The 51,718-nt window shown below is 72.9% G+C and carries 44 protein-coding genes and 1 pseudogene (1 of these 45 running past the window's edge); 20 read left to right on the top strand and 25 right to left on the bottom strand.

Annotated elements, in window-relative coordinates:
* Nucleotides 1–146: 146 nt before the first annotated feature.
* The 7 genes from ACGFZS_RS33495 to ACGFZS_RS33465 all read right to left on the bottom strand — a co-directional run bounded on the left by ACGFZS_RS33495 (nt 147) and on the right by ACGFZS_RS33465 (nt 10,296).
* Entirely contained in the window at nt 147–3,704 is a 3,558-nt protein-coding gene (locus ACGFZS_RS33495) for a DUF4082 domain-containing protein (protein ID WP_393798231.1), read from the bottom strand.
* Between the two features lie 128 nt (nt 3,705–3,832).
* Complete coding sequence (locus tag ACGFZS_RS33490) at nt 3,833–4,951, bottom strand: DegT/DnrJ/EryC1/StrS family aminotransferase (RefSeq protein WP_393798230.1); 1,119 nt, start codon at nt 4,949–4,951, stop codon at nt 3,833–3,835.
* Nucleotides 4,948–5,637 carry an acetyltransferase gene (locus ACGFZS_RS33485; protein WP_393798229.1) on the bottom strand — a complete coding sequence of 230 codons (690 nt, stop codon included), beginning with the start codon at nt 5,635–5,637 and terminating at the stop codon, nt 4,948–4,950. Before ACGFZS_RS33485 ends, ACGFZS_RS33490 begins: the two co-directional genes overlap by 4 nt.
* Complete coding sequence (locus ACGFZS_RS33480) at nt 5,634–6,773, bottom strand: DegT/DnrJ/EryC1/StrS family aminotransferase (protein ID WP_393798228.1); 1,140 nt, start codon at nt 6,771–6,773, stop codon at nt 5,634–5,636. The genes ACGFZS_RS33485 and ACGFZS_RS33480 overlap by 4 nt, the downstream gene beginning before the upstream one ends.
* The gene (locus ACGFZS_RS33475; protein ID WP_365689159.1) at nt 6,770–7,744 is read right to left on the bottom strand and encodes an SDR family NAD(P)-dependent oxidoreductase; all 975 of its coding nucleotides are present in this window, start codon (nt 7,742–7,744) and stop codon (nt 6,770–6,772) included. Before ACGFZS_RS33475 ends, ACGFZS_RS33480 begins: the two co-directional genes overlap by 4 nt.
* Before the next feature lie 30 nt (nt 7,745–7,774).
* Entirely contained in the window at nt 7,775–8,824 is a 1,050-nt protein-coding gene (locus tag ACGFZS_RS33470; RefSeq protein ID WP_393798227.1) for a Gfo/Idh/MocA family protein, read from the bottom strand.
* Nucleotides 8,825–8,856: 32 nt separating this feature from the next.
* Nucleotides 8,857–10,296, bottom strand: a complete 1,440-nt coding sequence (locus ACGFZS_RS33465) for a sugar transferase (RefSeq protein ID WP_393798226.1) — start codon at nt 10,294–10,296, stop codon at nt 8,857–8,859.
* Between the two features lie 295 nt (nt 10,297–10,591).
* Here ACGFZS_RS33465 and ACGFZS_RS33460 point away from each other — a divergent pair, with 295 nt between their 5' ends.
* The 4 genes from ACGFZS_RS33460 to ACGFZS_RS33445 all read left to right on the top strand — a co-directional run bounded on the left by ACGFZS_RS33460 (nt 10,592) and on the right by ACGFZS_RS33445 (nt 15,556).
* Complete coding sequence (locus tag ACGFZS_RS33460) at nt 10,592–11,479, top strand: glycosyltransferase (RefSeq protein ID WP_393798225.1); 888 nt, start codon at nt 10,592–10,594, stop codon at nt 11,477–11,479.
* Between the two features lie 26 nt (nt 11,480–11,505).
* The gene (locus ACGFZS_RS33455; protein ID WP_393798224.1) at nt 11,506–12,768 is read left to right on the top strand and encodes an MFS transporter; all 1,263 of its coding nucleotides are present in this window, start codon (nt 11,506–11,508) and stop codon (nt 12,766–12,768) included.
* Nucleotides 12,769–12,812: 44 nt separating this feature from the next.
* The gene (locus ACGFZS_RS33450) at nt 12,813–13,835 is read left to right on the top strand and encodes a TolB-like translocation protein (RefSeq protein WP_393798223.1); all 1,023 of its coding nucleotides are present in this window, start codon (nt 12,813–12,815) and stop codon (nt 13,833–13,835) included.
* 452 nt (nt 13,836–14,287) lie between these two features.
* Nucleotides 14,288–15,556, top strand: a complete 1,269-nt coding sequence (locus ACGFZS_RS33445) for an MFS transporter (RefSeq protein WP_365689172.1) — start codon at nt 14,288–14,290, stop codon at nt 15,554–15,556.
* A 40-nt stretch (nt 15,557–15,596) separates the two neighbouring features.
* On the opposite strand, the gene ACGFZS_RS33440 is transcribed toward ACGFZS_RS33445, so the two are convergent.
* From ACGFZS_RS33440 to lnt, 4 genes are all read right to left on the bottom strand, one after another.
* Complete coding sequence (locus ACGFZS_RS33440; protein WP_393798222.1) at nt 15,597–17,603, bottom strand: helix-turn-helix domain-containing protein; 2,007 nt, start codon at nt 17,601–17,603, stop codon at nt 15,597–15,599.
* A gap of 77 nt (nt 17,604–17,680) precedes the next feature.
* Nucleotides 17,681–18,493 (bottom strand): 3-hydroxybutyrate dehydrogenase, encoded by an 813-nt coding sequence (locus tag ACGFZS_RS33435; protein ID WP_393798221.1) that lies wholly within the window; start codon nt 18,491–18,493, stop codon nt 17,681–17,683.
* A 54-nt stretch (nt 18,494–18,547) separates the two neighbouring features.
* Nucleotides 18,548–19,027 carry an NUDIX domain-containing protein gene (locus ACGFZS_RS33430; protein ID WP_393798220.1) on the bottom strand — a complete coding sequence of 160 codons (480 nt, stop codon included), beginning with the start codon at nt 19,025–19,027 and terminating at the stop codon, nt 18,548–18,550.
* A 67-nt stretch (nt 19,028–19,094) separates the two neighbouring features.
* Complete coding sequence (gene lnt, locus ACGFZS_RS33425; protein WP_393798219.1) at nt 19,095–20,708, bottom strand: apolipoprotein N-acyltransferase; 1,614 nt, start codon at nt 20,706–20,708, stop codon at nt 19,095–19,097.
* Nucleotides 20,709–20,877: 169 nt separating this feature from the next.
* Between lnt and ACGFZS_RS33420 the strand changes: the two genes are divergently transcribed.
* Complete coding sequence (locus ACGFZS_RS33420; protein ID WP_393798218.1) at nt 20,878–21,921, top strand: O-antigen ligase family protein; 1,044 nt, start codon at nt 20,878–20,880, stop codon at nt 21,919–21,921.
* A gap of 100 nt (nt 21,922–22,021) precedes the next feature.
* Here ACGFZS_RS33420 and ACGFZS_RS33415 read toward each other — a convergent pair whose 3' ends face one another.
* Both ACGFZS_RS33415 and ACGFZS_RS33410 read right to left on the bottom strand, forming a co-directional pair.
* Nucleotides 22,022–22,579: a hypothetical protein gene (locus tag ACGFZS_RS33415; protein ID WP_390983555.1), complete on the bottom strand. Its 558-nt coding sequence runs from the start codon at nt 22,577–22,579 to the stop codon at nt 22,022–22,024.
* An 89-nt stretch (nt 22,580–22,668) separates the two neighbouring features.
* Complete coding sequence (locus ACGFZS_RS33410; RefSeq protein WP_393798217.1) at nt 22,669–23,460, bottom strand: glutamate racemase; 792 nt, start codon at nt 23,458–23,460, stop codon at nt 22,669–22,671.
* 57 nt (nt 23,461–23,517) lie between these two features.
* Between ACGFZS_RS33410 and ACGFZS_RS33405 the strand changes: the two genes are divergently transcribed.
* Nucleotides 23,518–24,693: a glycosyltransferase gene (locus ACGFZS_RS33405; protein ID WP_393798216.1), complete on the top strand. Its 1,176-nt coding sequence runs from the start codon at nt 23,518–23,520 to the stop codon at nt 24,691–24,693.
* Nucleotides 24,694–24,706: 13 nt separating this feature from the next.
* Here ACGFZS_RS33405 and ACGFZS_RS33400 read toward each other — a convergent pair whose 3' ends face one another.
* Nucleotides 24,707–26,065: a TerD family protein gene (locus tag ACGFZS_RS33400; protein WP_393798215.1), complete on the bottom strand. Its 1,359-nt coding sequence runs from the start codon at nt 26,063–26,065 to the stop codon at nt 24,707–24,709.
* A 279-nt stretch (nt 26,066–26,344) separates the two neighbouring features.
* On the opposite strand from ACGFZS_RS33400, the gene ACGFZS_RS33395 reads away from it, so the two are divergent.
* From ACGFZS_RS33395 to ACGFZS_RS33380, 4 genes are all read left to right on the top strand, one after another.
* Complete coding sequence (locus ACGFZS_RS33395; protein ID WP_365689199.1) at nt 26,345–26,800, top strand: DUF6643 family protein; 456 nt, start codon at nt 26,345–26,347, stop codon at nt 26,798–26,800.
* 45 nt (nt 26,801–26,845) lie between these two features.
* Nucleotides 26,846–27,670: an MOSC domain-containing protein gene (locus ACGFZS_RS33390; protein WP_393798214.1), complete on the top strand. Its 825-nt coding sequence runs from the start codon at nt 26,846–26,848 to the stop codon at nt 27,668–27,670.
* 351 nt (nt 27,671–28,021) lie between these two features.
* Nucleotides 28,022–28,627 carry a hypothetical protein gene (locus ACGFZS_RS33385; RefSeq protein WP_393657923.1) on the top strand — a complete coding sequence of 202 codons (606 nt, stop codon included), beginning with the start codon at nt 28,022–28,024 and terminating at the stop codon, nt 28,625–28,627.
* A 120-nt stretch (nt 28,628–28,747) separates the two neighbouring features.
* On the top strand, nt 28,748–31,174 hold the full coding sequence (locus ACGFZS_RS33380) for a right-handed parallel beta-helix repeat-containing protein (protein WP_393798213.1): 2,427 nt from the start codon (nt 28,748–28,750) through the stop codon (nt 31,172–31,174).
* Here ACGFZS_RS33380 and ACGFZS_RS33375 read toward each other — a convergent pair whose 3' ends face one another.
* Entirely contained in the window at nt 31,175–33,436 is a 2,262-nt protein-coding gene (locus tag ACGFZS_RS33375) for a hypothetical protein (RefSeq protein WP_393798361.1), read from the bottom strand.
* Between the two features lie 469 nt (nt 33,437–33,905).
* On the opposite strand from ACGFZS_RS33375, the gene ACGFZS_RS33370 reads away from it, so the two are divergent.
* Together ACGFZS_RS33370 and ACGFZS_RS33365 are read left to right on the top strand one after the other, a co-directional pair.
* Nucleotides 33,906–34,724 carry a DeoR/GlpR family DNA-binding transcription regulator gene (locus ACGFZS_RS33370; protein ID WP_355721689.1) on the top strand — a complete coding sequence of 273 codons (819 nt, stop codon included), beginning with the start codon at nt 33,906–33,908 and terminating at the stop codon, nt 34,722–34,724.
* 88 nt (nt 34,725–34,812) lie between these two features.
* Nucleotides 34,813–35,283, top strand: a complete 471-nt coding sequence (locus tag ACGFZS_RS33365; RefSeq protein WP_393798212.1) for an SRPBCC family protein — start codon at nt 34,813–34,815, stop codon at nt 35,281–35,283.
* A 21-nt stretch (nt 35,284–35,304) separates the two neighbouring features.
* Here ACGFZS_RS33365 and ACGFZS_RS33360 read toward each other — a convergent pair whose 3' ends face one another.
* Nucleotides 35,305–36,429, bottom strand: coding sequence for a PLP-dependent cysteine synthase family protein (locus tag ACGFZS_RS33360; RefSeq protein WP_393798211.1), 1,125 nt, complete (start codon nt 36,427–36,429; stop codon nt 35,305–35,307).
* Nucleotides 36,430–36,787: 358 nt separating this feature from the next.
* On the opposite strand from ACGFZS_RS33360, the gene ACGFZS_RS33355 reads away from it, so the two are divergent.
* Both ACGFZS_RS33355 and ACGFZS_RS33350 read left to right on the top strand, forming a co-directional pair.
* Nucleotides 36,788–37,111: a hypothetical protein gene (locus ACGFZS_RS33355; RefSeq protein ID WP_355721680.1), complete on the top strand. Its 324-nt coding sequence runs from the start codon at nt 36,788–36,790 to the stop codon at nt 37,109–37,111.
* A 183-nt stretch (nt 37,112–37,294) separates the two neighbouring features.
* A pseudogene (locus ACGFZS_RS33350) lies at nt 37,295–37,705 on the top strand (ATP-binding protein); the annotation flags it as partial.
* A 420-nt stretch (nt 37,706–38,125) separates the two neighbouring features.
* Here the strand turns inward: ACGFZS_RS33350 and ACGFZS_RS33345 are convergent.
* The 3 genes from ACGFZS_RS33345 to ACGFZS_RS33335 are packed head-to-tail and all read right to left on the bottom strand — an operon-like array spanning nt 38,126 to nt 41,720.
* The gene (locus tag ACGFZS_RS33345; RefSeq protein ID WP_393798210.1) at nt 38,126–40,687 is read right to left on the bottom strand and encodes an ABC transporter permease; all 2,562 of its coding nucleotides are present in this window, start codon (nt 40,685–40,687) and stop codon (nt 38,126–38,128) included.
* Nucleotides 40,684–41,433: an ABC transporter ATP-binding protein gene (locus ACGFZS_RS33340; protein WP_393798209.1), complete on the bottom strand. Its 750-nt coding sequence runs from the start codon at nt 41,431–41,433 to the stop codon at nt 40,684–40,686. The genes ACGFZS_RS33345 and ACGFZS_RS33340 overlap by 4 nt, the downstream gene beginning before the upstream one ends.
* Nucleotides 41,430–41,720 carry an SHOCT domain-containing protein gene (locus ACGFZS_RS33335; protein ID WP_365689216.1) on the bottom strand — a complete coding sequence of 97 codons (291 nt, stop codon included), beginning with the start codon at nt 41,718–41,720 and terminating at the stop codon, nt 41,430–41,432. Before ACGFZS_RS33335 ends, ACGFZS_RS33340 begins: the two co-directional genes overlap by 4 nt.
* Nucleotides 41,721–41,917: 197 nt before the next feature.
* Here ACGFZS_RS33335 and ACGFZS_RS33330 point away from each other — a divergent pair, with 197 nt between their 5' ends.
* Genes ACGFZS_RS33330 through ACGFZS_RS33315 form a run of 4 tightly spaced genes read left to right on the top strand, consistent with a single transcriptional unit; the run spans nt 41,918 to nt 44,397 of the window.
* The gene (locus ACGFZS_RS33330; protein WP_393798208.1) at nt 41,918–42,487 is read left to right on the top strand and encodes a TetR/AcrR family transcriptional regulator; all 570 of its coding nucleotides are present in this window, start codon (nt 41,918–41,920) and stop codon (nt 42,485–42,487) included.
* A gap of 5 nt (nt 42,488–42,492) precedes the next feature.
* On the top strand, nt 42,493–42,882 hold the full coding sequence (locus tag ACGFZS_RS33325) for a cupin domain-containing protein (RefSeq protein WP_393546754.1): 390 nt from the start codon (nt 42,493–42,495) through the stop codon (nt 42,880–42,882).
* 25 nt (nt 42,883–42,907) lie between these two features.
* Nucleotides 42,908–43,492, top strand: a complete 585-nt coding sequence (locus tag ACGFZS_RS33320; protein WP_393798207.1) for a DUF4865 family protein — start codon at nt 42,908–42,910, stop codon at nt 43,490–43,492.
* A complete protein-coding gene (locus ACGFZS_RS33315) occupies nt 43,489–44,397 on the top strand; it encodes a phosphotriesterase (RefSeq protein WP_393798206.1) in 909 nt (302 codons plus the stop codon). The genes ACGFZS_RS33320 and ACGFZS_RS33315 overlap by 4 nt, the downstream gene beginning before the upstream one ends.
* A gap of 67 nt (nt 44,398–44,464) precedes the next feature.
* Here the strand turns inward: ACGFZS_RS33315 and ACGFZS_RS33310 are convergent, their stop codons facing one another.
* Nucleotides 44,465–45,700: an ROK family protein gene (locus ACGFZS_RS33310; RefSeq protein WP_393798205.1), complete on the bottom strand. Its 1,236-nt coding sequence runs from the start codon at nt 45,698–45,700 to the stop codon at nt 44,465–44,467.
* Nucleotides 45,701–45,812: 112 nt separating this feature from the next.
* Nucleotides 45,813–46,463, bottom strand: a complete 651-nt coding sequence (locus ACGFZS_RS33305) for an alpha-ketoglutarate-dependent dioxygenase AlkB family protein (RefSeq protein ID WP_393798204.1) — start codon at nt 46,461–46,463, stop codon at nt 45,813–45,815.
* A 67-nt stretch (nt 46,464–46,530) separates the two neighbouring features.
* On the opposite strand from ACGFZS_RS33305, the gene ACGFZS_RS33300 reads away from it, so the two are divergent.
* A complete protein-coding gene (locus tag ACGFZS_RS33300) occupies nt 46,531–47,679 on the top strand; it encodes a methyltransferase (protein WP_393798203.1) in 1,149 nt (382 codons plus the stop codon).
* Here ACGFZS_RS33300 and ACGFZS_RS33295 read toward each other — a convergent pair.
* Nucleotides 47,648–48,508 carry a ketose-bisphosphate aldolase gene (locus ACGFZS_RS33295; protein ID WP_393798202.1) on the bottom strand — a complete coding sequence of 287 codons (861 nt, stop codon included), beginning with the start codon at nt 48,506–48,508 and terminating at the stop codon, nt 47,648–47,650. The genes ACGFZS_RS33300 and ACGFZS_RS33295 overlap by 32 nt on opposite strands.
* A gap of 2 nt (nt 48,509–48,510) precedes the next feature.
* Entirely contained in the window at nt 48,511–49,425 is a 915-nt protein-coding gene (locus ACGFZS_RS33290) for an SIS domain-containing protein (protein WP_393798201.1), read from the bottom strand.
* A 124-nt stretch (nt 49,426–49,549) separates the two neighbouring features.
* On the opposite strand from ACGFZS_RS33290, the gene ACGFZS_RS33285 reads away from it, so the two are divergent.
* Nucleotides 49,550–50,329 (top strand): DeoR/GlpR family DNA-binding transcription regulator, encoded by a 780-nt coding sequence (locus ACGFZS_RS33285; protein ID WP_393798200.1) that lies wholly within the window; start codon nt 49,550–49,552, stop codon nt 50,327–50,329.
* A 48-nt stretch (nt 50,330–50,377) separates the two neighbouring features.
* Here the strand turns inward: ACGFZS_RS33285 and ACGFZS_RS33280 are convergent, their stop codons facing one another.
* Together ACGFZS_RS33280 and ACGFZS_RS33275 are read right to left on the bottom strand one after the other, a co-directional pair.
* Entirely contained in the window at nt 50,378–50,773 is a 396-nt protein-coding gene (locus ACGFZS_RS33280) for a luciferase family protein (protein ID WP_393657883.1), read from the bottom strand.
* A gap of 182 nt (nt 50,774–50,955) precedes the next feature.
* Nucleotides 50,956–51,718: the 3' portion of a carbohydrate kinase family protein gene (locus ACGFZS_RS33275; RefSeq protein ID WP_393798199.1), read on the bottom strand. The gene runs 167 nt beyond the window's last position; 763 of the gene's 930 nt are visible here — the last part of the coding sequence; the start codon falls outside the window, past its right edge; its stop codon occupies nt 50,956–50,958.

Genomic DNA, 51,718 nt, shown 5'->3' with positions numbered 1-51,718 from the left:
CGCGCCCCCCCGCCGGGGGGTTTCGAAGGGCGTGCGTGCGTGCCGGCCACACCCCCCCGCCGGGGGCCCGGGGGGGGGGCCCCCCCCCCCGGGGGGGGCCCCCCCCCGGGGGGGGGCCCCCCCCCCCGACGGTGTGTGGGGACGGGTCAGTTCTTTTTCTTCTTCTTGAACGTGGTCTTGCTGGTCAGGGTCCAGCTGTCGGACGTGACCGTCTTGCGGTGCTTGTCCTTCGCCGTGACCGTGACCTTGAACCGGGTGCCGTCCGGCAGCGGGGCGGACAGGTGCACGGTGGCCCTGTGGGTCGCCCGGTTGTAGGAGACGACGGCCGTGACGTGGAGCTTCCTGGCCGCCTGGGTACCCTTCAGGACGGTCACGGTCGCCGTCACGGACGACACCGCCGACTTGGCGGGCACGGTCAGGGCGAGGGCGCTGGCCGCGTCGGCGGTGTGCGCCACCGAGGACGCGGTCACCTCCGAGGCGGCGACGGACGCCGACAGGGACGCGCTCGGGTCGTCGGCGGTGAAGACGGGGCCCACCCAGTAGTTCGAGGATCCGTAGGAACCGTTGGGGAAGGCCGGGTCGGTGCCGTACTTGTAGAGCCCGTTGTGGTGGGTGGTGGTGTCGGCCGTGGCGGTGAGCGGATAGGACTTGTGGGCTGCCGCGAAGTAGCCGCCGTCCACCGCGTAGTTGCCGTTCGGCGCGTGGTAGGAGACGACGTAGGCGGTGTCGGCGGTGATCGCCACCGGGGTGGCGAAGGTCAGCGTCTGCCAGCCGGAGGCCGTCTCGTTGGTGAAGGTGCCGCTGGCGAGCAGGGTGCCGTCGTCGGTCCACAGGCTGCCGGTGTGGGTGCCCGTGTTGCCGGTGCCCTTGTAGAAGGTGACACCGGTGACCCAGCCGGCCGCGGAGGACGTGAACCGGGTGCCCAGCTCCACGGAGTTGGGGTCGGCGGTCATGTCGGCGGTGGCCGGTGTGGCGGAGGAACTCCACAGCGTGCAGGGGCAGGTGACCGCCGGTGGTGTGGAGCTGGTGGTGAACGACCAGGTCACCGGGTCCGTCATGGCGTTGCCCCACACGTCGGAGGCCTGGACGGACGCGGTGTACGTGGTGTGCAGGTCCAGCTCCGTCGACGGCGTGAAGGTCGCCTTGTTCGACGCGGGGAAGGTGACGGCGCCGGGCACGGTGTTGCCGTCGGCGTCCTTCAGGGTGAAGGTCACGCTGTCGGTGTCGACGGCCGAGCTGAAGGTGGCCGACACCGGCGCCGTGATCGACGCGTCGGTCGCTCCGGACGTCGGGGAGACGGAGGAGACGGTGGGCGGGGTCGTACTGGCGGTCGAGGTGTCGAGCACCACGTCCACCCAGTAGTTGCTGCCCGAGGCCGCCGAGGACGGGAAGGCGCTGGTCGAGCCGTAGTGGTAGACGCCGTTGCCGCCGTCGACGCCGGTCTGGAGCGCGGTCAGCGGGGCCAGGCCGGCGCCGCTGCTGGCGAACGAGGGGTCGTAGGAGTATCCGCCGTTGGGGGCGAAGTACGAGGCGACATAGGTGGTGTTGGCCTTGACGGTGACCGGGGTGGAGAAGTTCAGCTGCTGCCAGCCGGAGGCGGTCTCGTCGGTGAAGGTGCCGGTGGCCAGGCGGGTGCCGGAGGCCGTCCACAGGCTGCCGATGTGGGTGCCGGTGTTGACGGGCGACTTGTAGAAGCGCACTCCGGTGATCGAACCGGCCACGGTGGTGCGGAACTTGACGCCGAGCTCCACCGAGCCGCCGTCACCGGCGTTGACGGTGCCGGGCACGGCCGAGGCGGGCCAGATGGTGCAGGGGCAGGCCTGGGGGCCGACGGTCACCGGGATGGTGGTGACGGTGCCGATGTTGACGCTGTCGTCGACGGCGCGGACCTTGATGGACGCGGAGCCCGGGGTGGTCGGGGTCCAGCTGTAGCTCCAGGACGTCAGACCGGTGGCGGCGTTCCAGGTCGTGCCGCCGTCCGTGGACACCTCGACCCGCGCGACGACGCCTCCGGTGTCGGCGGCGGTGCCCTTGATGGTGACCGCCTTCAGCGCCGGGACGGTGACCCCGGAGTCCGGGCTGGTCACGGTGATCGTCGGTCCGGTGGTGTCGGTGGAGGCGGAGGCGGCGACCAGGTTGCTCTGCAGGGTCAGCGGCTGGACGCCCATGTCGGCGAGGATGTTCACCGTCGCCTGCTGCATCCGGGAGTCCTCGGTGACCACCGTGTCGTCGGCGTTGTAGGTGGGGACGTCGGTCAGGCCCCACGACCACTGCACGGTTCCCGACCCGAACACCAGGGCTCCGGAGTCCTGGTCGCGGAACTCGACGAGGTTGTGGGTCGCGGTGCCGTTGCCGTAGATGTTGCCCCAGTCCTGGCGGAGCTTGCCGTCCTCGATGTCGACCGTCGTGGACGACACGTCGATGGCTCCGGCGGGTCTGGTGCTGTTGTCGATGTCGCTGTCCCACTCGTAGCCGAGTGTGCCCGTCGGGAACGTGGCGGTCTGGCTGGAGGTGAGGCTCGCGATGGAGGTGTTGCGCCAGATGCGGTTCTTGCCGTAGGAGCCGGGGACCGTGATGGCGTCGCTGCGGTAGCCGTTCACCGTGAACATGGAGCCGGTGAGGATGTTCGGCGGCTGGTAGGACTGGCCGTAGCTGGTGCTGGTCGGGTCCATCCAGGTGCCGGTCCACTGGCCGCTGGGGTCGGCGACGCCGTTGCCCTGCGCCATCTTGGTCATCTTGTAGCAGACCAGGGTGCGGTCGGCCGTGCTGGTGCCGTCGATGCTGGGGGCGAGCCGGGTCTTCCAGAAGACCTCGTTGCCGCTGAAGAAGCCCTCCCGCACACCGGCCTTCCGCGCCGCGAGCACGTTGGAGTACTGGCTCTGCGTCCAGTACTCGTCATGGCCGGACGACAGGTACACCTTGTGCTTCTCCAGCTGGGTGGCGCCGCTCGACGAGGACACCTGCACACCGGAGGTGTAGGTGACGTCGTAGCCGTTGCGCTCCAGCCAGGACAGCATCATGTACTCGGAGCCGTAGATGCCGTTGTCGCCGCCGATGTCCAGCGGCCGGTTGTAACTGACCTCGTAGGCGCGGCCGTCGGGCGCGGGCCCGGTGCCGCCGTACAGGTCCTGACCGCCGTAGTCGTTGTACGCCTGCCAGGTCTGGTCACTGGTCTGTACGACGATGTCGGCGGTGCTGGAGTCGTTGCGGACGACGAACGGGTACGGCATCAGGCCGTCGCCGTCGGTCTGCGTGAGGTTCGCGATGTACAGGCCGGACACGGCGTCGCTGGGCACGGTCCAGGTCGCGGTCACCGGCCAGTTGCCGCAGTCGACCAGCCCTGTGCTGCTCTTGGTGGTGCAACTGGCGGGCGAGGAGGTGTAGTTCGCCGGGTACGTCACGGCCGCCTGGGCCGCGGTCGACATCTGGCGGGCGCCGTCGCCGCCGTACCAGCCCAGCCGGTAGATCTGGACGTTGTACGGGGTCTTCGACTGGACCTTGAACTGGACGGTGTCCCCCGCCTGGACGCTCTCCTTGGTGGTGAAGCCCTGGATGTCACCGTAGGCGTTGGGCGAGAACCAGTCGGTCTTGGGGCTGCCCGTCTTGGAGTTCTCGCAGACGATCGGGTTGGAGCCCGACCCGCACGGATCGGACGCCGCATGGGCGGACCCGGCCAGCGGGAGCACCGCCAGTATCAATGCCACTACGACGGCGAGGCGCCCGCCCCGGATCCGTCTGCTCCATTTTTCCATGTGTACCTCTCAGCGGTGCTGTGCTGGTCCGGCCCGTGGGGCCGAGATGAAGCGGGGGGTGGCGCTTGAAGCCGTGGGGATCAGCCGCCGAGCGCGTCGGTGAACGTGTCCACGACGCGCCGCTGCTGGTCGGGGGTGATCTGCGGGTACAGCGGCAGCGACAGGATCCGGTCCGCGGCCTGCTCCGCGTGGGGGAAGTCGCCCCGGTCGTACCCGAGATGGCGGTACGCCGGTGTCAGGTGGACGGGTGCGGGATAGTGCACCCCGGCGCCGATGCCCTCGGCGTTGAGCTTGCCGACGACGTCGTCCCGGTCGGTGCCGGCGACCTGGACGACGTACAGGTGCCAGACGTGGACGTTGCCGGGTGCGGTGACCGGCAGGACGATCCGGCCGTCGGCGGCCAGGTCGGCGAGGAGTTCGTCGTAGCGGGCGGCGGCCGCCCGGCGGGCCGCGTTGCCCTCCGCCAGCCGTGCCAGCTTCGCCCGCAGGACGACGGCCTGCAGTCCGTCCAGGCGGCTGTTGAAGCCGGGCACGTCGTGGCGGTACTTGGCGACCCCGCCGTGGTTGGCGATCGCCCGCACCAGGTCGGCGCGTGCCTCGTCGTCGGTGAGCACCGCGCCCGCGTCGCCGTAGGCGCCGAGGTTCTTGCCCGGGTAGAAGCTGGTGGCGGCGATGGATCCGCTGCCCGGGGTGCGGCCGTCGCGGGTCGCGCCCTGGCACTGGGCGGCGTCCTCGACGACCGGTACTTCCGGGGGAAGCCGGTCGCTCAGCGTCGTGACGTCGGCCATCTGCCCGTAGAGGTGGACGGGGACGACGGCGCGGGTGGCCGGGCCGACCGCGTCGAGCGCGGCCTGCGGGTCGAGCAGGTGGCTGTCGGGCAGGCAGTCCGCGAGGACCGGGCGGGCGCCGATCCGGGCGACCGCGCCGGCCGTGGCGATGAAGGTGTTGGCGGGCACCACGACCTCGTCGCCGGGACCGACCCCGCTGGCTCGCAGGGCGAGTTCGACGGCGTCGGTGCCGTTGGCGACGCCCACGCAGTGCGCGACGCCGCCGAAGTCCGCGTAGGCGCGCTCGAACCGGCGCACCTCCTCGCCGCCGACGAACGCGGTGTTGGCCAGGACCCTTTCGAATCCGGCCCGTACCTCGTGGGCGACCTCCTCGTGGGCCGCTTTGAGGTCCACGAGCGGAATCTGGTTCATGTCAGCGGTCCCCCCACTGTCTCTGTCGCCAGCTGTTCCAGCGCGGGCGGTTCCGCCGCGCGCAGCCGTCGGGCCGGGCTCCCCACCCAGACCTCGCCCGGCGGTACGTCGCCGAGTACGGCACTGCCCATCCCGACCAGCGACCAGGCGCCGACCGTCGTACCCTCTCTGACCAGCGCGCCGGAGCCGACGTAGGCGCCCCGCTCCAGTCGCGCTCCGCCGCCGAGGCGGACGCCCGAGGTGAGCGTGGCGAAGTCCTCGACCACGTCGTCGTGGGTGAGGACGACCTGGGGCATCACGGCGACATGCGCGCCGACCCGCACCGCGGCCGTCAGCGCGCAGTGCGCGAGCAGGACCGTGCCGGGGCCGATCTCGGAGGTCGCGGAGACCGAGGCCGTCGGGTGGATCACGGTGGCGTAGCGGTCCGCGGGCAGGGCGAGCCGGCGGACCAGGCGGGCCCGGGCCGCGTAGTCCCGGGGGTTGCCGACGCAGATCACCACCCGGGCGCCGGCCAGCTCGTGGACCAGGTCGCAGCCGCCGAGGACGGGCACGCCGTCCACGTCGGTGCCGTGCAGGGCGGGGTTGTCGTCCAGGTGCCCGAGCAGCTTGAACTCGCCCGCGTCCGCCACGGCCTGCGCGGTCTCCCGGGCGAAGCCGCCCGCGCCGACGATCACGAGTCCGGTCATCTTCGGGCCTGTTCGCGCAGGGCGGTGACGACGCGGTCCTGCTGGGCCTCGGTCATCGTGTGGAACAGCGGCAGGATCAGCGAGTCGCGGGTGAGGCGTTCGGTGACCGGCAGCGGTGCGCGGGGGTGGTCGGCGTAGGCGGGTTCGAGGTGCGCGGCCATGATCCCGCGCCGGGCGGAGACGCCCGCCTCGGAGAGCGCGGCGAGGACGTCGTCCCGGCCGGCCGGGAAGTCCTCGTCCAGCAGCACCCAGTAGGACTGGAAGTTGCTCGTGCCGTGCGCGGGGTCGCGTACGGGGGTGAGGCCGGGGACGTCGTGCAGCAACGCGTCGTAGCGGGCCGCCAGTTCGCGGCGGCGGGCGATCATCGCGTCGAGCTTGCCGAGCTGGACCAGGCCGATGGCGGCCTGGACATCGGTCATCCGGTAGTTGAAGCCGACTTCCAGATAGCTCTCCAGGACCGGCTTGTTGCTCGCGTGGCGGTCGGCCGCCGAGGCGTTCATGCCGTGCTCGCGCAGCCGGCGCAGCCGGGCCGCCCACTCGGCGTCGTCGGTGGTGATCATGCCGCCCTCGCCCGTGGTGACGAGCTTGCGCGGGTGGAAGGACCAGGCGGCGAGCAGCGCGCCGTGCCCGACGGGCTTCCCGCCGACGGTGGAGCCGATGGCGCAGGCCGCGTCCTCGACCAGCGGCAGGTCCCAGTCGGCGCAGGCGGCCCGCAGGGCGTGCACATCGGCCGGGACGCCGCCCTGGTGGACGGCGAGGACGGCCCTGGTGCGCGCGGTGCGGACCGCGTCCACGGTGGCCGGGGTCAGGTTGCCGGTGGCCGGGTCGACGTCGGCGAACACCGGCTCGGCACCGACGTACCGTACGGCGTTGGCGCTGGCGATGAACGACAGCGAGGGCACCACGACCTCGTCGCCGGGGCCGATGCCCAGGGCGACCAGGGAGAGGTGCAGGGCGGTGGTGCAGGAGCTGACGGCGATGCCGTGCTCGGCGCCCACCCGCTCGGCGAAGGCCTTCTCGAAGGCGGCGACCCGGGGGCCCTGGGCGACCCACCCGGACAGCACCGCGTCGGAGGCGGCCCGGGCCTCCTCCTCGCCGAGCCAGGGGATCATCACCGGGATGCGGTCGGTGCTCACTGGGCGGCCTCCCGCTCCGCGCGCCACCACTGGACCAGGTCGCGCAGCCCGGTCCGCAGGTCGATCTCGGCCGTGAAGCCGAGCCGCCCGGCGGCCTGCGAGGTGTCGGCGAGCCGGCGGACCACCGAGTTCACCGAGCGGGCGGGCCCGTGCACCGGCTCCATTCCCTCCGCCCCCATCGCCTCCAGCAGCCCCTCGGCGAGTTCCTTCAGCGAGGTCTCCGTACCGCTCGCCACGTTGAACACCTCGTCGGTGAGGTCCGACTCGGCGGCCAGGACGTTGGCCCTGGCGATGTCGCGGACATCGACGAAGTCCATGGTCTGGGTGCCGTCGCCGAGGATCAGCGGCGGCTCGCCCGCCTCGATGCGCTCCATCCAGCGGATGAGCACCTCGGTGTAGAGGCCGTGGATGTCCATCCGGGGGCCGTAGACGTTGAAGTAGCGCAGGGCCACGTAGTCCAGGCCGTACATGGCGTGGAAGCTGCGCAGCATGCCCTCGTTGAAGGCCTTCGCGGCGCCGTAGAAGGTGTCGTTGTTGTACGGGTGGTGGCGCTCGGTCGTCGGGAACTCCTCGGCCATGCCGTAGACGGACGCCGAGGACGAGGCGACCACCTTGGCGACGCCGGCCGCGGCCGCCGCCTCCAGGACGTTGAAGGTGCCGTCGACCAGGACCTCGTTGGCGAGCCGGGGCTCCTCCGCGCACTGGGTGATGCGGATCGCGGCGAGGTGGAACACCAGGTCGGCGCCCTCGGTGACCTTCCGTACGGTGTCGGCGTCCCGCACGTCGCCCTCGACGATCTCCACGACGCCGCTGGGCAGGGCCTGGGCGAGGTTGGCCCGCCGCCCGCGCACGAAGTTGTCGAGTACGACGACCTCGCGGGCGCCGCCCTCGGCCAGCAGGTCGACGAGGTTGGAGCCGATGGTGCCCGCTCCCCCGGTGACCAGGATCTTCTTGCCGCGTACGCTGCTCAACTGTTCTTGCCTTTCAGCGAAGTGGTTCTGTCAACGCCCGGCGCGCAGGCCGACGACCGCGCCCTTGAACTCGAGGCTGCGGGAAGCCGCCTCAAGGATGTCCAGTACGCGCAGGCCCGCCCGGCCGTCGGTCAGCGGCGCCCGGCTCCCGCGGATCGCGTCGCCGAACTCGTCGACCATGCTGCGCAGCGCTTCCTTCTCACCGATGGCGGGCGCGACCATGTCCCCGGAGCGGTACGAGATGAGCATCTCCCGGCGCTCGTCCGCGCCGATCTCCTGCGGTGCGGCCATGTCCACGCCCCGGTCGTAGACCGAGACCCGCTGCAGCGGGTTGAGGTCGTCCCAGAGCAGGGTGCGCTTGGAGCCGCCCACCATGGTGGTCCGCACCTTGGTCGGGGAGAGCCAGTTGACGTGCACGTGGGCGATGGCGCCGGTGTTGAGCTGGAGGGTCAGGTAGGCGATGCAGGCCTGTCCGGCGCCGATCGGGTCGGCCCCGTGGGCGGCGACGGCGACCGGTTCGACGCCCGCCGGGAGGATGAAGTCGAGGATGGACAGGTCGTGCGGGGCGAGGTCCCACAGCACGTCGATGTCCTTCTGGACGAGCCCGAGGTTGATGCGGACCGAGTCGACGAAGTGGATCTCGCCGAGTTCGCCGGAGCGGACCAGTTCGCGGATCCGGCCCACCGCCGGGGTGTAGCAGTAGGTGTGGTCGCACATCAGGGTGAGGCCGCGTTCCTCGGCCTCGGTCACCAGCCGCATCCCGTCGGCGTAGGTCGCCGCGAGGGGCTTCTCGACGAGGACGTGCTTCCCGGCGCGCAGGGCGGCCAGGGCGATGTCGAGGTGGGTGCCGGCGGGCGTGGCCACGGCGACGGCGGCGACGGCGGGGTCGGCGAGGACGGCCGCGTAGTCCGCGGTGGCCTCGACCGTCGAGTAGCCGCCGAGGACCCGCCGGGCCCGGTCCACGTCGAGGTCACAGAGCCAGCGCAGCCGGAAACCCTCACTGGCCTGGAAGTTGCGTACGAGGTTGGGGCCCCAGTAGCCGGCCCCGACGACCGCGACCCCCAACGGCTCCTGCGTCACTGTCTGCCTCTTCCGCTGATTCCTGTGGTCCATCAGTAGGCCCCCGTTCCGCGCACCACCACGGCCCCGGTGCGCGCCAGGATCGACAGGTCAAGGCCCATCGACCAGTTGTCCACATATCCGAGATCGAGCCGGACCGCCTCGTCCCAGGGCAGGTCGGAGCGTCCGCTGACCTGCCACAGTCCGGTGAGGCCGGGCTTCACCAGCAGCCGGCGCTTGATGTCCGCCGAGTACTCCTCGACCTCCTCGGGCAGCGGCGGCCGGGGCCCGACGAGCGACATCTGGCCCTTGACGACGTTGAGGAGCTGCGGGAGTTCGTCGAGCGAGCTGCGGCGCAGGAAGGAGCCGACCCGGGTGATGCGCGGGTCCTCCTTCACCTTGAACAGCAGCCCGTCGCTGTTCTGGTTGAGGTGTTCGAGTTCCGCGCGCAGGGCCTCCGAGTCGGGCCGCATGGTGCGGAACTTCAGCATGGTGAAGTGGTCGCCGTAGCGGCCCACCCGCTGCTGCCGGAAGAGGGCGGGTCCGGCACTGTCGAGGCGGACGACGAGCGCGATCGCCAGCATCGGCAGCGCGAGCAGGAGCAGCAGTACCGCCGCGAGGGAACGATCCAGCAGTTCCTTCGGCAGCCGGGAGAGCCGGGAGAGGTTCGGCGGCTTGATCCGTACCAGCGGCACCCCGTTGGTGGGCCGTACCGCCAGCCGGGCGGTGGCCACGTCGGTCAGGACGGGGGCCAGCAGGAAGTCGACGCCCTGCACGGCCGCCGTCCAGGACATCCGGCGCAGGACGGAGGCGTCGAACTCGGGGGCGGGCAGCACCACCACGGTGTTGATGCCCAGGGCCCGGACGACGTCGTTCATGCCGCCGACGCCGCCGAGGGCGGGCAGCCCCAGCTTGCGGATCTCGCGGGCGTTCTCGGGGTCGGTCAGGCAGACTCCGGCGGCCTGGAGCTTCGGGGTGCCGCCGCGTCTGAGCACCGCGACCAGTTCCACGATGCCCCGTGACGGCCCGACCAGGAGTGTCGCGCTGCCGTCCCGGCTCTGGGCCCAGCGCCGGTGCAGCCGGCGGCGGAGCGTGTAGCGGACCGCGAGGGCGATCGCGGCGGCAGGTGCCGCCGCCATGATCATGTCATGAAGGAGCCCCGAATCGTGGATGAACAGCCAGTACGCGACGGCGGCAAGTGCCGGCAGCGCGACGGCCCCCCGGAGTACCCGCCGGTACTCCTCGGTCCCCAGACCGAGTGTGCCCCGGTCGTAGGAACGGTGGGCCAACATGGCCACGATCCAGGTCGGGGGCAGCACCAGGGCCACCGCCCAGCGGCCGTAGGCCGCGTGGACCAGGAAGGCCGCGGCGACGGCAGCGAGGCCGTCCGCGACCAGCAGGACGATGCGGTACTTGCGTTCCCACCGTCTTCGGCGGCCTTGTGGAAGTCTGCGTTCCACGACCGATTGCTCATGCGTGACCTCAATGGTCATGCGCCCCCCACCACATGCGCGGCTACCCCTGACCGAAGTGCCCTGGACGAGCGGCACTGGAAAGCGAGGGAGCTTCAGCGGTTCCCCAACCGCTTCATGCCCCCGGCATGCTGGTACGTACTGGTTGTTCTGATTGTTCAGATCCGTTCAACGGCCGGTCCATGACGTGCAGTCAAGAACGAGTTCCCCACCCAAACCGGTCCGGCGGCCATCAATCTAGACCACGCCGCGCAGTCTCGGGAACAGTTGGACGAAACACATGTCGCAATAGTGACGCCGACGGCATACTGCCCCCGTGACCAGCATCGTGATCCCGGCCCACAACGAGGCCCGCGTCATCGGCCGGCTCCTCGATTCATTGTTGGCCGATTCCGGACCCACGGGCTCCGGTGGCTCCGGCGGCCTCGGGGACTTCGCGGACGACACCGACATCGTGGTCGTGTGCAACGGCTGCACGGACGACACCGCCGAGATCGCGGCGGCCCGTGGCCCGCGCGTCCGGGTGGTGGAGATACCCGTGCCGTCCAAGCACGCGGCGCTGCGCGCCGGTGACGATCACGCGCGCGGCTTCCCGCGCCTGTACGTGGACGCCGACGTGGTGATCGCGGGCGCCGACGTACGGGCGCTGACCGAGCCGCTGGCCGACGCGGCCTCGGGCATCCTGGCCACCGCCCCCGTCCGCCGGATCCCGCTGGCCTCCTGCGCCTGGCGGGTGCGCGCCTACTACCAGGTGTGGCAGCGGCTGCCCGCCGTACGCGAAGGCCTGTTCGGCCGGGGGGTCATCGCCGTCTCCAAGGCCGGGCACTCCCGGCTCGCCGCGCTGCCGCCGCTGATGGCGGACGACCTCGCCGCGTCCCTCGCCTTCGCGGCGGAGGAGCGGCGCGTGGTCGACACGGCCGGTGTGGTGATCCAACCCCCGCGCACCTGGCGCGATCTGATCAGACGGCGGGTCCGGGCGGCGGTCTCCACCGCCCAGGTCGAACAGCACCAGGGGCCGCAGGGGGCCTCGGCGCGCACCAGCAAGGCCGACCTGAAAGCGCTGCTGCGCCGGGAACCGAGGCTCTTCGTCGCGATGGTGGTCTTCCTCTCGGCGGCGGTCGCCGCCCGGCGCAAGGCGGCGAAGGCCGTCCGGGCCCAGGACTTCGGCACCTGGCTACGGGACGAGAGCAGCCGGCAGAACTGATCGCACCGCACCCGGGGGTTCCCTCCTTGTATCTCACCGACCGTTCGCAGCCCGTCCAGGCGGACACCGACCAGGGCCGAAGACGCGGGCCGGGGCGCGGCGTCGCCCCGGTCGTGCTGGTCCTCGGCACGGTCAGCCTGATCACCGACATCTCCTCGGAGATGGTCACCGCCGTGCTGCCGCTCTACCTCGTCACCACGCTCGGCTTCAGCCCGCTGGGGTTCGGCACCCTGGACGGGGTCTACAACGGGGTCAGCGCGCTGGTCCAGCTCACCGGCGGCCACCTCGCCGACCGCGTGCGCAACCACAAGCTGCTCGCCGGGCTCGGCTACGGCCTGTCCGCGCTGTGCAAGCCGCTGCTCCTGTTCGCCGGCAGCATCGGCACCCTGGGCACGGTCCTCGCCCTGGAGCGGACAGGCAAGGGCCTGCGCACCGCCCCGCGCGACGCGATGATCTCCCTGTCCACCCCGGCCGCCCGCCAGGGCCGCGCCTTCGGCGTGCACCGCGCGATGGACACCACCGGCGCGATGCTCGGCCCCCTGGCGGCCTTCCTCATCCTGCACGCGGCGGCGGACGGTTACGACGCGGTGTTCGGGGTGAGCGCCTGCGTCGCCGTCCTGGGTGTGCTGGTGCTGGTGCTGTTCGTACCGGGCAGACGGCGGACCGGGGCAGCGGAGGAGAGCGAGGCCAAGCCTCCCGTCCGGGTCCGTGAAGCCCTCGCGCTGCTGCGCATCCCCCGGCTCCGGGCGCTGGCCGGCTGTGCCGCGCTGCTCGGCCTGACCACCGTCAGCGACGCCTTCGTCTACCTGCTGCTGCAGCGGCGGGCCGGCATCGGCGAGGAGTGGTTCCCGCTGCTCCCGCTGGGCACCGCCGTCGTGTTCCTGCTGCTGGCCGTCCCGCTCGGCTCGCTCGCCGACCGGATCGGACGGCGCACGGTGTTCCTCGCCGGGCACGCGGCCCTGCTCACCGCCTACGCCCTCCTGCTGTGGGCCCCGGCCGTATCGGCCCTGGTCCCGCTCGTCCTCGCCCTGCACGGCACGTTCTACGCGGCGACCGACGGGGTGCTCCCGGCGGCCCTCGCCGGCATCGTGCCCGAACAGCTGCGCGCCAGCGGACTCGCCATCGTCGGCACCAGCCAGGCACTGGCCCGGTTCTGCTGCTCGCTGGCCTTCGGCGCCGCCTGGACGGTGTGGGGCGACGGCCCCGCGCTGGCCGGCGCGGCCGTCGGCCTGCTCTGCTGCGCCGCCGTCGCGGGCCTGGTGCTGCGCCCGGCCGACGGCACCCGATGACCACCACCGCCCCACCGAAGACCACAGGGAACCAAGGGAACCAGATGACTTCCATGCGCCGCCGTCTGCTCGTCCTCCTCGCGGCGGTCCTGGTGCTCGCGGGCGTGGGCACCGGCGTGGTCCTGCACGCCGCGGCCCGCGCGGACCGGGCGAACCAGCCGCACGCGGGCGACCCCACGGTCAGCGCGGGCAGGCCGACGCTCGACCAGAAGAGCCGGCTGATGTTCGTCAACGCGGCCGCCGGACCGCACCGCACCGCCCTCGCCTCGGTCCCCTCGGCCGACCCCGGGGGCGGCCGGACCGCCTCCGGCCTGAAGTGCGTCCGCTTCTACGCGGCGGCCGGGACCGGGGTCTGCCTGCAGTCCAACCCCGGTGTCCTCAAGCAGAGCAACCAGGCCCTGCTCCTCGACGCCGACCTGCGCACCAGGCGCACCTTCCCGCTCGCCGGCACCCCCAGCCGGGCCCGGGTCTCGCCCAGCGGCCGCTTCGTCGCCTGGACCGTCTTCGTCTCCGGCGAGTCCTACTCGTCCGCCTTCTTCTCCACCCGGACCTCGGTCCTGGACACCCGCACCATGAAGCTGACGCCCAGCCTGGAGACCTTCGCCATCACCAAGGACGGCAAGTCCTACCACGCCTCGGACGTCAACTTCTGGGGCGTCACCTTCGCCGCCGACGACGACACCTTCTACGCCACCCTCAACACCGCCAACAAGACCTACCTGGTGCGGGGTTCGCTGTCCCGGCAGACGGTCACCACCCTCGTCGAGAACGTGGAGTGCCCCTCGCTCTCCCCCGACGGGACCCGGGTCGCCTTCAAGAAGCGGGTGCTCTCCCGCACCGACCTCTGGCACGAGTACGTCCTCGATCTGAAGACCCTCCGCGAGACACCGCTCGCCGAACGCCACAGCGTCGACGACCAGGCCACCTGGATCGACGACCGCACCGTCGCCTACGCGCTCCCCTCCGAAGGCGACGTCAAGAGCACCGACCTCTGGTCCGTCCCCGCCGACGGCACCGGAAAGCCCCGCCTGCTGATCGCGGGAGCGTCCTCCCCGGCGCCGCTTTAGAGCCCATCTTTGCGGCATTTACGACAGCTGACGATCTCCGCACATATTCCGTCCCACTGGGCCGCTCCAGGGAACAGTGCCCGAATTGAAGGGTTGGGCACCAATAACGGCGTTCAGGCCGGAGAACGCCATGACTCCGTTCCCCGGAAGACCCCCAGGCCGGATACGTCACAGCCGCCGGGAGAGCGCTATAGTGCAGCCGTCAACTGCCCGTGCTCGCACGCCAGTCCCCCACCCTTCCTCAGAGCGGAGGCCAGGTGTCCCACGTGCGCGTCGTGACGGGCGGGGACACGACTCGGCACGCCACGGACTGTCCTGAACAACCATCACGACAACCCGCCGCGGCGTAGTTCAATTTCCGCACCCGCATTTCCGGTGCGGGTAAACGGGCAACCGCTATCCCCCCACCCTTCTCGCACTATCTCCCCCCTCACCGAAAGTCTCCCTCTTTCGTGGCCATCACCGTGCACGAGAACCGGCCCGCGGGCCGGCATGCCGCTGTTCCGTCCGGCAGTCTCTTTCGGCGAATCTATGCTCCGCGCGTGAGCGACGCGCTGGCCTTTTCGATGGCTACGTACGCGATGCCGCTTCTGGTGCTCACCATCACCAGTTCCGCGTCCTTGACGGGGCTGGCGTTCGCGTTGGAGTGGACTCCGCGGATCGCGGCGTTCGTCCTCGCCGGCAAGGTGGTCGACCGCCGGGGCGCGGCGGTCGTCTGCTTCATCGCCTCGCTCGCCCGGGCCACGGTGGTGGCGGTCTCGGCGGTCGCCCTGGTCATGCTGCCGAGGGGCACCGCCGAGACGGCGGTGATGCTGGTGCTGGCGGCCGTCACCGGCACCCTCTCCCAGTTCGGATTCGTCGCCAACGAGGCGGTCGGCGCGATCGTCACCCGGCGCGACCAGGCGCGGCCGCACGGGATCCAGGCGGTCCTCGTCGGCATCGACCAGACGGCCGCGGTGGGCGGTCCGCTGCTCGCGGGCTTCCTGCTGCTGGCGGGACCGGAGTGGATGCTCGGATGCCTCAGCGCGATCTCCTTGTTCGCCGCCGTGCTCGGCCTGCAGACCCCGCCGACCCCGTTGCGGGTCGTCCGGGCCGACGCCGCCGGAAAGGACCGCGCGCTCCGCCTCGGCCTGCGGACACTGCTGACGCTGCCCGCCCTGAGCTGGCTGGTGGCCGGGCTGGCCTGTTCCAACCTCGCCCTCGGCCTGCTCCAGTCCGCCAGCCCGGTGATCGTGGTGGAGACCTTCGGCCGCTCCGCCGCCGACGTCGGCACCATGTGGTCCGCCGCCGCCGTGGCGACCCTGCTGGCCATCACCTGCTGCCGGCTCGTGCTGAGCCGCCTCGACCTCTGGGCGGTGGGCGTGGTGTCCGCGACGCTCGCCTCCGCCGCGTGCCTGGCCGTCGCGGAGGCCCCGTCCTACCCCTCGTACACCGTCCTGGTGGCCATCTTCATGGCCGGGGACGGCGGCCTCACGGTCGTGCTGCGCACGGTGCGCTCGCTGATCATCCCGCCCCACGCCCTCGGTGCCACGCTCTCGCTGACCATGCTCCTCCTGCTGCTGCCCTTCCCGGCGGCAGGCGTCCTCGTGGCACTCACGCCGCCCTCGCACCTCGGCAAGGTCATCCTGGTCTGCGCTCTCGTCCAGGCTCTCGCCCTGGTCGCCACGTTCGTCAGGCTCCGCAACGACGCCACCCTGCGCATGGTCGCCGCGCGGCAGTGACGGACGGCGCTGCCACCGGCCGCCGGGCCCCGGTCCCGGATCAGCCGCGCCCCGGTGCCGCCCCCAACCGGTGCAGACGCAGCGCCAGTTGGACCTCCAGGACCCGTGCCGGCGACTGCCAGTCGTCGCCGAGGAGGCGGGCGACGCGCTCCAGCCGCTGGGCGACCGTGTTCACATGGACATGGAGTTCGTCCTTCGTGCGGACCGGGCTCATCCCCGAGGCGAAGTACGCGTCGAGGGTGTCCAGGAGTTCCGTGCCGCGCCGCTCGTCGTAGGCGACGACCGGGCCGATGGTGCGGGTGACGAACCCGGCGACGTCCCGTTCCCCGGCCAGGAGCAGGCCGAGGAAGCCGAAGTCCTCGGCGGCGGCGCCGTCCCCGCCGCGGCCGAGGAGGTCCAGCGCGTCGAGGCAGCGGCGGGCCTCGGCGTACGCGGCAGCCACGCTCTCGGGGTGGGCGGTGTGGTCGGTGACGGGGGCGGAGGCACCGACGGTCACCGGCTGGTGGACGGCGGTGCCGAGCCGGCGGGCGGTGCGCCGGGCGACCTCGGTGGCACTGTCGCCGGGGTCGAGGGGCAGCAGCAGGACGGTGCCGCCGTCGCGGGCGGCGGCCAGGCCGTGCCGGGCGGTGGCGAGGCGGGAGGCGGCCGACCACAGCCGACGGCGGGCGGCCGCCTCGTCCCCGGCACCGGCCGCCGGGCCGTCCAGCCGGGCGGCGAGCACGACATGGGTGGCGTCGAGATCCGCGTGCAACCGGGCCGCGCGGTCGCGCAGTTGACGGGGATCGCGGTCCCGGGCGTCGAGGAGGTCGTCCAGCAGTTCGCCGCGCACCCGTTGTTCGGCGTCGGCGGCGGACCGGCGGGCCAGCAGGAGCAGCGAGGTGACCATGGCGGCGCGTTCCAGGGTGCGCTGGTCGACCGGGTCGAGGTCCGCCCGGCCGCGCAGCACCAGCGCGCCGAGGAGTTCGCCGCCCGCGGCGACCGCGGCGATCCAGTCGTCGCCGTGCCGCACGGCATGTCCTTCCACGCGTGACGTCTCCAGCGACCGGGGGTCGGCGGTGTCGGCCGACCGGGTGTCGGAGGTGTCGGCGAACCGGGTGTCGGCGAACTCGACCTTTCCGTCCAGGACCTGGGCGACGGCGGCGGCCACGTCCTGGACCCCGCCGCCGCGCAGCACCAGCTCGGCGAGCCGGTCGTGGACGTCCGAGGCGCGTTCGACGGCCGCGCTGCGGTCCTTGATGATCTCGTTGGCCCGCTCCAGACCGGCCACGGCCGAACGGGTCTCGGTGAGCAGGTTCGCCGTGTCGATGGCGGCCGCGGCGAGCGCGGCGAAGGAGCCGAGCAGCGCGATCTGTTCCCGCTCGAAGACCCGCTCCCGCCGGTCCGCGGCGAACAGCACGCCGATGACGTGCGGCCCCAGCATGAGCGGCACCCCGAGGATGGCGACCAGGCCCTCGTCACGCACCCCGGCGTCGATGGTGAGCGTGTGCTGGAAGCGGTCGTCCTTGAAGTAGTCCTCGGTGACATAGGGCCGGGCGGTCTGGGCGACGAGCCCGCCGAGCCCCTCCCCCATGCCGAGCCGCAGTTGCTGGAACCGGGCCGCGACCGACCCTTCGGTGACCCTCATATAGGTGTCGCCGCGTGCCGGGTCGTTGAGGCTCAGATAGGCCACGTCCGTGCCGAGCAGCGACCGGGCGCGCTGCACGATCGCCTGAAGCACGGCGTCCACGTCCCGCAGTCCCGCCAGGTCGTGCGCGGTCTCGAACAGTGCGGACAGCTCCGCCTCACGCCGCCGTCTGCCCTCCAGCTCACCGCGGACCCGCAGCGCGAGGAGCTTGGCCCGCTCCAGCGCGGCGATCCGCTCCGGCGCCCGGCCCTCGGCGCGGGCGACCAGCACCGGCTGCTCGTACGCCTCCACCGAGGCGCCTCCGGCCAGCAGTTCGAGGTACGCCGACTCGGCGCCCCCGGGTGGCGGGGCGCCCTCGTGGCGGGCGCCGACCGCGTCGGCCGGGGCCGGCCTCCTGGCGGACTGCACGTGATCGCGAGACATGGTCACAGGATTCCGCATCGCCGCTCGGGCCCGTCGGGCCTGTGGAAAACTCGCGGACCGTCCGGGTGCGCGGCCCCTCAGTGAGCCGTCCAGCCGCCGTCGAGCACCAGCGAGGTGCCCGTGACGAAGGAGGCGTGGGGACCGCAGAGGTAGGCCACCGCCTCGGCGACCTCCTCCGGCTCGACGAGCCGCCGCACGGCGCTGTCCGTCAGGAGTACTTCGGACAGCACCCGCTCCTCGGGGATGCCGTGCGCCCGGGCCTGGTCGGCGAGTTGCTTCTCGACGAGTGGGGTGCGCACATAGCCGGGGTTCACACAGTTCGAGGTCACCCCATGGGGTGCGCCCTCCAGGGCGGCCGTCTTGGACAGTCCCTCCAGTCCGTGTTTCGCGGCCACATAGGCGGACTTGTAGGCCGAGGCGCGCAGCCCGTGGACGGAGGACATGTTCACGATCCGCCCCCAGCCCTGCTCGTACATGTGCGGCAGGGCGCCCCGGATGAGCCGGAACGGGGCCTCCAGCATCACCGTCAGCACGGTGTGGAAGACGTCCGGCGGGAACTCCTCGATGGGGCGGACGAGTTGGATGCCCGCGTTGTTGACGAGGACGTCGGTGCCGGCGGCGGCCCGCTCGGCCGCGTCCAGGTCGGTGAGGTCCAGGACGTACGGCTCGACGGCTCCGTCCGCCGCTCCCGGAGCCCGTCCGGCCGCGTCCACGAGTTCGGCCAGCCCCGCCGCGTCCCGGTCCACGGCTCTGACCCGCGCCCCGGCGGCCGCGAGACGCAGGGCGCAGGCCCGGCCGATGCCGCCGGCGGCGCCGGTGACCAGGGCGGTGCGGCCGCGGAGGTCGAGGGCGGTGGGATGCGGGCCCGGGAGGGCGCTGGGCGAGCTCATGATCCGACCCTAGGCGGGCCTCCCCCGGGCCCACATAGGGTCAGCCCACATACTTCAGCTGAAGGTCGTAGCGTCGAACCATGTGGGTGCGTCCGACAGGGCCTGCTTGATCCGGAAGACCCCGAACTCGTTGAGTTCCGGCAGGGCGTCCACGTCGAACCAGGCCACTTCCAGCGACTCGTCGTCGTTGACCCGGGCCTCGCCGCCGACGGCCCGGCAGCGGAAGGTGATGTCCATGTACTGGCAGACATCGCCGTTCGGGTAGGTGACGGGGTTCAGTGCCTGGACGAGGACCACGCGTTCGGCGACGCACCGCACCGCGGTCTCCTCGTAGACCTCCCGCACGGCGCAGGCCGCGGGCTGCTCCCCCGGCTCCGGGATGCCGCCGACGACCGACCATCTGCGGGTGTCCGTACGGCGGCCCAGGAGCACCCTGCCCTCGTCGTCGAAGACGATGGCGGTGATCCCGGGCAGCCACAGCAGCTGGTGGCCGGCGGAGGCCCGGATCTCGCGGATGAAGTCAGGAGTAGCCATGAGGCGACCCTAACGGCCCGGTTCCCCGGGCCCCGCCGAAGCCACGGGGCGTACGGCGGGCGTACGGCTACGCGTCACCGGCGCGCCGGGCGCGCACCCCGGCCCCGATCGCCCAGCCGACGCCGCCCGCGGCGACCAGCAGCAGCGCCATCTCGGGCAGGATGCCCAGCTTGGTCGCGGGCGTCTCGGAGGTGCGCAGCGGCACCTTCTGGACCAGGTAGGCGGGCACGAACATGCCGGTCTTCTGGGTGATCCGCCCGTCCGGCATGATGATCGCGCTGACGCCGCTGGTCACCGGCACGGTCACGGTCCGGCTGTGTTCGACCGCGCGGATGCGGGACATGGCGAGCTGCTGGTAGGTCATCTCGCTGCGGTCGAAGGTGGCGTTGTTGCTCGGCACGGAGATCATCTCGGCGCCGTGGGTGACGGTGTCCCGCACGTCCCAGTCGAAGGCGGCCTCGTAGCAGGTGGCCAGGCCGACCTTGGTGCCGTCGATGTCGAAGACACCGGGCTTCGTGCCCCGGCTGAAGTCCTGGCGGACCATGCTGGTCCAGTCCTTGTTGATGGCGCCGACCAGTCCGCGCAGCGGGAGGTACTCGCCGAAGGGCTGGATCTGCCGCTTGTCGTAGGTCGCCGTGGGGCCCTTGACCGGGTCCCACAGGATCTGTTCGTTGAGCAGCTTGCCGTCCCGTTCCACGACACCGCCGACCGAGATGGGCACGCCCATCGCCTGGGAGGCCTCGTCGATCACGGCGGCCGCGCTCGCGTCGGCGAACGGGTCGACGTCGGAGGAGTTCTCCGGCCACAGCACGAAGTCGGGCTTGGCGACCTTGCCCGCCTTGACGTCGGCCGCGAGCTTCAGCGTCTCCTTGACGTGGTAGTCGAGCACGGCCTGCCGCTGGGAAGCGAAGTCGAGACCCGCGCGCGGCACGTTGCCCTGGATGACCGCGACGGTCACCGACCCGTTCTCCGCCTTGTCGCTCACCAGCGCCCGCGCGGCGACCGCGCCGGCCACGGGGACGGCCACGCTCAGCAGGGCCACGGCCGCCGCCCCGCGCCGCAGCTCCCGCGTCCGGCGCCCCTCGACGACGAGGCGCCCGGCCTCGTACAGACCGAAGCCGCACAGCACGACCGCGAAGCCGAGCACCGGGGTGCCGCCCAGCGCGGCGAGCGGCAGGAAGACACCGTCCGCCTGGCCGAAGGCGATCTTGCCCCAGGGGAAGCCGCGGAAGGGCACGCGCGCGCGTGCCGCCTCGCCGGCGATCCATATCGCGGCCGCCCACACCGGCCAGGCCGGCAGCTTGGAGACGGCGGCGATACCCACACCGACCAGAGCGATGAAGATCGCCTCGATGGCCACCAGCGCGAGCCACGGCCCGGGGCCGACCTCGACACCGGTCCACACCAGCAGGGGCAGCAGGAAGCCGAGTCCGAAGACATAGCCGAGGCCGAGGGCCGCCTTCCAGCTCCGGCCGCGCAGCACCCAGCCGAAGCCGGCGAAGGCGGGCAGGGCCAGCCACCACAGGGGGCGGGGCGGGAAGCTGACGTACAGCAGCACTCCGCTGAGCGCGGAGGCGGCGGCCGGGACCAGGCGGCGGAGCAGCGCGAGGCCGCGCGCGCGGGGCGTGGGACGCGGTGTGAGCTGGTCCGACTGGTCGACGGAAGTTGCGGTGACGGTCACTCGGGGAGTGTACGGCGGTGGACCTTGCGGCCGACAGCACGGTCTCGGCATGCAGGAACCCCATCGTTCCCGCTCAAGTCGTCCACAAAGCGGTCATCAGCGGTTACGGTGTGCCGAGGCGGGCGGCGGGGCCTGCCACAGGTCGGGGGACCGGGTACGGGGGGCGACGATGGGGTCGACCGGGACGACGTCCGCTGCCGGCACGGAGGCGGACAGCGACAGACGAAACGTTTCTGATGTGGTGGGCGTCGTGGTGCTCGGCGCCTGCGCAGGGTGGCCGCTGATCTCGGCGGCCGGGCGCGACGGGCGGCCCGAGGGCGTGCTGCTCGCGGTGCTCGCGGTGGCCGCGGGCTATGCGGCGGGCCGGATGGCCGGGTCGCTGCTGCCGGTGGCCGCACTGTGCGTCGGCGCGCTGGCCGGGTTCGGACTCGCGGTGGCGATGCCCCAGGTGGCCCCGGGTCCCCAGTTCGCGGATCCGCTCGGCCACGCCGGTGCGGTCGCCGCGCTGCTGGCCCTCGCGACGGGTGGCGTGTGCTGCGCCGCATGGGCGACGCCCGTCCCGGCGCTGCGGTTCGCGCTGCGGACGCTGGCCGCCGGGATCGCGGTGGCCGGGGCGGCCATGGGTTCGGCGGCCGGGTGCGCCGCGAGTGCCGCCGTACTGCTGTGCTCGCTGGCCGCGGGCCGGATGCGCCGCCGGGGCCCGGGCATCGCGGGACTGGCCCTGACGACCGCGCTGGTCACCGGCACGGTCTGGGCGGTGGCCGCGGACGCGCTGCCCGCCGGCCTCGCCTCCGCTCTCGAGGGCCCCCTCGGCTCGCACCGCGTCCAGCTGTGGCGGGACGCCCTGCACCTCGCCCGCCGGAACACCGCCGCCGGCATCGGCCCCGGGCGCTTCGGCGAGCTGAGCGGCGCCGCGTCCGACGCGCTGCTGCCCGACGGCAAACCGCACTCCGCGCCGCTCCAGCAGGCCGCCGAACAGGGTCTGGTCGGCGTTCTCCTGCTGGTCACCGCGTTCTGCTGGCTGCTGTACGCCCTGTGGCGCTCGCCCCGCTCCACACCGGTCGCCCTCACGGCGGGCGCGGCCCTGACGGCACTCGCCGTGATCGCGGCGGCCGGCAACGCGCTGAGCTTCACCACGGTGTCGGTGGGCGCGGGCCTGCTGGCTGGCCTGGCGACGGCCCGACCGTGGGTCGCGGGGGTCCCACGCAATTGATGAGTCGCGGGTGTCCGACGCAGCCGAGTCGCGGATGTCCCGCGCAACAGAGAGGTGTCTTCGCCGCACATGTGGCCGGGCCACACGCCTGCGGTCCGCGTCAGTGGGCCGTGCCCGGGGTGATGGTCCGCAGGCGTTCCCTGATGGCCCGGACCGCCGACTCGGCGTTGTCCACGGTGATCGTGAAGGTGTGGCCGTCCCACAGGCGCAGGACGATGCCCTCGCCACGGCGGACGACGACGGCCGTGCCCTTCTCGGGCCGCCAGCGGTAGCCCCAGCCGCCCCAGTGGCGCGGGGTGATCTGCGGGGTGAAGTCGGCGCCGACCACATGGGAGAGCGGAATACGGCGGCGCGGTACTCCTATGTGTCCGCAGCGGACTTCGAGGCACTCCTTGTCGAGCCTCAGGTCGACGTGCACGAAGGCGAGGGTGCCGAAGAGGACCAGCAGTCCGGCGGCGATGCAGCCCACCACGGACATCACCAGCGGGGCGACGCCGGCGGACCAGGCGGAGTCCACGGCCAGCTCGATGCCGAGCGCCATGCAGGCCGCACCGACCAGCGCCAGCAGCCACTGGACCCGGTTCGTCGCGCGCCCGGTCCAGACGTCCGGGTGCGGGGCGTCCTCGTCCGGGGAGCGGTCGTGGGGATGGTCCCTCATGTCTACGAGATTACTCAGGTTTCGCTGCGCGGGTACCGCGTCGCGGAGGGTGACTGCTCACATCGGTGGAATCCCCGGCCCCGGAGGGTTCACTGGGACGCGGCGGGAGTGACCGCGCGCAGCAGCCGGCCCTCGGCGTAGGTCAGCGCGGCCTCGGGCAGCTCGCCCTCCCGGCCGTTGAGCAGCACGGTCACCGTGCCGGTGGCCGGTGCCTCGGGAGCGGGCCGGGCGCCGATCCGGCGCAGCGCCTGGGCGGCCACCGCTCCGGCGGAGCCGTGCAGCGCGAGGGGGGCGGCGCCGGGGCGCTGCACGGCGGCGCGGATGCGTTCCGCCAGGAACTCGTAGTGGGTGCAGCCCAGCACGACGGTCGTGACCTCGTCCGGCGTGAGCGCGGCCGCCGCGCTGACCGCGGTGTCGATGGCCGCCCGGTCGGCGTGCTCCACGGCCTCGGCGAGACCCCAACAGGGCACCTCGGTGACCGGCACACCGCCCGCGAAGTCCTTGATGAGGCCGCGCTGGTACGCGCTGCCCGTGGTGGCGGGGGTCGCCCAGATCGCGACATGGCCGCCGCCGGCCGCGGCCGGCTTGATGGCCGGGACCGTGCCGATGACCGGGATCCCGGGCTCCAGACTGGCGCGCAGCGCGGGCAGCGAGTGCACGGTCGCCGTGTTGCAGCCGACGATCAGCGCGTCGGGACGGCGGGCGGCCGCGGCCTCGGCGACGGCCAGGGCGCGCTCGGTGACCCCCTCCGGGGTGCGCGGCCCCCAGGGCATGCCCTCGGGGTCGAAGGAGAGGACGAGATCCGCGTCGGGGCGCAGCCGCCGTACCGCTGCGGCGGCCGCCAGCAGGCCGATTCCGGAGTCGATGAGCGCGATCTTCACCCGGCCACGATAGACGATGGGCCCTTGGGGACCGGCCCCGTGGGGCAGACTGCGCGGGTGAGCGCCATCGCGTGGACCGCCGCCGTATCCCTCGCCGCCTGGCTGTGGCTGCTGCTCTGCCAGGGCTTCTTCTGGCGCACCGACGTCCGGCTGCCGCCCCGGCGGGATCCCGGGGAGTGGCCGGACGTGTGCGTGGTGGTCCCGGCCCGGGACGAGGCCGCCGTACTGCCCCTGAGTCTGCCGTCGCTGCTGGCGCAGGACTATCCGGGGCGCGCCGAGGTGTTCCTGGTCGACGACGGCAGTACGGACGGCACCGGGGAACTGGCCCGGGAACTGGCCGCGCGCCACGGCGGGCTGCCGCTGACCGTGGACTCTCCCGGTGAGCCGCCGGCGGGCTGGACGGGCAAGCTGTGGGCGGTCCGGCACGGCATCGCCCTGGCACGCGCGCGTGAGCCCGAGTTCCTGCTGCTGACGGACGCGGACATCGCGCACGAGCCGGACAGTCTGCGGCTGCTGGTGGCGGCGGCGCGCACCGGGGACTTCGACGTGGTCTCGCAGATGGCCCGGCTGCGGGTGGAGAGTCTCTGGGAACGGCTCGTGGTGCCCGCCTTCGTCTACTTCTTCGCCCAGCTGTATCCGTTCCGCCGGATCGGCCGGAAGGGCTCGCGGACGGCGGCAGCGGCGGGCGGCTGCGTCCTGCTGCGCGCGGCCGCGGCGGACCGGGCGCGGATCCCGGACGCGATCCGGCACGCGGTGATCGACGACGTGGCGCTGGCCCGCGCGGTGAAGGGTTCCGGCGGCCACATCTGGCTGGGGCTGGCCGACCGGGTGGACAGCGTGCGTCCGTATCCACGGCTGCACGACCTGTGGCGGATGGTCTCCCGCAGCGCGTACGCGCAGCTGCGGCACAACCCGCTGCTGCTCCTCGGTACGGTGGCCGGTCTCGCGCTGGTGTACCTGGTGCCCCCGGCCGCGGTGCTGGCGGGCGCGGTCGACGGCAGCGCGGCGACGGCGCTCGCCGGGGCGGCGGCCTGGCTGGTGATGGCCGCGACCTACGTGCCGATGCTCCGTTACTACCGGCAGCCGCTGTGGCTCGCGCCGCTGCTGCCGTTCACGGCGTTCCTCTATCTCCTGATGACGGTGGACTCGGCGGTGCAGCACTACCGGGGGCGCGGCGCGGCTTGGAAGGGCCGTACGTACGCGCGCCCCGGCACGGTCGCCGACGAGGGGTGACCGCCGGCCGCGGTCACTTGCGGCCGGGCGTCCAGTTCATGCCCCATCCGTAGACGCGGTCGACGGTCCGCTGCGGGCTCACCCCGCGCTCCGGCACCAGATAGCGCGCCTCGCGCTGGACCACGAGGTCGCCGCCGGTGTTGGTGAGCAGGGCGAGCGCGCACACGGTCGAGGGGACCGTGCACTCGTCCAGGGAGAAGTCGATCGGGGCGCCGTGCTGCGGCTGGAGGGTGACCGTGGCGTGCAGGTCGGCGAAGGACGAGGCGCCCTGGTAGATCGTCACGAAGACCAGGATGCGCCGGAAGTCCTGTTTGTGATCGAGATTGACGGTGAGGTTCTCCCCGCTGGACACGGCACCCGTGCGGTCGTCGCCGTCGAGATGGATGTACGGGGGCCGGTTCACGGAGCCGAAGGCGTTGCCCAGCGCCTGGACGACGCCCTTGCGGCCGTCGGCGAGTTCGTACAGGGCGCACAGGTCGAGGTCGAGGTCGGACCCGCCGCGCCGGCCGCCCCAGCCCGGGAGCTGTTTGCGGACCTGCCAGTTGAGGTTGACCCGCAGGGTCCCCGAGGTGCCGCCCTGTTTGGCCAGCGAGACGGAGGGCGCCGCCTTGGTGAGCGTCACCTTGGACAGCCGCACCGGTGCGCCCTGCGGGGGCGGCGGCGGGACGGGCAGGCCCGCCGAGGTGGGCGCCGTGTGCTGCGGGAAGGGGAGAGCACCGGCCGGCGGCGGAGGCGGAGGGACCGGGGCCGGTGCGGGCGCCCGGGGGACGGCGGGGGGCGGGGCGGCCGCGGCCGGCGGGACGGTGCGCGGCACGGGCGGCGGTGCCTGGTGCTGCGGCTCGTCCACCGTGATCCCGAAGTCGGTGGCGAGCCCTTCGAGCCCGCTGCTGTAGCCCTGTCCCACGGCACGGAATTTCCAGCCGCCCTGGCGCCGGTACAACTCACCGAGCACGAAAGCGGTTTCCACCGTGGCGCCGGTGCTGTCGAACCGGGCGACGACCTTTCCGTCCGCCCCGTCCCGGACCTCGATATAGAGGTCGGGAACCTGCCCGAACGTTCCGCCGTCGGCGGAGGCCGCGAGGACGATCTTCTCGATCGGGGTCTCCACGCGCGCGAGGTCGACGAAAAGGGTGTCGGTGACCCGGTCGCCGGACCGCCGCTTGCCCTCGTGCCGGACCGCGCCCGAGGCGTGTGCGGGCTGGTTGTAGAAGACGAAGTCGCCGTCGGAGCGCACCCTGCCGGCGACCAGGAGCAGCGCCGAGGCGTCCGCGTCGGGGATCCCCGGCCCTGAGCGCCAGCCCAATTCCACGCGCAGCGCCGTGGTCGGCACCGGCGTATTCGATCCTTTCGGCATTGACATGTCCGCCCCCATCATGTGTCGGCATGCCGGGCGCGCCCCGGCGGTCCCAGATCATCCCTACCCGCACAACCTATTCCCGGGGACAGCGAACACCCACGAGCGGCACAGGAAGACCCCTGGCCAACTGCCGGTAACCCGGGTGGAACTCGGCCTTTACACGATCAGAACGCTGATTGCCGTCCTTTTTTGCCGAGTTCGCTCGGATTGGGGATCCGGCGTCACTGCCGACACGGAAAACAACCCTCTTATCGGTCTCCCCAACCAGCACATCGTGGGCTTAACTTATGTGCCATGACCTCCCCCCGCTCCACCTATGGCGGCGGCTACTACTCCGCCTCCTTCCCGGACACCCCGATCTACGACTCGCTCGTGGCCGAGCGGGGCACCCCGCAGATCGCCCCGATCCGGGTCCCTCCCGCCTACGACACGCCGAGCAGCCTGAACCTGCCCGCGCTGCCGTCGGCGCTGCCCGCGCTCCCCGCGGGTCCATCCCAGCCGGCCCCCGGCTACGGCTACCCCCAGCAGATGCAGCAGCCCGCACCGCTGCAGCAGGCGCCCTCGGCGTACATCCCCCAGCAGGCGACGGGCCCGCGCGGCTACCCCGCGCAGCAGCCGCAGCCGCCCCGTCCCATGATGGGCGGCACGGGTTACGAGGCGATGCGTCCGGCGGCTCCGCGTCCCGCGCAGGCGGCTCCGTACCAGGACCCGTACAACAACCAGCAACAGCAGCAGTACCGCGGCTACTGATCGGCGGCGCCCCTGGATGTCCGTGCGGCCTGGCACGATGGCGTCATGGGGCTTGCCGAACTGCAGTCGATCCACGTTCACCCGGTCAAGGCGCTCCGGGGGTTCTCGCCCCGGGAGGCCGTCGTGGAGCCCTGGGGGCTGGCCGGTGACCGACGCTGGGTTCTGATCGACGACGGGGGAAAGGTCGTCACCCAGCGTGAACAGCCGCGCCTCGCGCGGGCCGCCGCCGAGCCGCTGCCCGGGGGCGGCGTAAGCCTGTCCGCGCCCGGTCGCGCGCCGCTGGCGGTGCCGGTCCCGCACCCGGCGGCCACCGTGCCGGTGGACATCTTCGGCACGAAGGTGGAAGCGGTCCTGGCGGCGGAGTCCGCGCACTCGTGGTGCACCGACTATCTGCGGACCGACGTCCGCCTCGCGTACATGGACGATCCCGCCGTCCGCCGCCCGATCGACCCGGACCACGCGCTGCCGGGCGAGACCGTGAGCTTCGCCGACGGCTATCCGTTGCTGCTCACCACACAGGGCTCGCTCGACGCCCTCAACTCTCTCGTCGCGCTCGGTGATCACGCCGACGAGGGGCCCCTGCCCATGAACCGTTTCCGGCCGAACGTGGTCGTGCGGGGCACCGACGCCTGGGCCGAGGACGACTGGACGCGCATCGCCGTCGGCGAAGTCGAGTTCCGGGTGGCGAAGATGTGCGGGCGGTGCGTCGTGACCACGACCGACCAGACCACCGCCGAGCGCGGCCGGGAGCCGCTGCGGACCCTGGCCCGGCACCGCAGATTCGGCAACCGCCTGGTCTTCGGCCAGAACCTGGTCCCCTGCTCCCGGGGCACCATCCGGGTCGGCGACCCGGTACACGTCCTCGCCTGAGCCGCCCCGGACCGACCGCCACCGCCGCCCGAACCAATTCCGCCCGGACCACCTCCGCCCGAACCGCGACCGCCACCCGAACCACCTCCCCCGGATCCGCCTCCGTCCGCTCCGCCTCGGCCCTGGCCGTCCGTCCCCGCCCGAGCGGTCTCCCTCCCCGGCCCGCCGCCTCCGCCCGGCCGGGCGATCTCCGTCTCCCGGTGGGAACCCAAGCCCGCGGCCCGGTCGTTGGGGGTGGTGAGAAGTTCATGAAAGTCCCGGCCGGGGGTGATTTCGCTCTCTCTTCGGTCGGGGTCGCGGGTGAACGGCCCGGGCGGGGGTTATCACGGAGCGGGAAGGGGGTGGTGGACGGTGCGAGAGATCCGCGGCCTGTGGCGCTGGCGGCGCAATCCGCTGCGCCGTGCGACGGACCTGGCCGAGGCCTGGGTCGCCCTGGCGGCACTGCTGCTGATCGTGGTGGCCGCGCCCGTGCTCGGCTCGCTCGTGGGCGCCGCCGCCGAGGACGCCCTGCAGCGGTCGGTCCGGCAGCAGCACCACGACCGGCATCTGGTCACGGCGACGGTCGTCCGAAAGCTGGGCAGCTCCCTGGTGGAGCCCGACCCGGACGCCACCAGCGCCCACGACACCCGCAGCCGCGTCCTCGCCGACTGGACCGCGCCGGACGGCACGCGGCAGCACGGCCCGGTGCTCACCGTCCTCAAGTCCCCGCACAAGGGCGACCACTTCGGCGTCTGGACGGACCTGCACGGCACCGTGACGGCCCGTCCGCTGGACTCCGCGACGGCGACGACACACGCCGTGCTGGCCGGGTTCGGCGCGGCCCTGCTCACGGCGGGGCTGGTCGAGGGCGGCAGACGGATGATCGTCTGGCGTATGGTCCGTCGCAGATACGCGCGGTGGGACCAGGCCTGGGACCGAGCGGGTCCGGACTGGGGCAAGGCCGGCACCGGCAGCTGACACCTTTCCGCCTCTGGTCGTTCCACCACCTCGGCGCACGCTACGGTGGACCGGCCGAAGTGCATTCGGTATCGACCCGCGCGAGCGATCCGTACGACGAGGTGGGGGCACGGCAACGCCATGGCACAGGGCACGGTCCAGGTGACGCACACCGGCACATCGCGGTGGCGGCGCCGCACGGGTGAGTACGCGTCGCTCGCCGCCGCCCTGGAGGCCGCCGCGGACGGTGACGTCCTCACGGTCGCCCCCGGCACCTACCGGGAGAACCTCGTCGTCCAGCGCGCGGTGACGCTGCGCGGGCCCGAGGGTTCGCCCGGCTCGGTGCGGATCGCGCCCGCGGACGGGGTGCCGCTGACCGTGCGGGCCTCCGCCGTCGTACAGGACCTGCATGTCGAGGGCCAGGACGCGGCCGCGCCCGCGCTGCTCGTCGAGGAGGGCACGCCGGAGCTGCTGGACGTGCGGATCGTCACCCGGTCCGCGGCCGGCATCGAGGTGCGCGGCGGCGCACGGCCGACCGTGCGCCGGTGCACCGTGGACAACCCGGCCGGTATCGGGATCGCCGTACTCGACGGCGGTGGCGGGGTGTTCGAGGAGTGCGAGGTCGTGGCGGCCGGTCAGGCGGGCGTGGCGGTGCGCGGCGGCGGCCGTCCGCGCCTGGAGCGCTGCCGGGTGCACCACGCCTCGGGCACGGGCCTGACCGCGACCGGGGAGAACTCCTCGCTGGAAGCGGTGGGTTGCGAGATCTACGAGGTGCGGGGCTCCGGTGTGCAGGTCACCGCGCGGGCCACGGCGCACCTCACCGACTGCGATGTGCACCGCACCACCGCCGACGGGGTCACCCTCGACACCGACGCGGTGCTCACCCTGGCCGACTGCCGGATCCACGACATCCCGGAGAACGCGGTCGACCTGCGCTCGCGTTCGGTGCTGACGCTGACCCGCACGACGGTGCGTCAGTTCGGGCGCAACGGCCTGTCGGTGTGGGACCCGGGCACCCGGGTGGACGCCAACCAGTGCGAGATCTTCGACAGCACCGGCGACTACCCTGCGGTCTGGGTGAGCGACGGCGCCACCGCCGTCCTGGAGTCCTGCCGGGTGCACGACGTGCCGGACGCGCTGTTCGTGCTGGACCGTGGCTCGCGCGCGGACGTCGTCGACAGCGACCTCTCCCAGGTGCGCAACACGGCGGTGTCGGTGAGCGACGGGGCGACCGCACAGCTCGACGACTGCCGGATCCGGGACGCGGCCACCGGCGCCTGGTTCCGCGACCACGGCAGTGGCGGCACCCTCAACAACTGCACGGTGGACGGCACCCAGACCGGAGTGATCGTCACCAAGGGCGCCGACCCCACCATCGAGCGCTGCACGGTGGACTCCCCAGCGGAGGCGGGTTTCTACGTCTCGGCGGGCGGCCGGGGCTCCTTCCTGAACTGCCGGGTCACCGGCAGCGCGGGCTACGGCTTCCATGTGATCGACGGCAGCCGTTCGACGCTGCGCAAGTGCCGCACGGAGCGCTGCGCGCGCGGGGGCTACGAGTTCGCGGACGGCGGCCCGGGCACCGGCCCGGTGGTGGAGGACTGCACCAGCGACGAGAGCGGCAGCCTGCGCCAGCCCGCGGCGCCCGAGCCGGCCGTGCAGACCGCGCACCAGTCCCCCGGCCTGCTGGGCGCGATCCCCGGCCAGCGCACCACCGAGCAGGAACCCCTCCTCAACCCGGACGCGCCCGAGGAGCCGGCCCGCACCTCCACGGCCGTCCTCGGTGAACTCGACGCGCTGGTCGGTCTGGACAGCGTCAAGCGCGAGGTCCGTGCGCTGACCGACATGATCGAGGTCGGGCGGCGCCGCCAGCAGGCCGGTCTGAAGGCCGCCTCGGTCAAGCGGCACCTGGTGTTCACGGGCTCCCCGGGCACCGGCAAGACGACCGTCGCCCGGCTCTACGGCGAGATCCTCGCCTCCCTCGGAGTGCTGGAGAAGGGGCACCTGGTCGAGGTGTCGCGGGTCGACCTGGTCGGCGAGCACATCGGCTCCACGGCGATCCGCACCCAGGAGGCCTTCCAACGGGCGCTCGGCGGTGTGCTGTTCATCGACGAGGCGTACGCGCTGTCCCCGGAGGACGCCGGCCGTGACTTCGGCAAGGAGGCCATCGACACGCTGGTGAAGCTGATGGAGGACCACCGGGACTCGGTGGTGGTGATCGTCGCGGGCTACACCGAGGAGATGGAGCGCTTCCTTTCGGTCAACCCCGGTGTGGCGTCCCGTTTCTCCCGGACCATCACCTTCACCGACTACGGCCCGGACGAACTGCTGAGGATCGTGGAGCAGCAGGCCGACGAGCACGAGTACCGGCTGGCGCCGGGCGCGTCCGAGGGCCTGGTGAAGTACTTCACGGCGATCCCGAAGGGCCCCGCGTTCGGCAACGGCCGTACCGCCCGGCAGACCTTCGAGGCGATGGTCGAGCGGCATGCGAGCCGGGTCGCCCAGCTCGCCGACCCGACCACCGACGACCTCACCCTGCTCTACGCCGAGGACCTCCCGGAACTGGCCTGATCAGTCCGCTCGGTGCAGTGGCCGGGCGGCCGGCCGCTGTCCGGGCAGGTCCGGCCGCAGCCGGGCCAGCAGCCGTTCCCGTTCCTCGGCGAAGGCCGGGTCCGCCTGGTAGTCGGAGTGGCCCAGGATCGGGGCGGGCAGCGGGTGCCCCGGCGTACGGCCGTAGGCGAGCGGGTCCTTCAGCGGCATGTGGTCCACCTCGGGGCCGTCGCCGTCCGGGATGCGCACCGGTCCGCCGATGGGGTCGGTGAGCCGGTAGAGGTTGCGCCAGCAGGCGACCTCGCGGTGCAGGGAGCCGAGTTCGGCCGGGCCGAAGTGCGCGGGGAACCAGCGGCCGTACAGCCGCTCCAGCGGGGAGCCGTACGTCAGCAGGGCGACCCGGCTGCGCACGGACGGGGTCAGCTGCCAGGCCGCGGCGGCCGCGAGGACGCTGCCCTGGGAGTGGCCGGAGATGACCAGCCGGCCGCCGGTACGGCGGGTCCAGGTGTCCATCCGCCAGGTCAGGTCGGGCACCGCGCGCTCGGCGTAGCAGGGCGGGGCGAAGGGGTGGGCGGCGCGCGGCCAGAAGGTGCCGACGTCCCAGAGGATGCCGATGGTGCGCCGCGCGGAGGCGTCCTTGTAGGCGCGCCGGCCCCAGGTGACGAACAGGATGAAGCCGAGCCCGACCAGCCAGGAGCCGAGCGCCTGCGAGGCCTCGGCCGTGCCGTGCACGAGGGCGTACGTCCCGTCGGCGGCCGCGTCCGGCGTCTTCCCGGTGGCCAGCGCGCCCACCAGCGCCCCGGCCCCCAGTACCAGCGTGGCGGCGCACAGCACGGTCACGACGAGCGGCGTCCGGTCGGTGAGGACGGCCATGGCCCGGACCCGGGCGATACGACGGGTGCGTGCCGTGTCCTCCGGCTCCCCGCGGTGGTCGAGGTCGACGGCCACCCGCTCGATACGGCCGAGCCGCGAGGTGCGCCAGGAGAGCCAGGCGACCGCGCCGAGCAGCACCACGAGGACGGGCGGGATCACCGACGCCTGCCAGGTCAGCAGCACCGGTGGCCCGGCGAGGGAGGTTCCGGTGCCGTCCAGCCAGTCGGAGACCCGCTGGGCGACCCCGCCCGAGATCACCCCGCCCAGCGCGCAGGCCAGCAGCGCGACCGCGGGGCCGCCGAGCCCGCGCATCGCGGCGCGCGGATCGGGGAGCCGGCGGTGCAGGTCGTGGGCGACGACGCAGAGGACGATCACCAGCACGCCCTGGGCCAGGGCCAGGCCGCCGAAGGTCGTGTCCCCGGCGAGCCGCCCCACGGAGTGCCAGCCCGGCCGGGACCAGCCGGCGTACAGCGCGACGAGCAGCAGCAGGGCGAGGGCGCCGAGCGGCAGGCGTCGTACCAGACGGCGGTCGAGTTCCTGGTCGAGGAGGTTCTCGCTGCGGCCCCGGCGGCAGACCACCCACACCGCGGCGGCGGCCCCGGCGACGAGCGCACCGGTCAGCACCCGGCCGCACGTGTCGAGGACGGCGGGTCCGCCGGTCCGGCGGTCGAAGGAGGCCGCCGGGGCGAGGATCGCGGCGGCGACGGTGAGCAGGCCAGCGGCGGTGTGGGCGGCCCGCAGCCGGGCGACCAGCCGCCGCCCGTACCAGAAGCCGGGGCTGCCGAGGGAGGTGTGGCCGGGCTCGGGGTCGACGGCCATCGGCCGGGTGGACTCGTACGCGCTCCAGGTGCGGTGCGACAGGTACCAGAGCAGGCCGGTCAGGGCGGTGGGCACCAGCGCGGCCAGGGCGAGCCGGCGGCCGGGGGCGCTCCACCAGCCGCCGGAGCCGGTGGGCGAGAGGAAACCGAGCCAGGAGTGGCGGGCGGCGCAGGCGGCCGTCCCCGCGCACTGCCACGCCGCGAGGTCGAGGGCGACCTCGCAGGCCGCCGCGACCAGCAGCACGGTCAGGGTGAGCCCGGCGAGCCGGACCAGCAGGCCGTAGAAGCGTACGGTCCGCGGCCGGTCCTGGGCGGCGGGGCGCATCCAGTGGGCGAGGTTGACCACCATGAACGGCAGAAGCAGCAGCCACAGGGCGCGCGAGGCGTTGCCGGAGGTCAGGTTGCACCAGACGTACGCCTCGGGCACCGGCCGGTCGCGGTAGTCGCCGGGCCGCGCCTCGGCATCGACGTCCTCGGCGCGCCGGAAGACCGCGGCCGTGTCGTCACCGGTGATCCGGACCGTCCGCGCGTCGTCGAGCATCTTCTCGGGCGTGGTGCCACCGACTCCGTGGACCAGCAGTTCCAGGTCGATCTCCGACCCGGCGGTCCGCCCGGCCGGACCGGCCTTCTCGACGGCGGGCCGCTCGACCGGGTCGGGAGGCGTCTCGGTGGGCCGCTCCGCCGGGCCCGGCCCCGTGGCCGGCTCCGTGGTGGTGGTTGTGGGTCGGTCGGCGGGGTCGCCGAAGGTACGTTCCTGCGCGCGTTCCACTCTTTTCGCACTTCCCCCGTGACGCACCGATGGTCTCTGTCCGTGCGGGTTTCAGGATCGCCGATTTCGATGTGACGCACACCACTAGTCACGGAATCTCCCCGTTGTGTGTGACACCCGGTGGAACACGTGGTGACCGAATGACATGTGCGCACCGACACAGGGAGTGGCGCGACCGGTGTGGTCCCGTGAAAGGATGGGGCGCCCGTGCACCGGAGCCGAGCGGAATGTCCTGGTCGGAGCTGGTGCGCAGGGCGTGTCTGGCAGCTGAGGCGAGAGGACCGGAGCGTACGTGAGCGAGAACCAGAACCTCCTCGCGGAGCAGCGCCGCGCCCTGATCCTGGACGAGGTCCGACGCCGGGGCGGCGTGCGGGTCAACGAGCTGACCCGCAAGCTCGGCGTGTCGGACATGACCGTGCGCCGGGACCTGGACGCGCTGGCCCGGCAGGGCGTTCTGGAGAAGGTGCACGGCGGCGCGGTGCCGGTGGTCGAGGCGAGCACCCACGAGCCGGGGTTCGAGGCCAAGTCGGGGCTGGAGCTGACCGCCAAGGAGGACATCGCCCGGGCCGCCGCCGAGCTGGTCGTGCCGGGGACGGCGATCGCCCTGTCCGGCGGTACGACGACGTACGCGCTGGCCCATCAGCTCCTGGAGGTCCCCGACCTCACCGTGGTGACGAACTCGGTGCGGGTCGCGGACGTCTTCCACGCGGCCCAGCGGGTCTCGGGGCAGCGTCAGGGCGCGGCGACCGTCGTCCTGACCGGCGGGGTGCGCACGCCGTCCGACTCACTGGTGGGCCCGGTGGCCGACCAGGCGATCGCGGCGCTCCACTTCGACCTGCTGTTCCTCGGCGTGCACGGCATATCGGTCGAGGCCGGCCTCTCCACCCCGAACCTCGCGGAGGCGGAGACCAACCGCCGCCTGGTGCAGTCGGCCCGGCGGGTCGTGGTGGTCGCCGACCACACCAAGTGGGGCACGGTGGGCCTGAGTTCGTTCGCCAAGCTGGAGCAGGTCGACACGCTGGTCACCGACGCGGGCCTGCCGGCCGCGGCGCGTGCGGAGATCTCCGAGCATCTGCGCCGGCTGGTCGTGGCGGGTGAGACGGAGGACTGATCGCGGCGGCGGTACAGACATCTGACGGGCCGCCAGTTATCTTGGCGGAGCCGGTCAACCGCCTTCTCGGTCCTGGGGGTTCTCGCCCATGCCGCGCCAACTGCGCCCCGTGGAGCTCGAATTCGTCGAAACCGCGCCCGTACGCCTGGTCTTCGCACAGCAGATGTCCGCACCGCCCGGGCGGGTCTTCCACGCGCTCAACGACGACGTGCCCGGCTGGGCGGAGTGGTTCGCCGCGGTGACCCGCGCCGAGTCCGTCGACGACGGCGCCGGGCGTGACATCCGGCTCAAGGGCGGCGGCTGGTTCCGGGAGACGGTCATCGCGGCCAAGGAGGCGGAGGTGTACGCCTACCGGGTGGACCGCACCAACGCGCCCGGTGCGCACGCCATCGCCGAGGAGTGGCGGCTGGTGCCGTCCGACGGCGGGACTCGAGTGCAGTGGACCTTCGCCGTGGACGGCACGGCCCCCTTCCGCTTCGCGGTCAGGGTGGCGCGTGCGGGCCTCGGCCGGGCCTTCCGGGGCGCGGTCACCGAACTGGACCGGCGCCTTTCGCAGTAGCCGGTAGCCGCCGACTGCCGCTCAGCCCGGCCAGACGCCCGTCTCCAGCAGTGAGTCGATCGCCGCCGCGTACGGCGCGATGTCCAGGCCCTGCCCGGCGAGCCAGGCGTCCGAGTAGTACTTGTCGAGGTAGCGGTCGCCCGGGTCGCACAGCAGGGTCACCACGCTCCCGTGCCGGCCCTCGGCCACCATCTCGGCGACGATCTTCAGGGCGCTCCACAGCCCGGTCCCGGTGGAACCGCCGGCCTTCCGCCCGATCGCCCGCTCCAGCGCCCGTACCGCCGCCACGCTCGCCGCGTCCGGGACCTTCATCATCCGGTCGACGGCTCCCGGCACGAAGCTCGGTTCCATGCGCGGCCGTCCGATGCCCTCGATCCGGGATCCGCAGTCGCAGGTGACGTCCGGATCGCCGGTGGTCCAGCCCTCGAAGAAACAGGAGTTCTCGGGGTCGGCGACACAGATCCGGGTGTCGCGCTGGGTGTAGTGCACATAGCGCGCGAGCGTCGCGGAGGTGCCGCCGGTGCCCGCCGTGGCCACGATCCAGGCCGGTTCCGGGAACCGCTCCAACTCCAGCTGGCGGAAGATGGATTCGGCGATGTTGTTGTTGCCGCGCCAGTCGGTGGCCCGTTCGGCGTAGGTGAACTGGTCCATGTAGTGGCCGCCGGTCTCCACCGCGAGACGGCCGGACTCCTCGTACATCTTCCGGGAGTCGTCCACGAAGTGGCACTGCCCGCCGTGGAATTCGATGAGCCGGCACTTCTCGGCACTGGTCGTGCGCGGCATGACGGCGATGAAGGGCACGCCGATCAGCTTCGCGAAGTACGCCTCGGAGACCGCCGTCGAGCCGCTGGACGCCTCGATCACGGGGCGGCCCGGCCGGATCCAGCCATTGCAGAGCCCGTAGAGGAAGAGCGAGCGGGCCAGCCGGTGCTTGAGGCTGCCCGTCGGGTGGGTCGACTCGTCCTTGAGGTAGAGGTCGATGCCCCAGGCCTCGGGCAGCGGGAAGCGCAGCAGGTGGGTGTCCGCCGAGCGCTGCGTGTCGGCCTGGACCTTGCGGACGGCCTCTTTGAGCCAGTCGCGGTACGCGGTGTCACTGCGGTCGACGTCGAGGGTGGCGCCGGTCCGGATCTGCGGGGTGGTGCTCACGGCGGGACTCCTTAGGCTGCGCGCCGACGGCGTTCGAACACGGCCGACAGACCGATCATAGACACCTTGCTCACGCTTCTCACCTGCATAAACGCATCTTTGAGCGCCTCAAAGGCACCCCTGGGGCACCGTGGCGGGATCTCTTCGGGGGCGCATTGCGGCGAGTGCTCCGAGCGCCCCCGGCCCGGCGGGCCGTGCGTACTGGTGCTCCTCGCCGGGGGCGGGCAGACTGCCACCGGACGGGACGAACGTCCCGAACGGGGGCGCACACTGGATCACGACACGAGCCGGTGCACGCCGGCCGGGGCCACAAGCTTCCGGACCGGTGACCGAGGTACTCGAAAAGGGGCGGGGCGGAATGGCGGAGCCGGAGTTCACGGCGATGGGCGTGCGGATCGACAAGCGCCTGCGTTCGCTCACCAGGGCCGGGCAGGTCCGGATAGAGGACGGCAGGCTGCAGCTGCTGACGAGTTACGGCAGCGAGATCGACAGCGCGCCCGTGCAGGCGGTACGGGCCTCCAAGCCGTGGTTCGCGTCGGAGGACCGGGCCCTGGCCGACCTCAACGGCCAGCGCTACTCACTCACTCTGGGTGACCACGATCCGGCGCCGGGCGAGCCCGGGCCGCCCGCGGCGCGCCGCTTCATCGAGGCGGTACGGCGGGCCGCGGGGCGTGACCGCTGAACCACGGCGAGTTGCGGGACCGTACGCACTGGGTCACGCTTGTCTCACGTCACTCTGGGTTTACCGGCGATAACGCTGCGAACCAGCCCGCCGGCCACGACAGCAGGCGGCCCCATGGACGGCGGCACCCTGCTGGATTCGTTCTTCGTGTTCTTCCGGACCTCACGTCGGGGAGTCGCAGTCGTGATCGAACACCCAAGCAGACACTGCTCGGTGGAGCTTCAGGCTTTGCCCTCGCGGATCGGCCAGGTCCGCAGAATCGTATCTGCGCAGTTGCGTTACTGGCGTCTGGACCCGCTCATCGACCGGGCCGCGCTCGGTGTGACGGAGTTGCTCACCAACGTCCACCGGCACGCCCAGCCCGACAAGAACTGCACCGTGGAGATCGAGCTCCAGCTCGACCGGCTCACGGTGTCGGTCCGCGACCACGATCCGCGTCTTCCCGTGGTCGAGGACGGCACGGAGACCGCGCCGGACGCGACCTGCGGGCGGGGCCTGGCGATGGTGGCCGCGGTCAGCGAGAGCTGGGGCGTACGGCCGCACGACGACGGCAAGGTCGTATGGTTCACCCTGCCCGCGCCCAAGCCGGCCCGCTCACCGCGCCGTACGGCCGAGCCGGCCGCCCACCGCGTCGTCGGACCGGAACCCGCGGCCCCGGGTGCGCCCGCTCCCGTACGTACGACGGCGCCGGCGCCGACTCCCGCACACGCGACGGCCGGACCCCCGGCCCCCGCGCGCGCTCACGCGACGGCGGGGCCCCCCGCGCACGCCGCGGCCGGACCCTCCGTCCCCGCGCACGCGACCGTCGGCACCCCCGTCGCCGCACCCGCGACGGCCGGGCCTTCCGCCCCCGCGCACGCGACGGCCGGATCCTCCGCCCCCGCCCCCGCGACCGTCGGCGCCCCCGTCGCCACACCCGCTCCCGCGACGGCCGTCGCCCCGGCCCCCGCACACGCTCCCGCCCGCTCGGCTGTCGCCAGTTGAGCGGGCGGTGAGCCTTGTTGTCCCCCGGACCTACTCCATGGCGATCGCCCGCAGCACGTCCAGGCGGGCCGCCCGCCGGGCCGGGCGCAGGCCCGCGAGGGCGCCCGCCGCCAGCCCGACCAGTGCCACGACCGCCAGCCGGCCCGGCGGGAGAGCGAAGGCGAACGCGGTGTCGCTCGTACCGTCCGAGGCCCTGACCAGGACCCAGCCGAGGAACGCGCCGAGGCCCAGCCCGCCGGCCGTGCCGAAGGCGGCGACCAGGACCGACTCCCAGCGGACCATGGCCCGCAGCTGGGGGCGGGTCTGGCCGACGGCCCGCAACAGGCCGAGTTCCCGGGTGCGTTCGTGGAGGGCCAGGGTCAGGGTGTTGGCGATGCCGAGCAGCGCGATGAGCACGGCGAGCGCGAGCAGCGCGTAGACGAGGGTGAGCATCATGTCGATGCCGCCGGCCGAGGACTGCGCGTACTCGTCCCGGGTCTGCACCCGCGGGTCGCCGTACCGTGCGGCCACCCTGGTCACCGCGGCCTTGCCCGCGTCGGCGCCCACCCCGGGCCTGAGGGTGACGGCCACCAGGGTGTCGGAGTCCTGGATGCGGTGCGGGGCCCAGGCGGCGCGGGTGATGACGTAGTCGCCGGCGAGTTCGGAGCGGCCGTAGACCGCGCGGACGGTGAAGTCCTGCTCCGTGCCGTCGGTGAAGGTGAGGCGGGCGGTGTCGCCGGTGCGCAGGTGCCGCCGGTCGGCCTCGGTCCGGGTGACGGCGATGCCGTCGGTGCCGAGCCGGGTGAGCGAGCCCTGGACGGTGCCGAGGTCGAAGGTGCGGGCGAGGGCGGCCGGGTCGGTGACGGTCAGCGCGCGTCCCTTGCCGTCGACCTCGGCGACCCCGCGGCCGAGTCCGACGGCGGTGTCCACCTCGGGCAGCCGCTGGACGGCCGAGGCCAGCCGGGGGCTGAGTCCGCTGCCGCCCGCACCGAAGGACGGGTTGCTGACGGCGAGGTCGCCGGCGAAGGACCGGGAGACGGTCTGGTCCATGGTGGCCTTCAGGGACGCGCCGAACACGGTGAACAGCGAGACCACGGCCACGCCGATCATCAGCGCGCTCGCGGTGGCGGCGGTCCGCCGGGGGCTGCGCAGCGCGTTGCGCCGGGCGAGGGCGCCGGTCACTCCGCGCAGCCGGTCCAGGGGGCCGCCGAGCAGTCGTACCACCGTGGTGGCGGCGACCGGGCCCAGGACCACGAAGGAGACCAGGGCCAGCAGGGCGCCGAGCCCGGCGAGCCAGACGGACGGTGAGACCAGGACGCCGGTGAGCGCGAGGGCGACGGCCAGCGCGCCGAGGCCCGCGCCGAGCACGGCACGGAGGCCGGACGCGCCCGAGGAGTCGACGGCGGTCTCGCGCAGGGCGGCCAGCGGTGCGGTGCGTCCGGCGCGTACGGCGGGCAGCAGCGCGGAGCCCAGGCAGACGATCACGCCGACCACGAGCGGGAGGGCCATCGAGAGCGACGTGATGACCAAATCGCCGCCGGGGAAGGGGAATCCGATCGCCGGGAAGAGCGCCTGCAGCCCGGCAGCGACCCCGATGCCGCCCGCGAGTCCGGCGGCGGACGCGGTGACCGCCACCACGCTCGCCTCGGTCAGGGTGGACACGGCCACCTGGCGACGGGAGGCGCCGAGGGCCCGCAACAGGGCGTTCTCACGGGTGCGTTGGGCGACGACGATGGCGAAGGTGTTGTGGATGGAGAAGGTCGCGACCAGCAGGGCGACCCCGGAGAAGACCAGCAGGAAGGTGGTGAAGACGGTCAGGAACTGGCTGGAGATCATGTCGGTGTTCTCCTGCGCCGCCTGCCGGCCGGTGATGGCCTCGACTCCCTTGGGCAGTACGGGAGTCAGCCGGTCGACCAGTTCCTTCTGGCCGACGCCGGGACCGGCCCGGACCAGGATGGAGGCCGCCTCGCCGGGCTTCGCCGTGAGGTACTTCTCGGCGTCGGCGCGGGTCATGCCGGTGAAGGTCACCTGGGCCATGCCGTCCTCGCCGCCGAAGGTCGCGAGGCCGACGATCGTCACCTTCACCGGGTCCGGGGTGCGCAGCACGGTCGTGTCGCCGATCCTCAGGCCGCCCTTCTCGGCGGCGCCCCGGTTGACCACGACCTCCCCGGACCTGGCGGGGGCGCGGCCCTCCGCGATCCGGTAGGAGTTGAGCTGCGGGTCGGTGATCCAGTTGCCGGCCAGGGTCGGCGGGCCCTTGCCGCCGACGGGTTCGCCGTCGGCGCCGACCAGCTGTCCGGCGCCCTGGATGTCGGGCGCGGCGGCCGCGACGCCGGGCACCCGTTCGACGGCGTCCACCAGGGACGTGGGGACGGGCTGTCGTACCCCTTGGGCCTCGCCCGGTGTGGTGATGGCGTCGGCGCCGCGCACCACGGCGTCGGTGCCGCTGGTGGCCTCGCCGAACATCGAGTCGAAGCTCGCGCGCAGGGTGTCGCCCATGACCAGGGTCCCGGCCAGGAAGGCGACCCCGAGGAAGACGGCGAGGAAGGTGCCGGCGAACCGGCGGCGGTGGGCGCGCAGGGAGGACAGGCTCAGCCGTACGGAGGCGTTCACGACCGCACCTCGAAGGCCTTCATCCGGTCCAGGACCGTGTCGGCGGTCGGGGACTGCATCCGGTCGACCAGCCGCCCGTCGGCGAGGAAGACGACCTCGTCGGCGTGGGCGGCGGCCACCGGGTCGTGGGTGACCATGACGACCGTGCGGCCGGTGCGCCGTACGGTGTCGCCGAGCAGGCCGAGGACCTCGGCGCCGGAGCGGGAGTCGAGGTTGCCGGTGGGCTCGTCGGCGAAGACGACCTCGGGGCGGCCGGCGAACGCCCGGGCCACGGCGACGCGTTGCTGCTGGCCGCCGGAGAGTTCGGAGGGGCGGTGGTGCAGCCGGTCGCGCAGTCCGACGACGTCGACGAGCGCGTCGATCCACTCCGGGTCGCCGCGGCCGCCCGCCAGGTCCAGCGGCAGGGTGATGTTCTCCGCGACGGTCAGCGTCGGCAGCAGATTGAACGCCTGGAAGACGAAGCCGACCCGGTCGCGGCGCAGCAGCGTCAGCCGCCGGTCGTCGAGCGGGCCCAGCTCGGTGTCGCCGATCCAGGCGGCGCCGGAGGTGAGGGTGTCGAGGCCGGCCGCGCAGTGCATCAGGGTGGACTTGCCGGAGCCCGAAGGGCCCATGATCGCGGTGAAGCGGCCCGCCGGGAACGCCACGTCCACGCCGTCCAGGGCGCGTACGGCGGTGTCGCCACCGCCGTACACCTTCACCGCGCCCACGACCCGGGCCGCGGACCGTACCGCTGTCGTCGTGGTCATGCCGCACCGCCCTTGCCGAGGCGGCCGAAGTGCTCCTCCAGGACCGACAGCCGGCGCCAGTACTCGTCCTCGTCGATCTCACCGGCGGCGAAGCGGCGGCCGAGGACCGCGAGCGGCGAGTCGCCGGCCGGACGGCCCGCGTCCATCGGGCGCCAGGGGCCGCCGCGTCCGCGCCAGAGGGTTCGGCGCAGGAAGGTGACGGCGCCAATCACGACGGCCGCCCAGATCAGCGGGAAGAACAGGATCCACGGGCCGGGCCCGCCGTCCCAGTTCGCCAGGGTCTGCATCTCGGTTCGACTCCCTTGTCAGAGGCTCGGGGTGTACTGCGTCGAGACTGGCCGCGGGACGGGGTCCGGGTCGTCGTGCGGCCGGCGGCAGTGGCCGTACCTCCCGGGGAGTACACGGGCCGACGGCGCCTGCTCCCAGCCGGGCCGCGGACACACGGACCGGCAGGCTCACGGACTGGCGGACTGTACCTACTAGTATGTACAGTGCTCGCATGAGCACGTCGGAGCGGTTGATCGAGTCCACCCGTGAGCTGCTGTGGGAGCGGGGTTACGTCGGCACCAGCCCCAAGGCGATCCTGGAGCGCGCCGGAGCCGGCCAGGGCAGCATGTACCACCACTTCACGGGCAAGCCGGACCTGGCGCTGGCCGCGATCCGGCGGACCGCCCGGGAACTCCTGGCCACCGCCGAGGGGGTACTGACCGGGCCGGGCACGCCGTACGAAAGGATCGAGGCGTATCTGCTGCGGGAGCGCGATGTGCTGCGCGGCTGCCCGGTCGGCCGGCTGACCATGGACCCGGACATCATCGCGAGCGACGAACTGCGGGCGCCGGTCGACGAGACACTGGACCGGATCCGGGAGTTGATCGCCGGAATCGTCGAAGAGGGCAGGACGCAGGGGCAGTTCGGGCCCCGGGTGGACGGCGAGGAGATCGCCGCCACCGTCCTCGCGACCGTGCAGGGCGGCTACGTCCTCGCCCGCGCCTCCGGTTCACCCGCCGCGTTCGACGCCGGCGTGCGCGGACTGCTGTCTCTGCTGAGGAGTTGACGTACATGCACATCACCAGGAACCGCCCCGACACCCGGCAGGGCTCGGCGGAGCACTTCACCGGCACGGTCTGGCTGGACGAGGTGGCCGCGCCCGCCGCCCCGTCCCGGCTGCGGCTGTTCAACGTCCACTTCGCACCCGGCGCCCACACCGCCTGGCACCGGCACCCGCACGGCCAGGTGCTGCACGTCCTGGAGGGCGAGGGGCTGGTGCAGCGCAGGGGCGGCGAGGTGGCGGCGATCCGCGCGGGCGACACGGTGTGGATCGAGCCGGACGAGTGGCACTGGCACGGCGCCGGTCCCCGCACCTTCATGACGCATCTCGCGGTCGTGGAGGCCGCGCAGGACGGCACGACCGCCGAGTGGCACGAGCACGTGACCGACTACCCCGCCTGACCCGGCCCGCGAAGGGAACCGCGCCATGCACGCCATGCAGTACGAGTTCGTACTCCCCGCGGACTACGACATGGGCATCATCCGTTCCCGGGTGGCCCGCGTCGGGCACCTGCTCGACGACTGGAACGGCCTCGGCATCAAGACGTACCTCCTGCGCGAGCGCGGTGTGCACGGCTCACCGGTGAACCAGTACGGGCCGTTCTACCTCTGGAACACCGTGGCGGGAATGAACGAATTCCTCTGGGGAGGCGCCTTCCAGGGCCCCGTCGACGACTTCGGGCGACCACGGATCCGGCAGTGGACGGGCCTGGCGTTCGAGGAGGGCACCGCCGCCGGCTCCCCCGCCTCGCTCGCCGTCCGGCGGCGCCAACCGGTGCCCGAGGGCGTGAAGTTGGCCGCGTTCATGGCGGAGGCCGCGGCCGAGACCGGGCGGCTGGCCGCCGAGGACGGTGCCGTGCTGGCCGCGTCCGCCGTGGACACGCACGCCTGGGAACTGGTCCACTTCTCGCTCTGGGAACACGACGCGGCCATGGCCGAGGGCGACGTCTTCCAGGTGCTGCACCTGTCACAACCGGGGCGTGCCGGGCTGCCGCGCGGACGGCAGTGGTGAGCGCGGTCCGTACGGTCCTCGGTGACATCCGGCCCGAGGACCTGGGCGTGTGCGACGCGCACGACCACCTCTTCCTGCGCAGCCCCCGGCTCCCGGACCAGGAGCTGAACGACGCGACCGCCGCGCGGGCCGAACTGGAGGCGTTCCGGGCCGCGGGCGGCGCGGCCGTCGTCCAGTGGACCCCGTACGGGATGGGACGGCGGGCCGCCGACCTGCCCCTGCTCTCCCGCGCTGCCGGAGTGCACCTGATCTGCGCGACGGGACTGCACCAGGCGGCCCACTACGCCCCTGAGTTGCTCGACCGCCTGCGCGGCGGGCTCGCCGACCTCTTCGTCGACGAGCTGACCCGGGGCATCGGCACCTCAGGGGTGCGCGCCGGACTCATCAAGGTGGCGGGCGGCTTCCACGCCCTCGACGCCCACGCCCGCTGGACGATGACGGCGGCGGCCGAGGCACACCGCGCGACGGGCGCCCCGATCGCCGTCCACCTGGAGCTGGGCACCGCCGCACTGGACGTACTCGACCTCCTCTGCGGGAAGTTGGGCGTCCCCGGCGACCGCGTGATCCTCGGCCACCTCAACCGCTCCCCCGACCTCGTCCTCCAGCGCGAGGCCGCCGCCTCCGGCTGCTGGCTCGCCTTCGACGGCCCCTCCCGGGCCCATCACGCCACCGACTGGCGCATGCCGGAAGCGGTGCGCTCCCTGTCCGAGGCCGGCTTCGGGGACCGGCTGCTGCTGGGCGGCGACACCGTGGTGGCGGGCGCGCGATCCGTGGACGGCGGGCCCGGCATGCCGTATCTGCTACGGCGGGTACGGCCACGGCTGGTGGCGGAGCTGGGCGCCGAGCAGGTCGACCGGATCCTGACCGCCAACCCGGCCCGGGCGTTCGCGGTGGAAGGGCGTTAGGCCACGAAGACGCCGCGCCGGGGGGGTGCTGTGGTGTCTGCCGGTGCGGCCGGGTCGGGCCCGGGCGTTACTGCAGCGCCCCCAGCGGGTCGTCCAGGACCGGCTGCCAGGCCAACTCGGCTGCTCCGACAAGGCTGTTGTGGCTCAGGGTGCAGGGCAGGATCGGGACGCCGCCGCTCTGGCCCCACAGGCTTCGGTCGGCGACGACGGCGCGCAGTCGTTCCGGGTCGGCGTCCAGGAGGGTGCGGTGCAGGCCGCCGAGGATGATGCGGTCGGGGTTGAGGATGTTGACCAGTCCGGCGAGGCCCAGGCCGAGGCGGTCGATGAGGGCCTCGGCGGCTCTGCGGACCGTCGGGTCGTCGTAGTGGTCGCGGACCAGGTCCTCGGCCTGCCGGAGGAGCGACACCTCGGGGCCGGGCTCGCGGCCCGCCTCGACGAGCAGCGCCAGCGGGTCCGCCTCGACGTCCAGGCAGCCCCGGCTGCCGCAGTGGCAGGGGCGGCCCTCCGGGTTCACGGTGAGGTGGCCGACCTCCAGCGCGAGCCCCGAACTCCCCGTGTGCAGACGGCCGTCCAGGACCAGCGCGCCGCCGACGCCCCGGTGCCCGGTGGCCACGCACAGCAGGTCCCGGGCGCCCCGGCCGGCGCCGTGCCGGTGCTCGGCGAGCGCGGCCAGGTTGACGTCGTTGCCCGCGAACGCCGGGCCGGTGATCCCGGCCGCGCGCACGCACTCCGCGAAGATCCGGCGCACCGGCGCGCCCACCGGCCAGGCCAGGTGCAGCGGGTTGAGGGCCAGGCCCTCCGGTTCGGCGACGGCGGACGGCACGGCGAGTCCGGCGCCGACGCAGCGGCGGCCGGTCGTGCCGAGCAGGTCGGCGCCCGCCTCGACGACCGAGCCGAGCACCTTCGCCGGGTCGGCGTCGACCGCCTCGCAGCCGGGCGCGGTCGCGACGATACAGCCGCCGAGGCCGACCAGCGCCGCGCGGAAACCGTCCGCGTGGACCTGCGCGGCCAGCACGACCGGGCCGTTCTCGGCGACCTCCAGGCGGTGCGAGGGCCGGCCCTGGGATCCGGCGGCGGCGCCCGGGTGGGCGTCGACCGTGATCAGGCCGAGCGCCTCCAGTTCGGCGGCGACCGCGCCGGCGGTGGCCCGGGTGACGCCGAGTTCGGCGGTGAGCACGGCGCGGGTGGGGGCACGGCCGGTGTGCACGAGTTCCAAGGCGGGGCCGAGTGCGCCGCGTCCTCTGTCCAACCGGGTCTTCGAGGTCCCTTCCCCCGTCGGGCGGGGGGCCGCATTGCCGCTCATGAGAGGGAGTCTGCCATGATCCGTAGGAGGGGCAGTATCAAAGGTGCGGCGTCGTCGGGGCTGGTCGCGCAGTTCCCCGCGCCCCCAAGGGGCGCGGCTCAGCTGAGGTCGGTCAAAAGCCGCTCACTCTCAGCGTGACGTTCAAGCGCCCGGTCAGGCCCAGCTCCGCCGGTGCCGTGCCCGGGTACACCCTCGGCACCCCGTGGTAGGCGAGTCTCGACTCTCCGCCGAACACGAACAGGTCGCCCGACCTCAGTTCCACGTCCGTGTAAGGCCTCCCCCTGCTCTCCGTGTTGCCGAAGCGGAACACGCAGGTGTCTCCCAGGCTCAGGGACACCACCGGCGCGGGGGAGCGTTCGTCGGCGTCGCGGTGCATGCCCATGCGGGCGTCCGCGTCGTAGAAGTTGATCAGTGCGATGTCGTACGACAATCCGCCGACCGCCGCCGGGCCGAGCGCGTCGGTCACCGCGCGGCGGGCCAGGTCGTCCAGCCGGGCCGGGAAGGGCTTCACGGGGCTGTGGTCGCCGTCGACGACGGTGCGGGCGTAGGCGTAGGGGTACCAGTGCCAGCCCAGGCAGACCTGGCGGGCGGTCATGGTGCCGCCGCCGGGGGTGCGGACCGTGCGCAGGCCCGCCGGAGGCCGGGCCCAGTCACGGCAGGCGGTCAGCAGCGCGCGCTGCCGGTCCGGGTCGAGCCAGTCGGGGACGTGCACGGCGCCCGGCGCGAGGGGGGCGCGCGCCCTCGGGAACAGCTCATCCTCCATGCCCCCATCCTGCCCGACCGGGTCTGAGCTGGGGCTCCGCTAGCCTGGACCCACGATGAGCGACCGTATGACGACTGCGTGGGGCGAGTTCGAGCTGTCCCGCTTCCCCGAGGATCCGCGCGACCGGCTGCGTGCCTGGGACGCCTCCGACGCGTATCTGCTGAGGCATCTCGCCGCGGAACGCACCGGGCTGTCCGGCACGGTCGTGGTCCTCGGCGACCGCTGGGGCGCGCTGGTCACGGCGCTGGCGGAGTACCGGCCGACCCAGATCACCGACTCGTACCTGAGCCAGGAGGCGACCCGGGCGAACCTCGCGCGCGCCGGGGTCGAGACGGGTGCCGTGCAACTGCTCACCACCCAGGATCCGCCGCCGGAGCGGGTGGACGTGCTGCTGGTACGGGTGCCCAAGAGCCTGGCTCTGCTGGAGGACCAGCTGCTGCGGCTGGTGCCCGCCGTGCACGCGGACACCGTCGTGATCGGCACCGGCATGGTGAAGGAGATCCATACGTCGACGCTCCGGCTGTTCGAGCGGATCCTCGGGCCGACCCGGACCTCGCTCGCCGAGCAGAAGGCCCGGCTGATCCACTGCACACCGGATCCGTCGCTGACGCGCCCGGCGAATCCGTGGCCGTACAGCTACGCGCTCCCGGAGGGTATCGGGGCGGTCTCCGGCCGTACGGTCGTCAACCACGCGGGCGTCTTCTGCGCCGACCGTCTCGACATCGGTACGCGGTTCTTCCTCGCGCATCTGCCGGCGGGCGGCCGGCGGATCGTGGACCTGGGGTGCGGCAACGGGGTCGTCGGTACGGCGGTGGCGCTGGCCGATCCCACGGCCGAGGTGCTGTTCGTGGACGAGTCGTTCCAGGCGGTGGCCTCGGCGGAGGCCACCTACAAGGCCAACGGCGTGCCCGGGCACGCCGAGTTCCGGGTCGGGGACGGGCTGGCCGGGGTCGCGGACGGCAGTGTGGACGTGGTGCTGAACAACCCGCCCTTCCACTCGCACCAGGCGACCACCGACGCGACGGCGTGGCGGATGTTCAGCGGGGCGAAGCGGGCGCTGCGGCCGGGCGGTGAGCTGTGGGTCGTCGGCAACCGGCATCTGGGCTATCACGTGACGCTGCGCAGGCTGTTCGGCAACAGCCTGCTGGTCGCGGGCGACCCTAAGTTCGTGGTGCTGAAGGCGGTCAAGCGGGGGTACGCCGCAGGACGCCGATGATCCTGGCCACCTCGTCGGCCATCGCCTCCCTGCCGACGCCGAGGTACTCGCGGGAGTCGACCGCCTCGGGGTGGTCGGCGAGGAAGCGGCGGATCGAGGCGGTCATCGCCATGTTGAGCGCCGTGCCGACGTTGACCTTGGCGATACCGCCCGCGACGGCGGCCACAAGACCCGCGTCCGGGACCCCGGAGGAGCCGTGCAGGACGAGCGGGACCGGCACGGCGGCGGAGAGTCTCGTGAGCAGTTCGTGGTCGAGGGCGGCGGTGCGGGTGGTCATGGCGTGGGCGCTGCCGATCGCCACGGCCAGGGCGTCGACCCCGGTGCCGGTGACGAAGGCGTGTGCCTGGCCGGGGTCGGTGCGGGCGCCGGGTGCGTGGGCGTCCAGCGGCGGGCGGCCGTCCTTGCCGCCGACCTCCCCCAACTCGGCCTCGATCCACAGGCCCTGGGTGTGCGCCCAGTCGACGGCGGCGGCGGTCGCGGCCAGGTTCTCGGCGTACGGGAGCCGGGAGGCGTCGTACATCACGGAGCTGAAGCCGGCGCCGCGCGCCTGCCGGAGCAGGTCGTCGCTCTGGACGTGGTCGAGGTGCAACGCGACGGGGACGGCGGCCCGTTCGGCGGCGGCGGTGGCGGCGCGGGCCAGCGGGAGGAGGCGTCCGTGGCGGAACTTGACCGCGTTCTCGCTGACTTGGAGGACGACGGGTGCGCCGGCCGCCTCCGCGCCGGTGACGACGGCCTCCACGTGTTCCAGGGTGATGACGTTGAACGCGGCGACGGCGGACCGGGCTTCGGCGGCCCGGGTCATCAGCTCGCCGGTGGCTGCGAGGGGCACGGTCACTCCTTCCCGGACATGCCGGGCGGGGTGCCGGGCGGGGTGAGGATCACCGAGCGGGTGAGATGGCGCGGCCGGTCGGGGTCGAGGCCTCGGGCGGCGGCGACGGCGACCGCGAGGCGCTGGGCGCGGACGAGTTCGGCGAGCGGGTCCAGGGTGCCCGCCACCCACAGTCCCCCGGTGGCGGCGACCTGTTCGGCGAGCCCGGCGGGTGCGGGGCCGAACATCCAGGTGGCCGTGGAGCCGGTGGTGACGGCGATGGGTCCGTGCCGGTACTCCATCGCCGGGTAGGCCTCGGTCCAGGACAGCGAGGCCTCGCGCAGCTTCAGTCCGGCCTCGTTGGCGAGTCCGACGGTCCAGCCGGACCCGAGGAAGGTGAACTGGGTGCGGTCGACGAGCCCCGGCGGCAGGGGGGCCGAGAGCGCGATGCGGGCGTCGGCGGTCACGGCGTCGGTGTGCAGGCCGAGGTGGGCGCGGAGCAGGGTGAGCGCGGTCGTCGCGAACCGGGTCTGGACGACGGAGCGTTCGTCCGCGAAGTCCAGGACGACGAGGTCGTCGGCGGCCTCCGGTACCGGGGTGTCCGGGTCCGCGGTGATCGCCGCCGTGCGCGTGCTTCCCTTCAACTGCCCCAGCAGGTCGAGCACTTCGGTCGTGGTGCCGGACCGGGTCAGGGCGAGCACCCGGTCGTAGGACCGGCCGCGCGGGAACTCCGAGGCGGCGAAGGCGTCGGTCTCCCCCTGTCCCGAGGACTCGCGCAGTACGGCCGCCGCCTGGGCCATGAAGTACGAGGTGCCGCAGCCGACGATCGCGACCCGCTCCCCCGGTGCGGGCAACGCCTCCGCGTGGTGATTCACGGATTCGGCCGCCCGGGTCCAGCAGGCGGGTTGGCTGTCCAGTTCCTCGGCGATATGTGACATACCACTACCCCTCCCTGCGGTGATTGTTCTTGCAAGATAGAGCCACCTTCCAAGCACAATCAAGCATTCAGCCGGAACCCGCGTGCGCTAAGGTCGCCGGGAGATCGAGGAACGGAGGCGGCGGATGTCGCGCGACGCCCGCTGGAAGGCGCTGCTTGAGCTGCTCGTCGAGCGCGGCCGCCTCGACGTCGAGGAGGTGGCGGCCGAGCTGGCGGTGTCGGCGGCCACGATCCGCCGGGACCTCGACCAGCTCGCCGAGCAGCAGATGCTGGTGCGCACCCGGGGCGGGGCGGTGGTGCACGGGGTGTCGTACGAGCTGCCGTTGCGCTACAAGACGGCCCGGCGGGCCTCGGAGAAGCAGCGGATCGCCAAGGCGGTGGCGGAACTGGTCGCGCCGGGCGAGGCGGTGGGGCTGACCGGCGGGACGACCACCACGGAGGTGGCCCGTGCCCTGGCCGTGCGCGGCGACCTCGCGGGCGGCGCGCCGGCGCTGACGATCGTCACCAACGCGCTGAACATCGCCAACGAGCTCGCCGTACGGCCCCAGTTCAAGATCGTGGTGACGGGCGGGGTGGCGCGCCCGCAGTCGTACGAGCTCGTCGGGCCGCTCGCGGACGGGGTGCTGGGTCAGATCACCCTGGATGTGGCGGTGCTCGGGGTGGTCGCCTTCGACGTCACGCACGGGGCCGCGGCCCATGACGAGGCGGAGGCCGCGATCAACCGGCTGCTGTGCGAGCGGGCGGCCCGGGTGGTCGTCGCCGCCGACTCCAGCAAGCTGGGCGGGCGGGCGTTCGCCCGGATCTGCGCGGCCGAACTGGTGGACACGCTGGTGACGGACACGGCGGCGGCGCCGGAGGCCGTGCGCCGGTTCGAGGAGGCGGGGATCCGGGTCCTGGCCGTGTGACGGAGGCGGTCACGGACCCCTGTCCGGCCCCGCCGCCGGACCGCGCTGTCACATCCCGCTGGTGTCCGCGCTGACGAATCCCGCGCCGCGCTGGTCGTTGCAGCCGAACACGGGCCGGTCGACGGGGTCCGGCCAGCTCTGCTGGGCCTGGAGGGCGACGCTGACCAGGGTCAGCAGCAGATCGACGTCGCTCGCGGCGTCGAGTCGTATGGTGACCCACTGCGAGCCCGGGACGATACGGATCGCCCCGGTGCTCTTGAGGTCCTTGGCGAAATGCAGGATGGCACGGGTGGTGAGACGCAGGTCCACATCGCGTTCCGAGTGGAAGTGCGCGATCTCGCCCTGCGACGAACTCACCGCCTGACCCAGACCGCAGCTCGGTACCGCCTCGGTCAGGTCGGGCCAGGTCGCCAGTTGCGCCAGAGCGCGCGAGGCCAACGTCATGGGGCCATCATGGCCCGCTCACTCTCCGGTAACCAACTAGCGAGCAGTTATTAACCGAGCTGTTGCCTCACTCTGTCCGAACACAGTCGCAGGGGACGACCGGATATCCGCAGGACTTCAGCGGTTCGAGGGACGGAAGGTACCTCTCGGACGTCCGGGACGGCCGTGGCGAACGTCACGTTCTACGCACGCCTGGCGCTCGCCGCCGCGAACGCGTCGACGGCCGCGAGGTCGAAGTCGCCGTGGTCGCTGCCGAGGCCCTGGGCGACCAGTGCGGCCACGGCGTTGCCGAGCACCGCGGCCTCGTGCGGGGTGCGCCCGAGTCCGACGCCACGGAGGAAACCGGCCGAGAAGGCGTCGCCGCAGCCGGTGGTGTCCACGACGTCGATCTCGAAGGTGGGGACCGTCTCGGTGCCCTCGGCGGTGACCAGGAGCGTGCCGTCGCCGCCACGCGTGGCGGCGACCAGCCCGGCCCCTGCGTCGATCAGCTTCTTGGCGCCGGCGACCAGGTCGTCCTCCTCGGAGAAGCCCAGCACCTGGTCCTCGTTGGGGAGCAGGTGGTCGATGTGGGGCAGCGCCGCCGCGATCTGCTCGAAACTGCCGAACACGCCGGGGGCGAGCAGGTCCACGGACGTGGTGACGCCGTGCTCCTTGGCGAAGTGCAGGATGCGCGCGGCGACGTCGACGCCGATCAACTCCGGTCCGCCGAGGTGGAGATGGGTGGCCTCGGCGAGGGCGTCCCAGGGCACGTCGTCGAGTCCGTAGGTGACGTTGGCGCCGAGCAGGTGGAGCGAGGGCCGGTCGCCGTTGGGGCGGATGGGCAGCACGCTCGCCGAGGTGCCGGTGTCGATGCGGCGCACCAGGAACCCGGTGTCGATCCCGGCCCTGTCGAGCAACCGCACCAGCATGTCGCCGGTGGCGTCGTTGCCGATCGCCCCGGCGCTC

It is taken from the genome of Streptomyces sp. NPDC048288 (assembly GCF_043201555.1).
Taxonomy (GTDB): domain Bacteria; phylum Actinomycetota; class Actinomycetes; order Streptomycetales; family Streptomycetaceae; genus Streptomyces.
This window is presented reverse-complemented; position numbering and strand designations above follow the sequence as displayed.

Coding starts and splice junctions, on each gene's coding strand:
- ACGFZS_RS33490 (WP_393798230.1), bottom strand. CDS start 4,951: ATGAACCAGATTCCGCTCGTGGACCTCAAAGCGGCCCACGAGGAGGTC.
- ACGFZS_RS33485 (WP_393798229.1), bottom strand. CDS start 5,637: ATGACCGGACTCGTGATCGTCGGCGCGGGCGGCTTCGCCCGGGAGACC.
- ACGFZS_RS33465 (WP_393798226.1), bottom strand. CDS start 10,296: ATGACCATTGAGGTCACGCATGAGCAATCGGTCGTGGAACGCAGACTT.
- ACGFZS_RS33450 (WP_393798223.1), top strand. CDS start 12,813: ATGACTTCCATGCGCCGCCGTCTGCTCGTCCTCCTCGCGGCGGTCCTG.
- ACGFZS_RS33440 (WP_393798222.1), bottom strand. CDS start 17,603: ATGTCTCGCGATCACGTGCAGTCCGCCAGGAGGCCGGCCCCGGCCGAC.
- ACGFZS_RS33435 (WP_393798221.1), bottom strand. CDS start 18,493: ATGAGCTCGCCCAGCGCCCTCCCGGGCCCGCATCCCACCGCCCTCGAC.
- ACGFZS_RS33430 (WP_393798220.1), bottom strand. CDS start 19,027: ATGGCTACTCCTGACTTCATCCGCGAGATCCGGGCCTCCGCCGGCCAC.
- ACGFZS_RS33420 (WP_393798218.1), top strand. CDS start 20,878: ATGGGGTCGACCGGGACGACGTCCGCTGCCGGCACGGAGGCGGACAGC.
- ACGFZS_RS33415 (WP_390983555.1), bottom strand. CDS start 22,579: ATGAGGGACCATCCCCACGACCGCTCCCCGGACGAGGACGCCCCGCAC.
- ACGFZS_RS33400 (WP_393798215.1), bottom strand. CDS start 26,065: ATGGGGGCGGACATGTCAATGCCGAAAGGATCGAATACGCCGGTGCCG.
- ACGFZS_RS33395 (WP_365689199.1), top strand. CDS start 26,345: ATGACCTCCCCCCGCTCCACCTATGGCGGCGGCTACTACTCCGCCTCC.
- ACGFZS_RS33390 (WP_393798214.1), top strand. CDS start 26,846: ATGGGGCTTGCCGAACTGCAGTCGATCCACGTTCACCCGGTCAAGGCG.
- ACGFZS_RS33380 (WP_393798213.1), top strand. CDS start 28,748: ATGGCACAGGGCACGGTCCAGGTGACGCACACCGGCACATCGCGGTGG.
- ACGFZS_RS33365 (WP_393798212.1), top strand. CDS start 34,813: ATGCCGCGCCAACTGCGCCCCGTGGAGCTCGAATTCGTCGAAACCGCG.
- ACGFZS_RS33355 (WP_355721680.1), top strand. CDS start 36,788: ATGGCGGAGCCGGAGTTCACGGCGATGGGCGTGCGGATCGACAAGCGC.
- ACGFZS_RS33340 (WP_393798209.1), bottom strand. CDS start 41,433: ATGACCACGACGACAGCGGTACGGTCCGCGGCCCGGGTCGTGGGCGCG.
- ACGFZS_RS33335 (WP_365689216.1), bottom strand. CDS start 41,720: ATGCAGACCCTGGCGAACTGGGACGGCGGGCCCGGCCCGTGGATCCTG.
- ACGFZS_RS33330 (WP_393798208.1), top strand. CDS start 41,918: ATGTACAGTGCTCGCATGAGCACGTCGGAGCGGTTGATCGAGTCCACC.
- ACGFZS_RS33325 (WP_393546754.1), top strand. CDS start 42,493: ATGCACATCACCAGGAACCGCCCCGACACCCGGCAGGGCTCGGCGGAG.
- ACGFZS_RS33320 (WP_393798207.1), top strand. CDS start 42,908: ATGCACGCCATGCAGTACGAGTTCGTACTCCCCGCGGACTACGACATG.
- ACGFZS_RS33310 (WP_393798205.1), bottom strand. CDS start 45,700: ATGAGCGGCAATGCGGCCCCCCGCCCGACGGGGGAAGGGACCTCGAAG.
- ACGFZS_RS33305 (WP_393798204.1), bottom strand. CDS start 46,463: ATGGAGGATGAGCTGTTCCCGAGGGCGCGCGCCCCCCTCGCGCCGGGC.
- ACGFZS_RS33300 (WP_393798203.1), top strand. CDS start 46,531: ATGACGACTGCGTGGGGCGAGTTCGAGCTGTCCCGCTTCCCCGAGGAT.
- ACGFZS_RS33290 (WP_393798201.1), bottom strand. CDS start 49,425: ATGTCACATATCGCCGAGGAACTGGACAGCCAACCCGCCTGCTGGACC.
- ACGFZS_RS33285 (WP_393798200.1), top strand. CDS start 49,550: ATGTCGCGCGACGCCCGCTGGAAGGCGCTGCTTGAGCTGCTCGTCGAG.
- ACGFZS_RS33280 (WP_393657883.1), bottom strand. CDS start 50,773: ATGACGTTGGCCTCGCGCGCTCTGGCGCAACTGGCGACCTGGCCCGAC.